This is a genomic window from Stenotrophomonas maltophilia (assembly GCF_006970445.1).
GTDB classification, from domain to species: Bacteria; Pseudomonadota; Gammaproteobacteria; order Xanthomonadales; family Xanthomonadaceae; genus Stenotrophomonas; species Stenotrophomonas maltophilia_AU.
The window spans coordinates 1,895,394-1,949,509 of the sequence record NZ_CP033877.1; the positions used below are offsets into that span (position 1 = coordinate 1,895,394).

At 65.4% G+C, this 54,116-nt stretch carries 57 protein-coding genes, 1 tRNA gene and 1 pseudogene (1 of these 59 only partly in view); 31 read left to right on the forward strand and 28 right to left on the reverse strand.

Annotation, left to right across the window (positions count from 1 at the left end; translation table 11 throughout):
* On the reverse strand, window positions 1–124 hold the 5' portion of the coding sequence (locus EGM71_RS08780) for a COG4705 family protein (protein WP_188489206.1). The gene continues 641 nt to the left of window position 1, outside the view; 124 of the gene's 765 nt are visible here — the first part of the coding sequence; its start codon is at window positions 122–124; the stop codon falls past the left edge of the window.
* Window positions 125–303: 179 nt separating this feature from the next.
* Between EGM71_RS08780 and EGM71_RS08785 the strand changes: the two genes are divergently transcribed.
* A complete protein-coding gene (locus tag EGM71_RS08785; RefSeq protein ID WP_188489208.1) occupies window positions 304–975 on the forward strand; it encodes a hypothetical protein in 672 nt (223 codons plus the stop codon).
* A gap of 39 nt (window positions 976–1,014) precedes the next feature.
* Here EGM71_RS08785 and EGM71_RS08790 read toward each other — a convergent pair whose 3' ends face one another.
* The 3 genes from EGM71_RS08790 to EGM71_RS08800 are packed head-to-tail and all read right to left on the reverse strand — an operon-like array spanning window position 1,015 to window position 2,257.
* On the reverse strand, window positions 1,015–1,473 hold the full coding sequence (locus tag EGM71_RS08790) for an SRPBCC family protein (protein ID WP_188489210.1): 459 nt from the start codon (window positions 1,471–1,473) through the stop codon (window positions 1,015–1,017).
* A 2-nt stretch (window positions 1,474–1,475) separates the two neighbouring features.
* Window positions 1,476–1,790, reverse strand: coding sequence for an ArsR/SmtB family transcription factor (locus EGM71_RS08795; protein WP_164087861.1), 315 nt, complete (start codon window positions 1,788–1,790; stop codon window positions 1,476–1,478).
* An 11-nt stretch (window positions 1,791–1,801) separates the two neighbouring features.
* The gene (locus EGM71_RS08800) at window positions 1,802–2,257 is read right to left on the reverse strand and encodes an SRPBCC family protein (protein WP_188489212.1); all 456 of its coding nucleotides are present in this window, start codon (window positions 2,255–2,257) and stop codon (window positions 1,802–1,804) included.
* 166 nt (window positions 2,258–2,423) lie between these two features.
* Between EGM71_RS08800 and EGM71_RS08805 the strand changes: the two genes are divergently transcribed.
* Both EGM71_RS08805 and EGM71_RS08810 read left to right on the forward strand, forming a co-directional pair.
* Window positions 2,424–2,948, forward strand: a complete 525-nt coding sequence (locus EGM71_RS08805; protein ID WP_188489214.1) for a GNAT family N-acetyltransferase — start codon at window positions 2,424–2,426, stop codon at window positions 2,946–2,948.
* A gap of 141 nt (window positions 2,949–3,089) precedes the next feature.
* Window positions 3,090–4,859 carry an oleate hydratase gene (locus tag EGM71_RS08810; RefSeq protein ID WP_188489216.1) on the forward strand — a complete coding sequence of 590 codons (1,770 nt, stop codon included), beginning with the start codon at window positions 3,090–3,092 and terminating at the stop codon, window positions 4,857–4,859.
* 47 nt (window positions 4,860–4,906) lie between these two features.
* On the opposite strand, the gene EGM71_RS08815 is transcribed toward EGM71_RS08810, so the two are convergent.
* Complete coding sequence (locus EGM71_RS08815) at window positions 4,907–5,746, reverse strand: oxidoreductase (protein WP_188489218.1); 840 nt, start codon at window positions 5,744–5,746, stop codon at window positions 4,907–4,909.
* A gap of 107 nt (window positions 5,747–5,853) precedes the next feature.
* Here EGM71_RS08815 and EGM71_RS08820 point away from each other — a divergent pair, with 107 nt between their 5' ends.
* The 3 genes from EGM71_RS08820 (at window position 5,854) to EGM71_RS08830 (ending at window position 8,075) form a co-directional block, all read left to right on the forward strand.
* Window positions 5,854–6,798, forward strand: a complete 945-nt coding sequence (locus EGM71_RS08820) for an AraC family transcriptional regulator (RefSeq protein ID WP_223224551.1) — start codon at window positions 5,854–5,856, stop codon at window positions 6,796–6,798.
* Window positions 6,799–6,901: 103 nt separating this feature from the next.
* Entirely contained in the window at window positions 6,902–7,489 is a 588-nt protein-coding gene (locus EGM71_RS08825; RefSeq protein ID WP_188489220.1) for a TetR/AcrR family transcriptional regulator, read from the forward strand.
* A 91-nt stretch (window positions 7,490–7,580) separates the two neighbouring features.
* Window positions 7,581–8,075, forward strand: a complete 495-nt coding sequence (locus EGM71_RS08830; protein ID WP_188489222.1) for a hypothetical protein — start codon at window positions 7,581–7,583, stop codon at window positions 8,073–8,075.
* Between the two features lie 34 nt (window positions 8,076–8,109).
* On the opposite strand, the gene EGM71_RS08835 is transcribed toward EGM71_RS08830, so the two are convergent.
* Window positions 8,110–9,111, reverse strand: coding sequence for a helix-turn-helix domain-containing protein (locus EGM71_RS08835; RefSeq protein WP_188489224.1), 1,002 nt, complete (start codon window positions 9,109–9,111; stop codon window positions 8,110–8,112).
* A gap of 318 nt (window positions 9,112–9,429) precedes the next feature.
* On the opposite strand from EGM71_RS08835, the gene EGM71_RS08840 reads away from it, so the two are divergent.
* The 9 genes from EGM71_RS08840 to EGM71_RS08880 all read left to right on the forward strand — a co-directional run bounded on the left by EGM71_RS08840 (window position 9,430) and on the right by EGM71_RS08880 (window position 20,019).
* Complete coding sequence (locus EGM71_RS08840) at window positions 9,430–12,006, forward strand: TonB-dependent receptor plug domain-containing protein (protein ID WP_188489225.1); 2,577 nt, start codon at window positions 9,430–9,432, stop codon at window positions 12,004–12,006.
* A gap of 52 nt (window positions 12,007–12,058) precedes the next feature.
* Entirely contained in the window at window positions 12,059–12,640 is a 582-nt protein-coding gene (gene msuE, locus EGM71_RS08845; RefSeq protein ID WP_188489227.1) for an FMN reductase, read from the forward strand.
* Between the two features lie 156 nt (window positions 12,641–12,796).
* The gene (locus tag EGM71_RS08850; protein ID WP_188489229.1) at window positions 12,797–13,159 is read left to right on the forward strand and encodes a DUF3088 family protein; all 363 of its coding nucleotides are present in this window, start codon (window positions 12,797–12,799) and stop codon (window positions 13,157–13,159) included.
* 14 nt (window positions 13,160–13,173) lie between these two features.
* Window positions 13,174–14,151 carry an MsnO8 family LLM class oxidoreductase gene (locus EGM71_RS08855; RefSeq protein ID WP_188489230.1) on the forward strand — a complete coding sequence of 326 codons (978 nt, stop codon included), beginning with the start codon at window positions 13,174–13,176 and terminating at the stop codon, window positions 14,149–14,151.
* Window positions 14,152–14,169: 18 nt separating this feature from the next.
* Complete coding sequence (locus EGM71_RS08860) at window positions 14,170–15,513, forward strand: LLM class flavin-dependent oxidoreductase (RefSeq protein WP_188489232.1); 1,344 nt, start codon at window positions 14,170–14,172, stop codon at window positions 15,511–15,513.
* A gap of 4 nt (window positions 15,514–15,517) precedes the next feature.
* Window positions 15,518–16,738, forward strand: coding sequence for a M20 aminoacylase family protein (locus tag EGM71_RS08865; protein WP_188489234.1), 1,221 nt, complete (start codon window positions 15,518–15,520; stop codon window positions 16,736–16,738).
* Entirely contained in the window at window positions 16,735–17,286 is a 552-nt protein-coding gene (locus EGM71_RS08870) for a GNAT family N-acetyltransferase (protein ID WP_188489236.1), read from the forward strand. Before EGM71_RS08865 ends, EGM71_RS08870 begins: the two co-directional genes overlap by 4 nt.
* Window positions 17,283–19,028 (forward strand): amino acid ABC transporter permease/ATP-binding protein, encoded by a 1,746-nt coding sequence (locus EGM71_RS20950; RefSeq protein ID WP_188489238.1) that lies wholly within the window; start codon window positions 17,283–17,285, stop codon window positions 19,026–19,028. Before EGM71_RS08870 ends, EGM71_RS20950 begins: the two co-directional genes overlap by 4 nt.
* 16 nt (window positions 19,029–19,044) lie before the next feature.
* Complete coding sequence (locus EGM71_RS08880; RefSeq protein ID WP_188489240.1) at window positions 19,045–20,019, forward strand: ABC transporter substrate-binding protein; 975 nt, start codon at window positions 19,045–19,047, stop codon at window positions 20,017–20,019.
* Window positions 20,020–20,098: 79 nt separating this feature from the next.
* Here the strand turns inward: EGM71_RS08880 and EGM71_RS08885 are convergent, their stop codons facing one another.
* A complete protein-coding gene (locus EGM71_RS08885; RefSeq protein ID WP_188489242.1) occupies window positions 20,099–23,218 on the reverse strand; it encodes a discoidin domain-containing protein in 3,120 nt (1,039 codons plus the stop codon).
* Between the two features lie 516 nt (window positions 23,219–23,734).
* Here EGM71_RS08885 and EGM71_RS08890 point away from each other — a divergent pair.
* Window positions 23,735–24,232 (forward strand): helix-turn-helix transcriptional regulator, encoded by a 498-nt coding sequence (locus EGM71_RS08890; RefSeq protein WP_188489244.1) that lies wholly within the window; start codon window positions 23,735–23,737, stop codon window positions 24,230–24,232.
* A 27-nt stretch (window positions 24,233–24,259) separates the two neighbouring features.
* On the opposite strand, the gene EGM71_RS08895 is transcribed toward EGM71_RS08890, so the two are convergent.
* Window positions 24,260–25,336 (reverse strand): MBL fold metallo-hydrolase, encoded by a 1,077-nt coding sequence (locus EGM71_RS08895; RefSeq protein ID WP_188489246.1) that lies wholly within the window; start codon window positions 25,334–25,336, stop codon window positions 24,260–24,262.
* A 104-nt stretch (window positions 25,337–25,440) separates the two neighbouring features.
* Between EGM71_RS08895 and EGM71_RS08900 the strand changes: the two genes are divergently transcribed.
* On the forward strand, window positions 25,441–26,052 hold the full coding sequence (locus tag EGM71_RS08900; protein ID WP_188489248.1) for a TetR/AcrR family transcriptional regulator: 612 nt from the start codon (window positions 25,441–25,443) through the stop codon (window positions 26,050–26,052).
* Here EGM71_RS08900 and EGM71_RS08905 read toward each other — a convergent pair.
* Entirely contained in the window at window positions 26,040–26,714 is a 675-nt protein-coding gene (locus EGM71_RS08905; RefSeq protein WP_188489250.1) for a TetR family transcriptional regulator, read from the reverse strand. The two genes, EGM71_RS08900 and EGM71_RS08905, sit on opposite strands and share 13 nt — an antisense overlap.
* A 158-nt stretch (window positions 26,715–26,872) precedes the next feature.
* Here EGM71_RS08905 and EGM71_RS08910 point away from each other — a divergent pair, with 158 nt between their 5' ends.
* A complete protein-coding gene (locus tag EGM71_RS08910; protein ID WP_188489252.1) occupies window positions 26,873–27,532 on the forward strand; it encodes an O-methyltransferase in 660 nt (219 codons plus the stop codon).
* Here the strand turns inward: EGM71_RS08910 and EGM71_RS08915 are convergent, their stop codons facing one another.
* Window positions 27,533–29,479: an EAL domain-containing protein gene (locus EGM71_RS08915; RefSeq protein WP_188489254.1), complete on the reverse strand. Its 1,947-nt coding sequence runs from the start codon at window positions 29,477–29,479 to the stop codon at window positions 27,533–27,535.
* A gap of 63 nt (window positions 29,480–29,542) precedes the next feature.
* Entirely contained in the window at window positions 29,543–30,445 is a 903-nt protein-coding gene (locus EGM71_RS08920; RefSeq protein WP_188489255.1) for a LysR family transcriptional regulator, read from the reverse strand.
* A 119-nt stretch (window positions 30,446–30,564) separates the two neighbouring features.
* Here EGM71_RS08920 and EGM71_RS08925 point away from each other — a divergent pair, with 119 nt between their 5' ends.
* On the forward strand, window positions 30,565–32,076 hold the full coding sequence (locus tag EGM71_RS08925; protein WP_188489257.1) for an MFS transporter: 1,512 nt from the start codon (window positions 30,565–30,567) through the stop codon (window positions 32,074–32,076).
* Here the strand turns inward: EGM71_RS08925 and EGM71_RS08930 are convergent.
* From EGM71_RS08930 to EGM71_RS08940, 3 genes are read right to left on the reverse strand one after another with little or no spacing between them, the layout of a single operon-like run.
* Window positions 32,070–32,786 carry an SDR family NAD(P)-dependent oxidoreductase gene (locus EGM71_RS08930; RefSeq protein ID WP_188489259.1) on the reverse strand — a complete coding sequence of 239 codons (717 nt, stop codon included), beginning with the start codon at window positions 32,784–32,786 and terminating at the stop codon, window positions 32,070–32,072. The two genes, EGM71_RS08925 and EGM71_RS08930, sit on opposite strands and share 7 nt — an antisense overlap.
* Before the next feature lie 28 nt (window positions 32,787–32,814).
* A complete protein-coding gene (locus tag EGM71_RS08935) occupies window positions 32,815–33,543 on the reverse strand; it encodes a GNAT family N-acetyltransferase (protein WP_188489261.1) in 729 nt (242 codons plus the stop codon).
* A gap of 14 nt (window positions 33,544–33,557) precedes the next feature.
* Complete coding sequence (locus EGM71_RS08940) at window positions 33,558–34,223, reverse strand: ArsR/SmtB family transcription factor (RefSeq protein WP_188489263.1); 666 nt, start codon at window positions 34,221–34,223, stop codon at window positions 33,558–33,560.
* A 55-nt stretch (window positions 34,224–34,278) separates the two neighbouring features.
* Here EGM71_RS08940 and EGM71_RS08945 point away from each other — a divergent pair, with 55 nt between their 5' ends.
* The 5 genes from EGM71_RS08945 to EGM71_RS08965 all read left to right on the forward strand — a co-directional run bounded on the left by EGM71_RS08945 (window position 34,279) and on the right by EGM71_RS08965 (window position 38,453).
* On the forward strand, window positions 34,279–34,785 hold the full coding sequence (locus EGM71_RS08945; RefSeq protein WP_188489264.1) for a DUF2938 domain-containing protein: 507 nt from the start codon (window positions 34,279–34,281) through the stop codon (window positions 34,783–34,785).
* Window positions 34,786–34,826: 41 nt separating this feature from the next.
* Window positions 34,827–35,630: an APH(3')-II family aminoglycoside O-phosphotransferase gene (locus tag EGM71_RS08950; RefSeq protein WP_188489266.1), complete on the forward strand. Its 804-nt coding sequence runs from the start codon at window positions 34,827–34,829 to the stop codon at window positions 35,628–35,630.
* A 97-nt stretch (window positions 35,631–35,727) separates the two neighbouring features.
* Complete coding sequence (locus tag EGM71_RS08955) at window positions 35,728–36,318, forward strand: TetR/AcrR family transcriptional regulator (RefSeq protein WP_188489268.1); 591 nt, start codon at window positions 35,728–35,730, stop codon at window positions 36,316–36,318.
* Window positions 36,315–37,349 (forward strand): heparan-alpha-glucosaminide N-acetyltransferase domain-containing protein, encoded by a 1,035-nt coding sequence (locus tag EGM71_RS08960; RefSeq protein WP_188489270.1) that lies wholly within the window; start codon window positions 36,315–36,317, stop codon window positions 37,347–37,349. The genes EGM71_RS08955 and EGM71_RS08960 overlap by 4 nt, the downstream gene beginning before the upstream one ends.
* 99 nt (window positions 37,350–37,448) lie before the next feature.
* Window positions 37,449–38,453, forward strand: a complete 1,005-nt coding sequence (locus tag EGM71_RS08965; RefSeq protein ID WP_188489272.1) for an aminoglycoside phosphotransferase family protein — start codon at window positions 37,449–37,451, stop codon at window positions 38,451–38,453.
* A gap of 33 nt (window positions 38,454–38,486) precedes the next feature.
* On the opposite strand, the gene EGM71_RS08970 is transcribed toward EGM71_RS08965, so the two are convergent.
* From EGM71_RS08970 to amaB, 7 genes are all read right to left on the reverse strand, one after another.
* Window positions 38,487–39,374: a DMT family transporter gene (locus EGM71_RS08970; RefSeq protein WP_188489789.1), complete on the reverse strand. Its 888-nt coding sequence runs from the start codon at window positions 39,372–39,374 to the stop codon at window positions 38,487–38,489.
* 32 nt (window positions 39,375–39,406) lie between these two features.
* A complete protein-coding gene (gene murB, locus EGM71_RS08975; protein WP_188489274.1) occupies window positions 39,407–40,468 on the reverse strand; it encodes a UDP-N-acetylmuramate dehydrogenase in 1,062 nt (353 codons plus the stop codon).
* An 8-nt stretch (window positions 40,469–40,476) separates the two neighbouring features.
* Window positions 40,477–41,532, reverse strand: coding sequence for a quinone-dependent dihydroorotate dehydrogenase (locus EGM71_RS08980; protein WP_188489276.1), 1,056 nt, complete (start codon window positions 41,530–41,532; stop codon window positions 40,477–40,479).
* 8 nt (window positions 41,533–41,540) lie between these two features.
* Window positions 41,541–42,311 (reverse strand): class I SAM-dependent methyltransferase, encoded by a 771-nt coding sequence (locus EGM71_RS08985; RefSeq protein WP_188489278.1) that lies wholly within the window; start codon window positions 42,309–42,311, stop codon window positions 41,541–41,543.
* Window positions 42,312–42,315: 4 nt separating this feature from the next.
* Complete coding sequence (locus EGM71_RS08990; protein ID WP_188489280.1) at window positions 42,316–42,600, reverse strand: DUF4190 domain-containing protein; 285 nt, start codon at window positions 42,598–42,600, stop codon at window positions 42,316–42,318.
* Between the two features lie 138 nt (window positions 42,601–42,738).
* Window positions 42,739–43,578: an SDR family NAD(P)-dependent oxidoreductase gene (locus EGM71_RS08995; RefSeq protein WP_188489282.1), complete on the reverse strand. Its 840-nt coding sequence runs from the start codon at window positions 43,576–43,578 to the stop codon at window positions 42,739–42,741.
* Window positions 43,578–45,110: an L-piperidine-6-carboxylate dehydrogenase gene (gene amaB, locus EGM71_RS09000; RefSeq protein ID WP_075674640.1), complete on the reverse strand. Its 1,533-nt coding sequence runs from the start codon at window positions 45,108–45,110 to the stop codon at window positions 43,578–43,580. Before amaB ends, EGM71_RS08995 begins: the two co-directional genes overlap by 1 nt.
* Before the next feature lie 183 nt (window positions 45,111–45,293).
* Here amaB and EGM71_RS09005 point away from each other — a divergent pair.
* Window positions 45,294–45,370, forward strand: a tRNA-Arg gene (locus tag EGM71_RS09005).
* Between the two features lie 93 nt (window positions 45,371–45,463).
* On the opposite strand, the gene EGM71_RS09010 is transcribed toward EGM71_RS09005, so the two are convergent.
* From EGM71_RS09010 to EGM71_RS09025, 4 genes are all read right to left on the reverse strand, one after another.
* A complete protein-coding gene (locus EGM71_RS09010; RefSeq protein ID WP_223224555.1) occupies window positions 45,464–46,450 on the reverse strand; it encodes a tyrosine-type recombinase/integrase in 987 nt (328 codons plus the stop codon).
* Window positions 46,387–46,650, reverse strand: coding sequence for a hypothetical protein (locus EGM71_RS09015; protein ID WP_188489286.1), 264 nt, complete (start codon window positions 46,648–46,650; stop codon window positions 46,387–46,389). Before EGM71_RS09015 ends, EGM71_RS09010 begins: the two co-directional genes overlap by 64 nt.
* Window positions 46,651–46,810: 160 nt before the next feature.
* On the reverse strand, window positions 46,811–47,359 hold the full coding sequence (locus EGM71_RS09020; protein WP_223224556.1) for a hypothetical protein: 549 nt from the start codon (window positions 47,357–47,359) through the stop codon (window positions 46,811–46,813).
* Complete coding sequence (locus EGM71_RS09025) at window positions 47,352–47,504, reverse strand: hypothetical protein (RefSeq protein WP_188489288.1); 153 nt, start codon at window positions 47,502–47,504, stop codon at window positions 47,352–47,354. The genes EGM71_RS09020 and EGM71_RS09025 overlap by 8 nt, the downstream gene beginning before the upstream one ends.
* Window positions 47,505–47,567: 63 nt before the next feature.
* Here EGM71_RS09025 and EGM71_RS09030 point away from each other — a divergent pair, with 63 nt between their 5' ends.
* Entirely contained in the window at window positions 47,568–48,344 is a 777-nt protein-coding gene (locus EGM71_RS09030; protein ID WP_188489290.1) for a hypothetical protein, read from the forward strand.
* A gap of 225 nt (window positions 48,345–48,569) precedes the next feature.
* Window positions 48,570–49,139 carry a hypothetical protein gene (locus EGM71_RS09035; RefSeq protein ID WP_188489291.1) on the forward strand — a complete coding sequence of 190 codons (570 nt, stop codon included), beginning with the start codon at window positions 48,570–48,572 and terminating at the stop codon, window positions 49,137–49,139.
* A 23-nt stretch (window positions 49,140–49,162) separates the two neighbouring features.
* Here the strand turns inward: EGM71_RS09035 and EGM71_RS09040 are convergent, their stop codons facing one another.
* Window positions 49,163–49,429, reverse strand: coding sequence for a hypothetical protein (locus EGM71_RS09040; protein ID WP_188489293.1), 267 nt, complete (start codon window positions 49,427–49,429; stop codon window positions 49,163–49,165).
* A 38-nt stretch (window positions 49,430–49,467) separates the two neighbouring features.
* On the opposite strand from EGM71_RS09040, the gene EGM71_RS09045 reads away from it, so the two are divergent.
* Window positions 49,468–50,088, forward strand: coding sequence for a hypothetical protein (locus EGM71_RS09045; protein WP_188489295.1), 621 nt, complete (start codon window positions 49,468–49,470; stop codon window positions 50,086–50,088).
* Between the two features lie 112 nt (window positions 50,089–50,200).
* Here EGM71_RS09045 and EGM71_RS09050 read toward each other — a convergent pair whose 3' ends face one another.
* The gene (locus EGM71_RS09050; RefSeq protein WP_188489297.1) at window positions 50,201–50,422 is read right to left on the reverse strand and encodes a hypothetical protein; all 222 of its coding nucleotides are present in this window, start codon (window positions 50,420–50,422) and stop codon (window positions 50,201–50,203) included.
* Window positions 50,419–50,826, reverse strand: a complete 408-nt coding sequence (locus EGM71_RS09055) for a hypothetical protein (RefSeq protein WP_188489299.1) — start codon at window positions 50,824–50,826, stop codon at window positions 50,419–50,421. The genes EGM71_RS09050 and EGM71_RS09055 overlap by 4 nt, the downstream gene beginning before the upstream one ends.
* Window positions 50,827–51,033: 207 nt before the next feature.
* Here EGM71_RS09055 and EGM71_RS09060 point away from each other — a divergent pair.
* The 3 genes and pseudogenes from EGM71_RS09060 (at window position 51,034) to EGM71_RS09070 (ending at window position 54,113) form a co-directional block, all read left to right on the forward strand.
* Window positions 51,034–51,734, forward strand: a pseudogene (locus EGM71_RS09060) (hypothetical protein).
* 526 nt (window positions 51,735–52,260) lie between these two features.
* Window positions 52,261–53,058: a hypothetical protein gene (locus tag EGM71_RS09065; RefSeq protein ID WP_188489301.1), complete on the forward strand. Its 798-nt coding sequence runs from the start codon at window positions 52,261–52,263 to the stop codon at window positions 53,056–53,058.
* Between the two features lie 560 nt (window positions 53,059–53,618).
* The gene (locus EGM71_RS09070) at window positions 53,619–54,113 is read left to right on the forward strand and encodes a proprotein convertase P-domain-containing protein (RefSeq protein WP_223224557.1); all 495 of its coding nucleotides are present in this window, start codon (window positions 53,619–53,621) and stop codon (window positions 54,111–54,113) included.
* The last annotated feature ends 3 nt before the right edge of the window (window positions 54,114–54,116 follow it).

The window sequence follows — 54,116 nt, forward strand, 5'->3', positions numbered from 1 at the left end:
GCGTCATCGACAGCAGGTCACCCGCGGTCTCGCCGAGGGTGGTGGCGGCGATCTTCATCACCCAGAAGCCGAGGGTAACCGCCGCCACTTTGCTGTGCAGGGAATCTGCGTCTGAAGCACTCATCGAGGGTCGCCAAGGATGCCTGCGGGCGATGCTGTGGCGGCGGGCGTCGGAGTGCGGTCGGAAACGGGTTCGGCGAGGGTGAGCGTGGGGGCGGCGTTCAGCCGGCGCTGGTCAGTCGATATCATAGACAATCGTGTAAGCGATTCATCCGCACAGAATCACCGATTCAGGAGTCAAGGATGTCCGACGTATCGCTAAGGTCCAGCATAATTGTTGCAGTTGTTTCTTCCGTGCTCAGCTCTGTCCTGACTCTGGGGGGTGGTCTGATGCTGCAATCGTACATATCAGAGAAGAGCGAAGCTGAAAGATTCGCTGAAGGCGCCCAGCTTACCTTCCAGGAAACGGTAGTTCTCCTCAATGAAGGCTACTTGGCCCTGAAGCAGCTGCAATGGGCGACGGACGGAAAGGGATGGGAGGAAGTGAAAGACGGTCCTTGGCTGGATTACATGGAGTTCAACCGCCAATGGAATCAGAAGTTGATTGCCCATTACTTTAAGATTGAGCGCTACTTTGGAACTGGTGCAGCAAAGAAGCTGGTTGATCTCAGTGGGGCGTCTGATTCCAATGTGCTGGCGGCCGATACCGAAAGCTATAACTTCAAGGATCATGCGGACGCTATCGAATACTCGATTCGGCGCGCTGCGATAAGCAGGATGGTCTTCGACAAGGAAGGTGCGAAAATTCTGCAAGTTGAGCTAATTGATCATCTTGAAGATGATCGTCAGAATAGAGAGAAAATGTCGGGTCTGATGGGGGCATACCAGAAGAACGTGGTTGACTACAGCCGTGGATTGGATAGAACTCTCGATCAGTTGGGTGTCAAACGCGTTGTAGCCAAAGCGCATCAGTAGGCGTGGCGGGCGAATCCCCAACGGAAAGTGTTTGCTCGCTCAACTCGGTTTCGCAAACACATCCAGCCCCTTGCCCGTCTCCAGCAGCGACTTCAGGCTCGACAGCACGATCGGCCAGCCCTGGCGGATGCCGGTATCCATGCCGCTGCCCGGTTCCAGTTCGTCGTGGGTGACGGTCAGGCGCACCATGTCCTGGTAGGGCACGATATCGAAGGTGACGCGGCTGTAGGCGTCCGGGTTCTCTGCCTGCGAGGCGGCGGCCCAGGTGATGACCAGTCGCGAGGGTGGGGTGCTTTCCACCACTTCGCCCACCAGTTCGACCGAGCGTGTTTCGTTGGCGCGCACATGCTGCCAGCGCGAGCCGGGCTTCCAGTCCGAGACGTTTTCGTGGCCCCAGTAGCGGCTGGCGATCTCGGGGCGGGTGATGGCCTCGAACACCTTCTGCGGGGTGGAAGCGATGTAGATCACGTGGATGAAGCGGGTAGTCTCTGCGGACATCGTCATTCTCCTTCCAGTTCTCGTTTCAGGTCATGCAGCAGGCTCAGGCGCTGCTGCTCGAACTTGCGTACCCAGCGCTCGTAGACTTCATGCAGGGGCACCGGGTTGATGAAGTGCAGCTTCTCGCGGCCACGGCGCACGGTGCTGATCAGGTTGGCATCTTCCAAAAGGCCCAGGTGCTGGGTGACCGATTGCCGGGCCATGTCCAGGTGGTCGCAGAGCTGGCCCAGGGTCTGGCCGTTGTCTTCGCAGAGCAGGTCCAGCAGCGTTCTACGCGTGGGGTCGGCCAGTGCCTTGAACACCTTGTCTGCATTCATGCGGGGTGACTTCAGTTCCAGTTGTCGATCCTGACGTCGTGCGGGTTGGGCTGGCCCTTGCCGGTTTCCAGCAGCGCCTTCAGGCTCATCAGGAACACCGCCCATTTGGTGCTGCAGTGGGAGGTGAACTCGACGCGCTCTTTCCAGCCCTCGTGGGTGAACAGGACGATGCAGTAGTCGCCTTCCTGCTTCAGCACGAAGCGCGCGTGGGTGCCGATCCATTCGGCAGGTCCGGCGAGGAACCGCCACAGCACGAGCTCGCCTGGAACAAGCTGCTCAAGCTTCATTTCCATGGCGCCGATTTCCTGGCCGTTGTTCGTGAAACGTACCTTGACCGAGCCGCCGGCCTCGCGGTCGCCATGGGTGTCTTCGGCCCACCAGGAGGCGACGCCTTCGGGGGTGGCCAGGGCCTGGTACATCTGACTTGCGGGGGCCTTGATGCCGACCCTGTGTGCGATATCCACCATTGCGGGTTCCTCGCGATGGGCCGGCAGGCGCCGCCCTTGAGTGGACTATATGCAGGTAAATGCCTGCATGTCAAATCCGGTGGAAGGGGGACTGAATCAATACACTGGGCACCTGCCAGGCATGGCCTGGCACTACTGGATCTACGGGACGTCAGGGAGTGCATGCATGATTGAAGCTGGAAAGGACACCTTGACCCTCCGCCGCGCCAGCGAGGCCGATGCCCCTGCGGTGCTGGCGCTCTTCGACGAAGTCATCGAATGGTTCGTATCGATCGGCAATGTGCAGCAATGGGGCAGTGAGCCGTGGTCCACGATGCCGCGCCGGATCACCCAGGTGACCGATGCGTGCGCGTTGCCGGGTGCATGGGTTGCCCAGGACGAGCACGGCGTGGTGCGCGCGTTCCTGGCGCTGGGCGAGTCGATGCCCTATGTGCCGGCGCCCACCGGCCCGGAACTGTATGTGCGGGTACTGGTGGCATCGCGTGACGTGCGCGTGCGTGGTATCGGCCGCCGCCTGATGGCCTTTGCCGATGAGCAGGCGCGGGCTGCCGGGCTCGACCATCTGCGCGTGGACTGCTACGGCGGCGGCAATGGTGATCTGGTGCGATTCTATGAGTCCTGCGGCTATACGCGCATCGCACCGTTCACTGTGGACGGCTGGCCGGGCATGCTGCTGGGGCGACAGCTCTGACGTGGCTGCGTCATTCCGTCGCAGCACGCGTGCAGGAAACGGTACATCGGTTCGGCGCTAGAGTAGGGTCACGACCTGCATCTGATGGCTGTGTCATTCCGCTGCGGGTTCCTGATGACCCCCTCCAGGAAGGAGCAACGCATGTACTACAGCAGTGGCAACTACGAAGCCTTCGCGCGTCCGCGCAAGCCCGCCGGTGTCGATGACAAGCGCGCATGGTTCGTCGGTTCGGGCCTGGCCTCGCTGGCCGGCGCCGCGTTCCTGGTGCGCGACGGCCGCATGGCCGGCGAGCGCATCACCATCCTTGAGCAGCAGCAGATTGCCGGCGGCGCGCTGGATGGCCTGAAGGTGCCGGAGAAGGGCTTCGTGATCCGCGGCGGTCGCGAGATGGAAGACCACTTCGAGTGCCTGTGGGATCTGTTCCGCTCGATTCCATCGCTGGAGATTGAAGATGCCAGCGTGCTGGACGAGTTCTACTGGTTGAACAAGGACGACCCGAACTATTCGCTGCAGCGTGCCACCATCAATCGCGGCGAAGACGCTCACACCGATGGCCTGTTTACGCTGAGCGAGCAGGCACAGAAGGACATCATCGCGCTGTTCCTGGCCACCCGGAAGGAAATGGAGAACAAGCGCATCGACGAGGTGCTGGGCCGCGACTTCCTGGACAGCAACTTCTGGCTGTACTGGCGCACCATGTTCGCGTTCGAGGAATGGCATTCGGCGCTGGAGATGAAGCTGTACCTGCACCGCTTCATCCACCACATCGGCGGCCTGCCGGATTTCTCGGCGCTGAAGTTCACCAAGTACAACCAGTACGAATCGCTGGTGCTGCCGCTGGTGAAGTGGTTGCAGGACCAGGGCGTGGTGTTCCAGTACGGCACCGAGGTGACCGACGTCGACTTCGATCTGGCGGCGGGCCGCAAGCAGGCCACGCGCATCCACTGGACGCGCGAGGGCGTGGCGGGTGGCGTGGATCTGGGCGTGGATGACCTTGTTTTCATGACAATCGGTTCGTTGACCGAGAACTCGGACAACGGCGATCACCACACGGCGGCGCGTTTGAACGAGGGGCCGGCGCCTGCCTGGGACCTGTGGCGACGCATTGCCGCCAGGGATTCTGCGTTCGGGCGTCCGGACGTGTTCGGTGCGCACATTCCGCAGACCAAGTGGGAATCGGCGACGGTGACCACGCTGGATGCGCGCATCCCGGCCTACATCCAGAAGATCGCCAAGCGCGACCCATTCAGTGGCAAGGTGGTGACCGGCGGCATCGTCAGCGTGCGCGATTCGCGCTGGTTGATGAGCTGGACCGTGAACCGCCAGCCGCATTTCAAGAACCAGCCCAAGGAGCAGATCGTGGTCTGGGTGTACTCGCTGTTCGTCGATACGCCGGGCGACTACGTGAAAAAGCCGATGCAGGAGTGCACCGGCGAGGAGATCACCCGTGAGTGGCTGTACCACCTGGGCGTGCCGGTGGAAGAGATCGATGAGCTGGCCGCGACCGGTGCGAAGACGGTGCCGGTGATGATGCCGTACATCACGGCGTTCTTCATGCCACGCCAGGCCGGTGACCGTCCGGATGTGGTGCCGGACGGTGCGGTGAACTTCGCCTTCATCGGCCAGTTCGCCGAATCGAAGCAGCGCGACTGCATCTTCACCACCGAGTATTCGGTGCGCACGCCGATGGAAGCGGTGTACACCCTGCTGGGGATCGAACGCGGCGTGCCGGAGGTGTTCAATTCCACCTATGACGTGCGCTCGCTGCTGGCCGCCACCGGTCGCCTGCGCGATGGCAAGGAGCTGGATATTCCCGGGCCTGCGTTCCTGCGCAACCTGCTGATGAACAAGCTGGACAAGACCCAGATAGGTGGCCTGCTGCGCGAGTTCAAGCTGGTGCAGGAAGACTGATCAGGCAGGAGGAGGCCGCCGGTGAGAGCATCGGCGGCCTCAAGGTCTCACGCTACGCCGTCGGTCGAACGGCTCAGCTGTTCCCAGGCGTCGATGCTTTTGGCCATCGTATCCAGCTTCGCCCGCACCAGCTGCAGTGCATCACTGCCCAGCAGCAGATGGCTGGGCGGCGCGTCGCTGTCGATGACCTGCAGCATGGCCCGCGCAGCCTTCAGCGGATCACCGATCTGGTGGCCACTCTTTGCCTCACGCGCGCTGCGGATGGGATCGAACAGCGCGTCGTAGTCTTCAATGCTGCGCGGTGCCCGCGCCATCGAGCGGCCTGCCCAGTCGGTGCGGAAGGAACCCGGCGCGACGGCCGTGACGTGGATACCAAACGGCGCGACTTCCTTGCCAAGCACTTCACTGATGCCCTCCAGCGCGAACTTGCTGCCGCAGTACCAGGCGATGCCGGGCATCGTGATGAAGCCGCCCATGGAGGTGATGTTGAGGATATAGCCGCGGCGCCGCGCGCGCATGTGCGGCAGTACCGCCTTGATCAGCGCAGCTGGACCGAACACGTTCACTTCGAACTGCTGCCGCAGCTCGGCGAGCGTGGATTCCTCGAGGATGCCTTCGTGGCCGTAACCGGCGTTGTTGACCAGTACGTCGATGGCACCGATGTTGGTTTCGATATCGGCGACGAGTGCATCGATGGCGGCGATATCGGTTACGTCCAGCAGGCGGCCGAATGCGCGGCCGGGCGCCAGCGCTTCGAACGCCTGGCGGTCGGTTTCGTTGCGCACGGTGCCGGCTACGTGATGGCCGGTCAGCAGGGCCTGCTGGGCAAGGGCGCGGCCGAAGCCACTGCTGACACCGGTGATGAGCAGGAGGCGGGAAGGGGTCATGAGGGGCGTTCGTGGTGGGCAGGGCTTGCACGTTAGTGCTTGAACGACCGGGGCCACAGGCCTAGGATTCGGCCATTCTTGCCTATTCCTCTGGAGTGCCCGTGCCGGTGGTCGATTCCCTGCAACGGCAGGTGCAGGCGCGCATGGTCGGCCTGCTGAAGACGCTGGCGGTGGAGGAGGGCTATACGCTCACGCCGTTGCCCGGAGTGCGCTTGCTGCGATCCGACCGACCTCTGGCACGTACGCCGGTGCTGTATGACCCCGGCATCGTGATCGTCTGCCAGGGCGTGAAGCGTGGCTACCTGGGCGGTCAGGTCTACCAGTACGACGCGCAGCACTACCTCGCGGTGTCGGTGCCGGTGCCGTTCACCATGGAAACCGACGCGTCGGCAGAGGCGCCGCTGCTGGCGATCTACCTGCACCTGGATCTGCAACTGGCGGCGGATCTGCTGATCGAACTGGGCGAACCGGCGGGCACATCGGAGGCACCGGCACAGAGCATGATGTCCAGCCCGATGCAGGCGCCGATGCAGGCCACGGTGCTGCGCCTGCTGGAGGCACTGGCTGACCCGCTGGAGGCAGCGGTGCTCGGGCCGGCGCTGGTGCGTGAGGTGTACTTCCGCGTGCTGACAGGTGCGCAGGGCGGTGCAATGCGCGAGGCGCTGGCCATGCGCGGGCGCTTCGGCAGCATCGGCCGGGTGCTGCGGACAATCCATGCGGGATATGCCACCGCCCTGGACGTGGGGCAACTGGCCACCGAGGCCGGCATGAGCGTGGCGACCTTCCACGACCACTTCCGCGCGATTACCGGAACGTCGCCGATGCAGTACGTGAAGTCGACACGCCTGCACCAGGCGCGGCTGCTGATGCTGCGGCAGGGGATGACCGCCGAAGCGGCAGCGCTGGCGGTGGGATATGCCAGCCCGTCGCAGTTCAACCGTGAGTTCAAGCGCCTGTTCGCGTTGCCGCCGGCGGCCGAGGTGGCGCGGATGCGGCGCAGTTTTGCGCTGCCACCGCCACCAGCGGATGCGCTGTACGTGTCTTCGCATTGAGTGGCAATCGAAGGTCACGTTGCCAGCAAGCCGGCCAGCGGCCGGCTCTACCAGGGAATCTGAGTGGTTGACAGGGCGTCTACCTACTAGTAGGTTTATTGCCATGAAAGATTCGCTCTCGCCCAAGGCCCAGGAGATCCTGGCGCATGCCCGATCGCTGCTGGAAGCCGGTGGATACAACGGTTTCAGCTATGCCGACGTGTCGGCGCGGGTGAACATCAGCAAGGCCAGCATCCACCACCATTTCCCCAGCAAGGCGGACCTGGTGCGCACGGTGGTTGAACTGTACCGGGCCGAGGCGCGTGAGGGCCTGGCGCTGCTGGACCGGCAGTTGGGCGACCCGTTGCAGGAGCTCAACGCCTATGTGGATTACTGGTCCAGCTGCATTGCAGGGGGCACGTCCTCGTTCTGCATCTGCGCGATGCTGGCGGCGGAGGCGCCGATGATCCCCGCGGAGATTGCTGATGAAGTACGCGGGCATTTCGAGGATCTGAGCGGTTGGTTGACCGTGACGCTGGAGAAGGGCGCCGCCACCGGCCAGCTGCAGTTGCAGGGTTCGGCTGTAGACGAGGCCAAGGCGTTCATGTCATCGGTGCACGGTGCGATGCTGGCGGCCCGTGGTTTGGGTGATGCGGCGACGTTCTCGGCGCTGGCGCGGTTGGCGATCGCGCGCGTGAGTGCGACCGCCTGAGGTGATGTGTACTGGCCTGCGGCAGCGCGGGCCTTCTTTTTGTTCTTAGAGCCTACCTACTAGTAGGTTTACTTCACCAGTGGAGATTCCCATGGCACATCCTCTTACCCTTCCCGGAGCGATCCATACCGCCATCAGCCTGGTGCCGATCCTGGCCGGCCTGTACGGCTTCATCCGCCACCGGGAAATCGATCCCGGCACGCGCTCGGGCAGGATTTATCTGATTGGCCTGGTGCTGTCGGTGGCGACTTCGTTCACCGTCTCCAGCACAGGCGGGCTCAATCCAGGCCACGCCTTCGGCGTGATCGTGCTGCTGGTGGCGTTCGGCGGTGTTCTGGCTTCGCGACTGCGTTTCCTTGGACGGCTGGCGGCTTACCTGTCGACCTTTGCGCTGTCTTTCAGCTTCCTGCTGTCGTTGGTGCCCGGCGTGAATGAAACGCTGACGCGGTTGCCGGTGGCACACCCGCTGGCGGCGGCGCCGATGGCACCGGTGGTGTTGCAGACCTTGCTCGGCTGCCTGGCAGTGTTCGTGATCGGGTTTGCCGGGCAGTGCTGGCGGATCCATCGGCGCACCGCCCCGTTGTGAGCGATGCAGGCCCGCAGCACGACGTACCGCAGAATCAGCAGCCGACCAGCCGATCCGCGCCAATTCCGCCGCGATGCTGGCTGCGGTACTCGGTAGGGCTTGCATCGACCTGGCCCCGGAAGTGCCGACGGAATGACTCCTGCGAACCAAAGCCGGCCTGCTCGGCGATCCACTGCAGCGGCCGGTCAGTGGTCTCCAGCAGCTCGCGCGCGAAAGCCACGCGCTCGCGGATCAGCCAGTCGATGGGCGACAGGCCGGTGGCTTCCAGGAACTGCCGCTGCAGCGTGCGTTGGCTGAGCGCGGCCTGCTGGGCGAGGCTGCCAAGTGAGTGTGGCTCGCCCAGATTGCGGCGCATCCATTCCATCAGCTTTGCCAGGCGCGTGGGCTCGCCATGGGGAATGGCGCGGCTGACGCGCTGGCTGCGCTCGGCATCACGCCATGGCGCCAGTACCAGCCGTTCGGCCACAAGGTTGGCCACGCGCGCGCCGTAATCCTTGCGCACCATGTGCAGCATCATGTCCATGCCGGTGGCCGAGCCGGCCGAGGTGATGATGCTGCCGGTATCCACATACAGCGCATCCTCGCGTACATCGATGCGCGGGAACTCGCGTGCGAGCGCTTCGGTGAGACGCCAGTGGGTGGTGGCCTGGCGGCCATCGAGCAGCCCGGCCCAGGCCAGCACGAAGGCGCCAGAGCAGATCGAGGCGATGCGCGCGCCGCGTGCGTGGGCGCGGATGAGCGCATCGAGCAGTGCCTGCGGCGGGCGCTCGCTGGGTTCGCGCCAACCGGGGATGACGACGATGTCGGCGTCATCAACCGTGCTGAGATCGTAGGGCAGCTGCACCTGTGCATTGCCGAGCATGCGCAGTGCACCGGGCTCGCCTGCGCACAGCTGGGTGCGGTACCAGGCGACGCCGAGTTCCGGCCGCACCGGCGCGAACAGGCCGACCGCGCAGCCGAATTCAAACAGCCCCTGGCCGTGGCAGGCGACGATGGCAACGAGCGGCGCGGTGGGGTCGGCGGGTGGGCTGGGCATGGCTTGATGCTACGGGTGGCGGTGCGTGGGGCTGAGTGGTGCGCGGGCATGAGGTGATGCCGGGCGGGCATATGGGAACCGGGGTCGGATCCCTTCCGCAGGAAGGGCTCTGACCCCGTGATGGGGAGGCGTGCGTGGGGTCAGAGCCCTTTCCTTTGGAAAGGCATTCGACCCCGTGCGTGTGGGTCGCCTAACGTCATTACCAGCGGTCATGTGGGTGGCCGGATATGACGGTTGGGTGACGTGATCCCGCCTGTCGCGGCAGGTGAACAGGCCCTTGAATGGAAGCGTGTTTCCGGCCCACCCCCACGAGCCCCCATGCCTGCCGCCCACGCCCCTGTCCTGAGCACTCTCGCTGTTCTGATCACCGCCATCCTCGCCGCCACACCGAGCCATGCGGCTGAAGCCGATGCAGATACTGCTGCCACCGCCGCGACGGCCAACGTGGCAGCGTCCACGCTGGATGCGGTGGTGGTCACCGGTTCGCGCACCAGCACGCGCACGGTGAAGAACAGTTCCACACCGATCGATGTGATTTCCGCAGAGGACCTTGCTGCGACCGGCCAGGGCAACCTGCTGGAAGCGCTGCAGCGCAGCCTGCCGTCGCTGAGCCAGATCGGCGGCTACCAGAGCGACCAGGAAAGCCTGATCCGCGGCTACCAGCTGCGCAACCTGTCGCCGGGCTACACGCTGGTGCTGGTGAATGGAAAGCGCCGTAATGCCAGTGCCTATGTGAGCGGGGCCAACGGTGGTGGCTTTCCCGGGCACGCCTGGGCTGACCTTGCGCTGATTCCAGTGTCGGCCATCGACCATGTGGAAGTGCTGCGCGATGGCGCTTCGGCCATCTATGGCTCGGATGCGATCACCGGCGTGGTCAACGTGATCCTGAAATCGCAGGCCCACGGTGGCGATGTGTCGGTGGAGAGCGGGCAGAGCACCGACGGCGATGGCTCGCGTACCAGTGTGCGCGCCAATGTCGGCCTGCCGTGGGGCCAGGATGGCTTCGTCAACCTGTCTGGCGAGACCACCCGCCAGCATCATGCGATCCGCACCCGCCGCTACATCGATGGCTACCTGAGTTACCCGGCGGTGGATGGCAACGGCAATCTGGTGGCGCTGCGGCCGAACAATCGATTGACAGCAGGTGCTGCGCCGAACCCGGCCGAGGCCAACCGCGATGCCGAGGCCAACACCATCCTCAGCTCGCCGTCCTATGCGTTGAAGGCCTTCGCAGTGAATGTGGGCCATGGCCTGGGCGAGAGTGCGCAGTTCTACGCCAATGCGACCGCCAGTGACCGCACCGCGCAGGCGATCCAGAACTTCCGCCTGCCGGCGACCATCTTCACCACCTACAAGGCGCCTGGCGTGCTGAGCGTGTTTCCCGATGGCTTCCTGCCGGTGCTGGAAACCAAGGAGAAGCAGTACACCGGTACCGCAGGTGTAAAAGGCCAGCTTGCAGGCTGGGACTACGACGCCAGCCTGACCGGTAACCGCAGCACGGTGCGCACCTACACGCGCAACTCGGTGAACTACTCGTTGCCGTATCCCGGTTCGCCCACCGACTTCTATGACGGCAAGCTGGACTACCAGCAGGGCATCGCCAACCTTGACCTGCGCCGTGGCTTCGAGGTGGCGGCATTCGCTTCGCCGCTGGAAGTGAGCGCAGGCGCCGAATACCAGCATGAACAGTATGAGCGCGGGGCCGGGCAGTGGGAGTCGTACACCGGCTTCGGTGCCGCGGCCTTCGTCGGCTATTCGACTGCCGATGCGGTGAAGGCTACCCGCAACAGCAAGGCGGTGTACGTGGGTGCGGCCACCAACATCACCTCGCGCTGGTATCTGGATGCAGCCGCGCGCTGGGAAGATCACTCCGACTTCGGCAGTGTCTCCACCGGCCGCCTGACCACGCGCTTCGACTTCACCGACGCGCTGGGCCTACGTGCCACGGTCAGCAACGGCTTCCATGCCCCCAGCCTGGGCGCGCAGTTCTACCAGGCTACCGGCAGCTGCCCGTGCGGCACCACGCTGGTGGCGCAGGTGTCTTCGCCGGCGGCGATTGCGTTGGGTGCCACACCGCTGAAGCCGGAAAAGGCCACCAACTACAGCCTGGGCGTGACCTGGGACCCGAGCCCGGCGTTCCATCTGGCGGTGGATGCCTATCAGATCGACATCCGCGGCCAGCTCGGCCAGTCCAGCCAGATCGGCTACAACGCGCAGGATCCGGCGCGCGTCACCGACAACAGCGGCACGGTGCTGAGTGCGGCGCAGAAGAACACCATCGATGCACTGCTGGGTTCGGCCGGCATCAGCATCCTGCCGGGTGATGCGTTCTACGCCAGCTACTTCACCAACGTGGGTAATACCCGTACACGCGGTGTGGAGCTGACCCTGGAGGCGAACCAGGAAACCGCGTGGGGCAAGCTGCGCTGGAGCTACGCGGCCAACGTCGGCCGCACCACCATCCAGAAAGTGAGCGACATTCCGGCGGCGCTGCAGGGGTTGCCGAACATCAACCTGTTGACCAAATCCAGCGAGTACGCGCTGCGCTTCCGCACGCCCAGCTACACGCAGGTGGCTGGGCTGGGCTGGCAGAACGGGCGCTGGCGCTCGAACCTGGATTTCACCTACTACGGCCCGATCAAGCGCCTCAACAACGGCGTGGAGTACAAGCAGCCGCCGGTGCTGGTGACCAACTTGTCCGGTGGCGTGGAACTGGGTGCGGGCTGGAGTGCGGCGTTGGGCATCAACAACGTGTTCGACAAGCGCACCCGCAAGGTGCCCGAATACGCGCGCAGTGCCACCGATGTGGCCAGCATCGAGACCACCTGGGATAGCGGTGATGTGCTGGGCAATGTGGGTGCGTACTGGTACGGGCGGATCAACTACCGGTTCTGAGGTTCACGCCAAGGGCAGCCGAGCGCGGCTCGGCACTACATGGGAGCAGTTCATGTCTTCTGCATTGAAGGTGGTTGCAGTGGTGGGGTCGCCGACCAGTTCGGCGACGTCGCGTACGTTGCTGCTGGTGCGGCATCTGCTGGCGTCGCTGCAGCAACGCGTGCATGCCAGCGTGGAGCTGGTGGAACTGGCACCGATCGCGCGTTCGCTGGGCCAGTCGTTGTCGCGCGGTGAAGTGGAGCCGGCAGTGGAACAGGCGCTGCGGACCATCGAGACCGCCGAACTGCTGGTGGTGGCCGCGCCGGTGCATCGCGGTTCGTATCCGGGGCTGTTCAAGCACCTGGTCGACTTCATCGAGCTGGAGGCGCTGGTGGATACGCCGGTGCTCCTGGCGGCGACCGGTGGCAGTGAGCGCCATGCGCTGGTGATCGACCACCAGCTGCGACCGTTGTTCAGTTTCCTGCAGGCGCACACGCTGCCGATCGGGGTGTATGCCACGCCTGCCGACTTCGATGGTGAGCACATCAACAGTGCAGCGTTGCAGGCCCGCATCGCGCTGGCGACCGAGCGTGCGGCTGGGCATCTGGCTACGCAGGCGCTGGCGGTAGCGGCGCCACTGCGACGCATCGCCTGAGGCCATAACCGGCAGCGCTTTGCATATGGCCAAGGCGCATCTGCGTGGCCGGATCTGACCGCCGATTGTCGCCTGGCAGCGCTATGGCAGCCGCTGGCATCTCTAGCATCGATATCGAAGCGGCATCGCATTGCCGGCACAGATGAGGACCCCCCAGTGACGCTCGACGCAGCAAGCAAACCCATCCTGTTCCTGCTCGACCGCGAGTTCGAGGACGGCCAGATTCCCGGCCAGCGCTTCTTCTGCCGGCACAGCCTGTTGCTGGAAGGTGCCCTGTCGAGCATCGACGGCCTCGACGCGCAGCTGGACGTACGTCGCATCGGTTTCGCGCGGCCGCGCCGCGAGGTGATCGCCGAGATCGGCGAGCAGGACCAGTCGCTGCCGAAGCTGGTGCTGCCACAGGGCGTGCGCAGTGACCTGGCCAGCGGCGCGCACCAGGACCGCCAGTACGTCTCCGGTGCCGAGCCGATCCTGGCCGCGCTGAACGGATTGCTCGGCATTCCCGTGGCCCACCCCTGAGCGAGGACGCGACCATGAGCTATCAGATCAGCGTGCTGGACAAGAGCCCGGTGGCCGAAGGTGCCTCGCCAGAGCAGGCGCTGCGCAACAGCCTGCAGTTGGCCCAGCGCGCCGAACAACTGGGTTATCACCGTTACTGGTTTGCCGAGCACCATGCCGCACCGACGTTGGCGAGCCCCGCACCGGAGGTGCTTGCGGCGTGGGTGCTGGCGCAGACCCGGCGCATCCGCATCGGCAGCGGCGGGGTGATGCTGCGCCACTACGCGCCGTACAAGGTCGCGGAGAACTTCAACCTGCTGGCGGCGTTGGCGCCAGGGCGCGTGGATCTGGGCGTGGGCAAGGCACCCGGCGGCCTGCCGGCATCGACCGCGGCGCTGGCGGCTGGGCGCCCGGCGTTCGCCGACTTCGACCAGCAACTGCGCGACCTGGAGGGCTATCTGTCCGGTGCCGAAGCCGAGGCATTGGCGCGGCCGGTTCCGCAGCAGGCCCCGGAGCGCTTCCTGCTCGGTGCCAGCCCGCAGAGTGCGCAGCAGGCGGCCGAGCTTGGTTGGCGCTTCGTCTACGCCGCGCACTTCGATGGCGACCCGAAGCACATCGAGGCCGCGTTCGATGCCTACCGCACCGTTTCTACGCAGCCGCCACTGCTGGCCACGGTGGCGTTCGCCGCACCAACTGCCGAAGCCGCAGCACGTCATATCGGTGCGCTGCGCGTCTACAAGCTGCACCTCGGCCCCGGCCAGACGGTGAATCTGCCCAGTCCCGAGGCGGCTGCCGAGTACGCACGCCAGGTGGGCGTGGCCGACTTCCGCATCGAGGAAACGCGCCCGAGCGTGTTGTCCGGTGATGCGCAGCACGTGCGTGACGAACTGGACGCGCTGCATCGGCGCTTCGGCGTGGGCGAGTTCATTCTCGATGCGCCGGTGGCCGACCTCGATGCGCGCCTGACATCCCTTGAACTGCTGTCGCCCGCGCCGCGCGCGGCGGTGGCCTGACCTGCAGGAGCGATTCCCATGAGCACGACCCCGCGCCACATTCCGTTCGGCATCATGCTGCAGGGCCCCGGCAGCCACATGCATGCCTGGAAGCACCCGTCCAATCCGCCCGATGCCAGCGTCAACCTGCAGTTCTACATCGACATTGCGCGCACCGCCGAGGACAACGGCATCGCCTTCGGCTTCGTGGCCGACGGCCTGTACATCAACGAGAAGTCGATCCCGCACTTCCTCAACCGCTTCGAGCCGATCTCGCTGCTGTCGGCGCTGGCCACGGCAACGAAGAAGATCGGCCTGGCCGGCACGCTGTCGACCTCCTACAGCGACCCGTTCACCGTTGCCCGCCAGTTCGCCTCGCTGGATCTGCTCAGCGGCGGCCGTGCCGGCTGGAACGTGGTGACCTCGCCGTTGGAGGGTTCAGGCCGCAACTATGGCCGGCCGCACCCGGAGCATGCGCTGCGCTACCAGATCGCCGACGAGTATCTGGACGTGGTGCAGGGGCTGTGGGATTCCTGGGACGACGACGCCTTCCTGCGTGAGCGCGACAGCGGCACGTTCTTCGCGCCGGAGAAGTTCCGTCGACTCGACCACAAGGGCCGCTTCTTCCAGGTGGAAGGCCCGCTCAACATCCAGCGTTCGCCGCAGGGCCAGCCGGTGATCTTCCAGGCGGGTTCATCCGATGATGGCATTGCGTTGGCCGGCAAGTACGCCGATGCGGTGTTCACCCATTCGCCATCGCTGGAGGAGACTCGCGCGTTCACCCAGAAGGTGAAGAACTCGGCGATTGCGCACGGCCGCAGTGGCAATGACGTGAAGATCTTCCCGGGTATCGGCCCCATCGTCGGCCGCACTGCCGAGGAGGCCGAAGCCAAGTACCAGGCGATCGCTGGACTGGCCACGCTGGAGGATGCGCTGGCCTATCTCGGCCGCTTCTTCGATCACCATGATTTCAGCCAGTACGACCCGGACGCACCCTTCCCGGAGCTGGGTGAAATCGGCAGCAACTCGTTCCGTTCCACCACCGACCGCATCAAGCAGGATGCGCGTGAGAAGGGCCTGAGCCTGCGCCAGGTGGCATTGGAAGCTGTGAGCCCACGACCGAACTTCATCGGTACGCCGGGGCATGTGGCCGATGAGCTGATCCGCTGGTTCGATGCCGGTGCCAGCGACGGTTTCATCCTTGGATTCGCCGCACAGCGCGAAGGCCTGGACGATTTTGTGACCCAGGTGCTGCCAATCCTGCAGGCGCGCGGCTACCACCAGCGCGAGCTGGAAGGACAGACCCTGCGCGAGCATCTGGGCCTGCCGTACAAGGCCAGCCGCCATGCGACCGATGCCGAACCGGCGCGGAAGGTGGGGTAGGGCGATGAGCGGAGAATCGGCAGCAGCGCCGGGCCATGCCCGGCGGAATTCCCAAACGACGGGCGTATTGCCGGAGATCGCGGCGCGCGCCGAGGCCACCATCGCGATCCGCCATGACCTGCACCAGCACCCGGAGCTGGCCTTCGAGGAGCACCGCACCAGCGCCCGAGTGGCCGAACTGCTGCAGCAGTGGGGCTATGAGGTGACCACCGGGCTCGGTGGCACCGGCGTGGTCGGTACGCTGCAGCGCGGGCAGGGCAGTCGTCGACTCGGCCTGCGCGCCGACATTGATGCATTGCCGATCCACGAGGCGTCCGGGCTGGCCTATGCCAGCCAGACCGAGGGCCTGATGCATGCCTGCGGCCACGATGGGCATACCGCCATCCTGCTGTCCGCCGCGCACTACCTGGCCCATCACGGTGATATCGACGGTACCCTGCAGCTGGTGTTCCAGCCTGCAGAGGAGACGGGTTCGGGGGCGTCGAAGATGATTGCCGATGGCCTGTTCGAGCGTTTCCCGGTGGATGCGATCTATGGCTTGCATAACTGGCCGGGCGTGCCGGTGGGGCACTTCGGCTTTGTCGATGGCCCGGCAATGGCGTCGGTGGACTGGGCGCGGCTGAAGGTGATCGGCAAGGGCGGACATGGTGCCGAGCCACAAGGGAGTGTTGACCCGATCCTGGCGGCGGCGCACATCGTCACCGCGCTGCAGAGCGTGGTGTCGCGCAATGTCGATCCGCGGCAGATGGGTGTGGTCACCGTCGGTTCGATCCACGGCGGCCAGGCCGCCAATGTGATTCCGGACGTGGTCGAGCTGAAGCTGACCGTGCGCGCCTACCTGCCCGAGGTACGTGACACCCTTCGGCGCCGTGTTACCGAGGTCGCCGAGCAGACCGCTGCCGCATTCGGTGCGCGCGCCGAGATCGAGTTTCCGCGTGGCTTCCCCAGCGTCATCAACCATCCGCAGCAGACCGCCTACATCCGTGAGGTCGCCGTGCACGGCTTCGGTGCCGAACAGGTGGTTGCCGAATTCGCGCCACGCACCGCCAGCGAAGACTTCGCCTTCCTGCTGCAGGCGCGGCCGGGCAGCTTCGTGTTCGTCGGCAACGGCGACAGCGCACCGCTGCACAGCCCGCGCTACGTGTTCAACGATGCCGCCATTGCACCCGCCGCCAGCCTGTGGGCGCGACTGGCCGAAGACTATCTGGTGAGGGATGCGACATGAGCAGCGACGAACGCTTCCTCTATACCTCGGTGGATGATCCGCTGGCACGGCCCCTGTTCGATGGCCTGGAACAGGAGTACGACAGCCGCTACGCCGACGTGCGCCGACGCATCGGTGGCAGCGCCCGCGAGGAGCTGCAGCGCTACCCGGCGCAGGCCTTTGCTGCCCCGGTGGGTGCCTTCGTGTTGCTGCTGCGCGACGGCGTGGCGATTTCCGGTGGTGCGTTCATGCCGCACCGCGATCCGGATACCGCTGAGTTCAAGCGCATCTGGACGCTGCCGGGGCTGCGCCGGCAGGGCATCGCGCGGCGCGTGCTGCAGGAGCTGGAAGATCAAGCGGCGCGCCAGGGCTACCGACGCGTGTTCCTGACGACGGGTTTCCGCCAGCCCGAGGCGGTTGGCCTGTACCTCAGCCACGGCTACACCGCGCTGTTCGATCTGGAGGCCGACCCGGAAACCGTTGCGCATCTGCCGTTCGAGAAGCAACTGCGGGCGACGACGCCTGTCGTTGCGCCTGCGCATGCCGCGCTGTACGGAGCCCACGCATGAGCACGCCCTCGACCGCGCTGGAGGGCATCGCCGCTCGTCCGGCGCCAGCGCCGGCGTTGAAAATCGTGCCGGCGCGGCACCCGCTGCAGGTGTTCGGCACGGTGCTGGCGCTGGCGCTGATCCTGATCGGGCTGCAGTCCGTGCTGGGCAACCCGCGCTGGGGGTGGGGCACCTTTGCCGAGTGGTTCTTCGCACGCCCGGTGCTGGAAGGCCTGGGTCGCACGTTGCTGCTGACCGCACTCGGCACTGGCCTTGGCTTCGCGCTGGGCACCTTGCTGGCGTTGGCCCGCGTGTCCAGCTCACCACTGCTGTCGGCGGTGTCGTGGGGCTATGTGTGGCTGTTCCGCTCGATCCCGCTGCTGGTGCTGTTGCTGCTGTTGAACAACCTAGGCTATCTGTACAGCACCATCGAGCTGGGCGTGCCGTTCACCGGCATCAGCCTGTTCTCGTACCCGACCACGCAGCTGATCGGCGTGTTCACTGCTGCGGTGCTGGGCCTGACCCTGAACCAGGCCGCGTTCTCGGCCGAGGTGATCCGCGGCGGCATTCTGTCGGTCGACCACGGCCAGTACGAGGCCGCGGCCGCACTCGGCCTGCCGCGCGGTCGCCAGGTGCGCCGCATCATCCTGCCGCAGGCGATGCGCTCGATCCTGCCGGCGGCATTCAACGATGTGATCGGCTTGGCCAAGAGTACCTCGGTGGTCTACGTGCTGGCGCTGCCCGAGTTGTTCTACACCGTGCAGGTGATCTACCGCCGCAATCTGGAAGTGGTGCCGCTGCTGATGGTGGCCACGGTCTGGTACCTGGTGATCCTCACCGTGCTGTCGCTGCTGCAGCGGCGCGTGGAGCAGCGCTTTGCGCGCGGCCAGCTGCAGCGCGAGCGCTCGGTGTCGCGGGTATCGTCGGCGCCGCGCGCACCCGGTGACACAGCACCGCGCGTGGCCAGCCGCCCGCGCATCGCCGCGCAGGTTGAAGCGGGTGAGGGCGCTGCGGTGTCGCTGCATGGTGTGGGCAAGGTGTTCGGCGATCAGCCGGTGCTGGAAGATGTGAACCTGGATCTGCGCGCTGGCAGCGTGACCGTGCTGATCGGCCCTTCGGGCGCTGGCAAGTCCACGCTGCTGCGGCTGATCAACCACCTGGAACGTGCCGACGCTGGCTATGTGACCGTCGGCGGCCAGCTGATCGGCTACCGCCGCGATGGCGACACCCTGTTCGAACTGCCAGAACGCGAGATCCGCCGCCGTCGTTCCGAGGTCGGCATGGTGTTCCAGGGCTTCAACCTGTTCCCGCACCTGACCGCGCTGGAAAACATCATCGAGGCGCCAATCGCGGTGCGCGGCGTGCCGCGCGCGCAGGCCGAGCAGCAGGCGCGGACCTTGCTGGAGCGGGTGGGCCTGGCCGACAAGGCCGATGCGTTCCCGCGCCAGCTGTCCGGCGGCCAGCAGCAGCGCATTGCGATTGCCCGTGCGCTGGCGCTGCAACCGAAGGTGCTGCTGTTCGATGAACCCACGTCGGCGCTGGACCCGGAACTGGTGGCCGAGGTGCTGAGCGTGATCGAAGAACTGGCCCGCTCCGGCACCACGCTGGTGATCGTTACCCACGAACTGAGCTTCGCCCGCCGCGTGGCCGACCACGTGGTGATGATGGACCAGGGCCGGGTGATCGAGCAGGGCACGCCCGAGGCCCTGTTCGAGCGCCCCCGCCAGCAACGCACCGCCGATTTTCTGGCCAAGACCCTGTAACCCCGGAAGGAACACCATGAGCCCTGCAGCACCGCGTCGAATCTCACGCAGCGCCCTGTTGATCGGAGGCGTTCTGGTCATCGGTATCGCCGGCATCGTCTATTCGCGCGTGCGCCAGGCACCGGATGCCGGCGTCGTGGCCGCGACCAGCCTGGCCGGTGCGAACACGGCCGTGCTGAAGGGCACGCTCGATCCGAAGGCGCAGGCGTTGATTCCCGCCGGCTACCGCTTCGTCACGCCCGGCACGTTCACTGTGGCCACCCATCCTGGGCAGCTGCCGCTGGCCGATTATGGTGTCGACAGCAAGGACGTGGTCGGTATCGAGCCGGACATCGCACGGCTGATCGCCGATGGGCTGGGCCTGAAGCTGGTGATCGTGCCGGTGGCGTGGGCCGACTGGCCGCTGGGTCTGGAATCAGGCAAGTACGATGCGGTGCTGTCGAACGTGACGGTGACCGAAGAGCGCAAGAAGAAGTTCGACTTCTCCAGCTACCGTTACGACCTGCTGGGCATCTACACGCGCAGCGACGGGCCAATCCAGAAGATTGAAAAACCCGCCGATGTCGCAGGGCTGAAGGTGGTGGTGGGTGCCAGCACCAACCAGGACCAGATCCTGCGGCAGTGGGACCAGCAGAACATCGCCGCCGGCTTGAAGCCGGTGGAGTACCAGTACTTCGATGACGCCGTGGTCGGCCGGTTGGCGGTGATCACCGGCCGTGCCGATGTCTCGTTCGAGCCCAATGCCACCGGCGCGTACTCGGCACGCGACGGCAAGGTGCGGCGCGTGGGCCTGTTCCCTGGCGGCTGGCCGAACGCCGCGGCGATCTCGGTGACCACGCGCAAGGGCAGCGGCCTGGCCGACGCGGTGACGCAGGCATTGAACACCCAGATCGGCAGCGGCACCTACGCGCAGGCACTGAAGCGATGGAACGTGGCCGAGGAAGCGGTGCCGCAGTCGCAGACCAATCCGCCAGGGTTGCCGACGCTCTGACGCGACAAGCGCATCCACGCATGGCGTGGATCTACTGGCGGTGTCTGCCTTCTGTAGAGCCGAGCCATGCTCGGCTGCTCTACCAACGCGCCTCCAGCGTCCTGAACGGTTTCGCCAGCCGCACACCCTCGGCATCGAAGTCGGAAACGCTACGCCCATCCACACGCACCGATCTCGGCTTCGTGCGTTCCGGCCACCAGACCTTCACCGCCGTCCCGCTGCGCAGCCCATCGCCCAAGGTGACCGTCAGCGTGCCGTCGCGCTGCCGTGCCTGCATCTGCAACGTGCCATACGCTGTTGGCAGGCGTTCCACCGCCAGCCCATCGCCAGCCATCCACGACGGGGGCGTGCCCGGCAGCAGCGACAACGCATCATCGTCCTCGCGCATCAACATGCCGAACAGCGTGCGGCCGTACTCGGCGCCGATCCAGGTATGCGGCATGTCGCCCAGGTAGCGGGGGAAACGCAGGCGCGAGTGCACGACCTCGGCCAGCACCTGCCACTCAAGCGGGCGCCGGTCATGCAACAGACCCTGCAGCAGCTCATCGGCTGCCTGCGGCTGGCCCAGGTGCACATAGCTCAGCACGTTGCGGATTTCGTACGGCGTGTAGGCGTACAGCGCACCGGGCTGGCTGCGCTTGCGGACGTCCTCCAGGTAACGCGCGAAGGTGGTCTTCAACGCCTCGGCGGGCAGCACGCTCTGCGCGCCGGTCGGGTCCAGTGCGATCGATACGCCGGTCGGGTCGCCATCGCCCAGGTCGGCCGAGGACGGAATGAAGTCGATGCCTTTCCACGCCATCGTCGCCCGGATCGACGCGTGCAGCGCGTCATATAGCAGTGTGTACTGTTCCCGTGCCCACACTGCAGTCTTGTGGTCGCCCAGTGCCTCGGCCAGCCACGCGCCGTCGTGCCAACCCTTCAGGCCCCAATAGTCGTCCCAGTAGCTGTGGGTGGGAGACGGATAGCCCTCATGGCTGATCGACGGTGCAAGGATGCCCGCGAAGCGCTCCGGCGATGGCTGGTCGGCCTTGTAGCCGGGCACCAGCGTGCGTTCGCGCAGTTCCTGCAGGAAATGCAGCGCGGCCTTCACCTTGGGCAGGTAGGCACGCACCGATTCCGGTCCACCATCGAGGCGCGCGACATCGGCCACCAACGCTACGTACTGCCCTTGGCTGTCGTACTCGATGTCCGATCCAAAGCCGGTGTTGACGCTGCCATCGTCGTTGAGGATGGGCGAGACCAGGCCGTTGCCGTGCACGCCGTGTTCGCTGTACCAGGCCAGGTAGTCGCGTGCGACGCGGGCTTCACCCATGCGCAGCAGCACCGCCGAGGTGGCCATGCCGTCGCGGATGAAGGAGCGGTTGTAGTTGCGCGGACCGGGCTGCATCGCAGGGCCGGTCTGGTTGATCAGCATGTAGGCCGCCTGCGCGCGCAGCATGTCGACCAGTGAGGGATCGGGCAGGCGCAGGCCTACCTGGCCCAGGCGTGCCTGCCAGTCCGCGGAGGCCCGCGTGGCCAGTGAATCGAACGCCGCATTGGCATCGCGGGGCAGCGTGGCCAGATCCAGCGCAGGCGCTTCGGGCAGCACGCCATTGGCATCCGCAGCGGCGGTGCCCAACGGGAACGCGACCACGATGGCATCGCTGGTTCCCGGCGCCAACGCGATGCGGTAGTTCAATGCTGCAGAGGCAAGACCCTGGTCATCATGCGCCTGTTGTGCGGAAGGCAGATGGCCGGCAGCGATGTTCGCGGTGATTTCCGTTGCGCCATCCTTGCCGAACGGCGCCGCGCCGGACGCAGCCACCGGCGTGAGCGACTGCAGCAGCGTGCGGCCATTGACGCGCACGGATTGCCTATCGATGGCCACATCGCGGATCGGTGACAGCCCGCCGTTCTGCCATGGCGGGTTCATCTGCATCGGGCGCACGACCAGGCTGAGCGTGCCGTCGATGCGGGTCTTTCCGGTGTTGTGCAGGCGATGACGTAGGAAGGTCACCGGCTGGCCATCGCGCTCGATGGCGAACACTTCACTGCGCAGCTCCAGGCCAGGTTGCGGTGACCAGGTGGCGGAGGGCATCGGCTTCCAGCCGTCGCGCAATGCGTGCTGTATCGGCTGTCCTGCCGCGCCAGCGGCGCGCCCGTCAGCACTTCGCCAAATGGGCTGCACCAACGGCGCGCCCTTGAAGGCTTCCAGATTGCCGTATTCGTCGAAGATCGATTTCTGTCGTCCCGCGTGCACGCCGACGGCCGTCCAATAGGTCTGCTGCAGCTGCAGCGACGCCGGGAACATCGCGCGCTGTGCGCCGCTGGCGGTGATCTGATACTGCTTCATCGGCGTCATCACGGCTTTCGGGCCGAGCAGGCGCAGGCGAGCTATCTGCGGGGCAGCGCCGTCCACGCTCAGGCGGAATGCTCGCATGGGTTGTGCTGCAGTGGCGGCCAACCAGCTTTGCCGATGGCTGGCCGCCTGCGCATCGTGTGCGAGGTCCTGCCAACGGCCCTGCGCGTCCTGCGCCTGTAGTCGGGCGGCGCCTCGCGCACCATCGGCCCAGTCGACCACCAGGCCAGCCGTCGATTGAGCCTGCGGCAGCGTGATCGCGAGCGTATGGGATCCACCTTTCCCGGCCGGCATCGCGACGGTGCCGCCGCCTTGCCAGAGCGCCGCCGCCTGCGTTGCATTGATACCGCTGATGCGTGCGCTGAGCGTGCTGTCCAGCGGCTCCATCTCGAAGATCGACACGCCCCAATCGGAGGTGCGCTGCGGGCTGGCCAGCCGCAGGTAGCGCGCCTGCCGCGGCGCGAAGTACAGTGTTTCCACGTCGCCCAGCGAATCGGCCATCGTGTACGCGGTCTGCCACTGTGTGCCATCCAGTGAGGTCTGCAGTGAATAGCCTTCCGGGTTGGAGACATCCCAGGTGAGGCGCGCGCCGGCCAGCAGGGTGGGCGCGCCCAGGTCGATCTGGAACCAATGGCCGGGGCTGAAGGCGCCGCCGGTGACGGTCTTCGGGTCGCCGTCGATCAGGTGGCTGATCGCCATCGCCGGTACCTGCTGCGAGGAGCTGCTGGCCTGCCATTGGTTGCGCGGGGGGAGGGTCTGTGCCTGTGCGCTGGAGGCCAGGGCGGCCAACAGCAGGGCAGCGGCAGGGCGCAACGGGAAAAGGGGTGTGGAGACCTTGGAGCGTTCGGCGCGCAACGTCATTACGGACAGCCTCGCAGGTTCGACCGGAATCGGGCGAGCGCTACGCTAGCAAGGGATGTAATCGGTTACATGACGCACTGCAGCGCCGCTGGACGCTGGCGCTGCCATCGCGGAAGCGCAGACGGATGTGGCTCTGGACGTGTAACGCGGTTCGGCTAGGGTCACATCGGGGTTGGTTTTCTAGGTGGTTGTCATTTGACAACCTGCGTGTACCGTGTGCAGACTGTGGAGAACAGGGAATGTCTCGAGCGCGTCATCCAGACAAGGACATCGAAGCGGCGTTGCAGTTCGCGGAGGATCGTGGGTGGAGGCTCCGCATTGCGGGCGGCCATGCGTGGGGCCGGATGTACTGTCCTTACAACGACACCGATTGCCGATGCGGGGAATTCTGCATCGTGAGCATCTGGAGCACGCCGCGCAGTGGCAGCAATCATGCAAGGGCCTTACGGCGTGTGGTCGAGAACTGCAGTCGTGAGCAATGAGATCAGGCTTCGTCAGAAGCGAAGGGGGGCAATCATGGAATTCAACTTCACCCTGAAATACCGCCTGGCGGATACAGGTGATGAAATCGGCGTCCTCGAGCAGCGCCTGGCCGAAGGCGGCTGTGACGATGCGCTTGTGGGCCTTGGGCTACCGGGAAGGCTGGCCCTGGCTTTCTACCGCGAAGCGGAAAACGCAACGGCTGCCCTGCGTTCGGCGTTGGACGATGTGCAGCGGGCCGTGCCCGGTGCCGAGCTGGTTGAAGTGAGCCCCGATCTGGTGGGGCTCACTGACGTAGCAGACCTGGTCGGAATGTCGCGTCAGAACATGCGGAAGCTCATGCTGGCCAACCCGCAGTCGTTTCCGTCCCCAGTGCATGACGGCTCGACCTCGATCTGGCACCTCGTCGACATTCTCGGTTGGCTGCGAGCGCGTGGCAGCGACAAAGTCACGGTGGAAATGACGGAACTCGCCGCTGCCGCGTTGCAGCTCAATCTGGACCGGGAAGGGCGCAGGCTTCACTCAAAGACGTAGTGGCGGCAAGAATCGGCGACCACCCCACTAAAGCTCCACCGTCTCCCACCATCGCGTACCCGCTTGCGGTGCCTGCATGTCCAGTGCTTCGCCCATCATAGGCGTGGCCACCGGCACATTCTTTGCGGCCGCCAATGCCGTGATGCGCTCGAACGGCTGCTGCCATGCGTGCAGGGCCAGATCGAAGGTGCCGTTGTGGATTGGCAGCAGCCACTTTCCGCGCAGGTCCAGGTGCGCCTGCAGCGTCTGTTCCGGCTGCATGTGCACGAACGCCCAGCGCGGATCATAGGCGCCGGTCTCGATCATGGTCAGGTCGAACGGACCATACTTTTCGCCGATGGCCTTGAAGCCGTCGAAGTAGCCGGTATCGCCGCTGAAGAAAATGCGGAAGTCACCGTCCTGGATCACCCACGAGGCCCACAGGCTGCGGTCGCTGTCGCCCAGCCCGCGGCCGGAGAAGTGCTGGCCCGGGGTCGCGGTCAGGCGCAGGCCGTTGGCTTCGGTGGATTGCCACCAGTCCAGCTGCTCGACCTTGCGCGCATCCACCCCCCACGCGATCAGCTGGTCGCCGACGCCGAGCGGTGCAATGAAGCGCGCGGTCTTGCCGACGAGCTGCATGACCGCGGCATGGTCGAGGTGGTCATAGTGGTTGTGGGAGAGGATCACGCCTGCGATCGGCGGCAGCGCGTCGATGCTGATCGGTGGTGCATGGAAGCGTGCCGGCCCCATCCACTGCACCGGCGAGGCGCGCTCGGAGAACACCGGATCGGTCAGCCAGTACTGGCCACGCAGCTTCAGCAGGATCGTGGAGTGCCCAAGCCGGAACAGGCTGCGATCCGGTGCGGCGTCCAGCGTGGCGCGGTCCAGTGGCTGCACCGGAATCGGGTGAGCGGGCACGGTGCCCTTGGGCTTGTTGAACAGGAACGTCCACCAGATCTCCGCACCGTCGCGCAGGCCCATCGCCGGACGGGGCAGGGCATTGCGGAACTTGCCATCACGGTACTGCGGCGAATCGGGGAAGTCGGGGAGGGACCAGGACTTGCAGAAGGTGTAGGCGGTCACGGCGAGGATTCCAAGCAGGAGGACAAGGAGCAGGCGCTTCATGGGTGACGTCCGCGGGGTACACTGCACAGTGTAGTTTCGTGTTTTCCAAAAGTACACTGCTGAGTGTAAAATGGAGGCATCCGTTCAGCTATCCGGTTCCTGCCATGTCCCGTGCCCCGCAACGCCTGACTGACCGCAAACGCGAGGCCATCGTGCGTGCGGCGGTGGAGGAGTTCCGTGCATCGGGCTACGAGGCGACCAGCATGGACCGCATCGCCGAGGCGGCGGGGGTCTCCAAGCGCACCGTCTACAACCACTTCCCGAGCAAGGAAGCGCTGTTCTCGATGATCCTGGAGGAGCTGTGGGAGCGCAGCGTGGCCGGCGACACACTGCCGTACCGCGCCGACCAGCCGCTGCAGACGCAGTTGCTGCAGTTGCTGGGCCAGAAGCTGGACCTGCTCAGCGATGGCAACTTCATCGATCTGGCGCGGGTCGCGATGGCCGAGATCATCCACTCACCGGAGCGCGCGCAGGCCATCGTCTGCCGCATGGGCGAGAAGGAAAGTGGCGAGAGCGCCTGGATCCGCGCGGCAATCGCCGATGGCCGGCTGCGCGAGGTCGATCCGGAGTTCGCCGGCCACCAGCTGCATGGGCTGGTGAAGAGCTTCGCGTTCTGGCCACAGGTGACGATGGGGCAGGCACCGTTGACCGCACAGGAGCGTGCGCGCGTGGCCGAATCGGCGGTGGCGATGTTCCTGGGGTTCTACGCGGTCTGACGCCGCACGCGCCGCCCTGGCCGGCCTACGTCGGATGCGCCCAGCTGCTGCAGATACGCGCAGAACATATCGGCCACGGCATCCGACCAGGCATGGATCTCGTCGTTGCTGCGCGGCGTGCTTGAGAACTCGCGCCCACAGGCGCCCAGCGAGGTCTCGATCAGATCGATAGCCCGCCGGCGTGTGCTTTCCAACGCCCTGGGCAAGGCCTCGGCCATGAACGCTTCCATCGCCGTGTCGGCAACGCTTCGTGCCTGCTGCACTTCCGGCGCGTCGCGATACAGCGGTGCAGCGTCGCTCAGCGCTCCGCGTGTCTGCGCCTCATCACACTCGGAGAGGATGAATGCATGGACCAGGCGGCGTAGCCGTTGCAAAGGCGGAATCGTGCCGTCCTGCAGAATGTCGCGGACCATGCCGGCGGTCTGCTGCCACTCATCCTGCTGTAACCGGAACAGGATCGCTGCTTTGTTGGGGAAGTACTGGTACAGCGAACCGATGCTGACGCCGGCGCGCTCAGCGACCCGTGCCGTGGTGAAGCGAGGCGCGCCTTCCTGCTTCAGAACCTGAGCAGCCGCTTCGAGGATGGCCGCGACGAGGTCGTTGGAGCGAACCTGGCGAGGCTGTTTTCTCGAGGAAATCTGTGGTGGACGGCGTTCGGCCATGGACGGATTCCAATGCGAATAGTCAGCGGCAGGGGGAGTTCGTACGCTTTATTGCGACGAATCCATCGCATTCTAGAGCGGGCCCGAGGGCCCCTCAAGCATGGCGACGGGACGCCGATGGGGCGTCGCCCCCTTTCTCCCTGCCCTGGAATTCAACCATGAACACCTTGATGTCCTCCCCGGTTGCGCCGCTGCTGCAGCGCCTGTTTGAAGAAGCCAACACAGCGTGCAGCCCGGCACTGAGGGCGGTTCCTGCCGATGAACGGCAGCGCCTGCTGGCCAGTCGTAGTGGGTATACCCGGCTGTATCGTGAACTGCTGAAAGACCTTTGGCTCCCGGTGTCGCCCGAGACCGGCCGGTTGCTGTACCTGCTGGCGCGCAGCAGCCGCGCCAGCAGCATCGTGGAGTTCGGCACCTCCTTCGGCATCTCCAGCATCCATCTGGCCGCTGCCTTGCGTGACAACGGTGGTGGCCGCCTGATCACAACCGAATTCGAACCGGACAAGGCGCATCGAGCCGCCGCTCACCTGCGCGAGGCTGGCTTGGCCGACCTGGTCGAACTGCGGGTTGGCGATGCACTGCAGACCCTGGCGGCAGACCTGCCGGAGTCGATCGATCTGGTGCTGCTGGATGGGGCCAAAGTGCTGTATCCGGAGGTGCTGGATCTGCTGCAGGCGCGGCTTCGACCGGGTGCACTGGTGTTGGCCGACAATGCAGACGACAGCCCTGTTTACCTGCAACGCGTGCGTTCCGATGGCAGCGGCTACCTGACGCTGCCGTTTACCGACGACGTCGAGTTGTCCATGCGCCTGGATTGATCAGGCGGCGGCGAACCGGCGGAACTCATCCGCCGGCAGCGCCGCCGAGTACAGATAGCCCTGGCCGACATCCACCCCCAGTGCGCGCAGCTGCTGTTCCTGCGCCAGGGTCTCGGTACCTTCGGCCACCACGATCGCGCCGCAGCGGTGCGCGACTTCGACGATGAAGCGCACGATCGACTGCGACTTGGCGTCGGACAGCGTGGCGATCAGCGCCTGCTCGATCTTGACCTCGGCGATGGCCAGCTGCGAAAGCAGGATCAAGGTCGAATAGCCGGCGCCGAAGTCATCCAGCGACAGGGTGACCTCGGCTGCCAGCAGCTGTGCGATGTTGGCATCGACCACGTCACGCTCGACGATCTCGGTCCATTCGACGATTTCCAGCCGCAGCATCGCGCCGGGGATGTCGTGCAGCTGCAGCAGCTCCTGCAGGCGCAGGCCGAAATCGGGCAGGCGCAGGGATTCGGCTGAAACATTGACTGCGATGGTCAGTGCCGCGCCGTCCTGCCGGCAATGCTGCAGGAAGCGCACCGCCGATTGCAGCGTGGCCCATTCCAGGTCTGCCAGCCGCCCCTGCCGGCGCAGCAGCGAGATCACCCGCATCGGTGCAATCGGCCGGCCTTCGCCGTCGCGCATGCGCAGCAGTGCTTCGGCGCCGACCAGCAGGCGATCGCGCAGCCGATGCTTGGGCTGGTAGCACAGTGGCGCATCACCCTGCTGCAGCCAGCGTTCGAGCGCGACCTCGATCAGGTCGTCGATCTCGCTGTCGCGCTGGATCGGATCATCGAAAAACACCACGCCCGACTCGATCGCGCTCAGTGCCACGGTGATCGCGCGGAACGGAAGATGTCCTTCGTCGGCGTCAACGGGGGGCTTCAATTCGACCACTGCACAGCGGAACAGCGGCCGGAAGCCGGGCCAATCGCGGCCGACCCGATCGGCCAGGTTGCTGGCCAACTCGGTGATCTGCGGTTGTGTGCGCAGTTCGGACAAGGTCAGGCCGCGCACCAGGATCGCCAGCGCGGCATCACCGAACTGGTAGATCTCCAGCTGCGCAGCCGGCAGCGAGGGCAGCAACCGATGCACCTCTTCGGTGCTGTCGCGCTGCCACAGGCCGTTGTCCTGCAACGGCCCGTAGCGCAGGCGCAGATCGCGCAGGTTGCCCATCTCGGCCACGATCAGGCAGGCCTTGCCGATGCCGTCGTTGTCGCGCCAGTACTGCTGCAGCCGTTCGCCCAGTGCCCGCATGTTGGGCAGGCCGCTGATCGGATCGATGCGCAGCCATGCCTGTTCGCGCTGACGCTGCGCATCGATCTGGGCATCGTTGTAGACCAGCGCGAACACCGCGCCGAGCATCAGTAGCGAGACCGGCAGTGCCAGCACGCGCTGGATCGCCAGCTCGGCCACCGGTAGTTGATCGGCACCAATGATCGCCACGCCCAACGCCAGGCCCACGGCGGTCATGCCGATGCGCACGGACCACGCCTGCAGGATCATGCGCGGCGAGAGTTCGTTGAGCATGCGCGGGTGCAGGCGCCTGCGCAGCCAGACGCCGGCCACCATCTGCAACACGGCCTCAAGGCTGGCAGGCAGGAAGAACTGGGTGCCGACGAACTGGTAGCGGGCGAGCAGGGCGGCGGCCAGGCAGGCCAGGCCGCCGCGCCAGCCACCGAGCAGGCCACTGACCAGCAGGATGTCGAAGCCGAGGTGCAGCTTGACCACGCCCTGGGTGTAACGGGCCACGAACCAGGAGTTGAACAGGTAGATCAGGCCCAGCGCTACGCCGACATACAGGCGACGGCCTTCAATGGCGTGCCCGGCGCGACGGGTGGCGATCAGCAGCACGCCGATCATGCCGATCACCGCCGTGGCCTGCAGCAGGTACAGCGGCAGGCTGGGCAGGGCGCTGTCCAGGACCTGGGCCGAAACCCGTGAAAGCGCATCCATAGCAGGTTCCCGCCTGTGACCGACGGCCAGTGACGAGCAGCGTAGTCGCAGCAGCGCGCAGGTTCAATTGCAGCGGTCGTTTCCGGGAAGGAGGTGTTCGGCCATGAAATCGACAAACACCCGAACACGCGGCTGCTGATGGCGATGGCTTGGCCAGAGTGCCCAGAAGGTGCTGTGCTCGGTGCTCCATGGGTCCAGAACGCTCACGAGCACGCCACGGTCGAGCGCATCGCGGGTGGCGAAGTCGGGCAGGCATGCAATGCCGTGGCCGTCGATGGCCATGTGCAGGATCGTCTCAAGATGATTGGCGGTCATTGCGGGCGCCAGCCGCGGCTCAGCTCCTCCCTCATGCGCGGAGAGTGGCCAACGTTCGATCAGGCCGGTGCCGGGAAAGCGATGGAGAAGGCACGCGTGGCTGCCCAGTTCGTCCGGATGCTGTGGCGTGCCGCGTTTGGCGAAGTACGCAGGGGCACCCACGCACAGCAGCCGGGTACTACCGAGATTGCGGCCGTGCAGCCTGGAGTCGGCGGGGCTGCCCGTACGCACGACCGCGTCGAAGCCTTCCTCGATGACATCGACAAGACGGTCGCTGAAGTGCAGGTCGAGTTCGATGGCCGGGAAACGGTGCGCAAACGCCGAAAGCGCGGGCAGCATCAGTCCGCTGGCCAGTGGAAGGCTGACTTTCAGTCGACCGCTGGGCGCGGCGTGGGCGTCGGTCAGCTCGCGCTCGGCCGCCGCGACCTCGTTCATGATGCGCCTGCAGCGTTCAAGGAACTGCTCGCCTTCGGCGGTCAGGCTGACACTGCGGGTATTGCGATTCAGCAGGCGGGCGCCCAGGCGCTCTTCCAGCCGGGCGATGGTCTTGCTTGCCGCCGACGGGGTAATGCCACGCTGTCGCGCTGCGGAGGCGAAGCTGCGTGCCTCGGCGACCAGGACGAAGAGGCTGAGACCGGCAAAGCTGTCCATATGAGGCCATTGATGACATTCATGTCATTAAAGCACGGACCCACTGGTGGATTCCTGCAGAATAAGGTCGTGGCTAGCATCAATGCGGTGGCGCCTGGCCACGCTGGAGCTTCCTCGACATGTCTGTTGCCTCTGCTGCGACGGCCGGATCATCACGCCTTGGTGTGGTGTTTGCGGGCTGCCTGACCGCGCTTACCATTCCGTTGAGCATTGCCAGCCCCGCGGTGGGCATTCCTGCCATCCGCGCCGCGCTGGGTGGCTCGCCTGCAGCGTTGTCCTGGATCATCAACGCCTACCTGTTGACCTACGGCTGCACCACGCTGGTGGCCGGTGGCCTGGCCGATCTGCATGGCAGGCGCAGAACCTGGATCGTGGGAGGCGTGTTGTTTGCGCTCGTCACCGGCCTGATCCCCTTGATGCCCGATGTGGCATGGATCAATGTCCTGCGACTGCTGCAGGGGATGGCGGCCTCGGCAGCGTTCGCGGGCGCAATGGCATCGTTGGCGCAGGTGTTCGATGGCCAGGCGCGGGCCCGGGTTTTCAGCCTGATCGGCACCACCTTCGGCGTGGGGGCCGCAGGCGGTCCTTTGATGGCGGGTGCACTGATCGATGCGCTGGGCTGGGAATGGGTGTTTTTCCTGCCCGCGTTGCTGGCTGCGCTGACGGTGCCCCTGGTTGCCGTGTCATCCGTCGAATCAAAGAACGCCGGTTCGCCTCGCCTGGACTGGCTGGGTGCCTTTACCTTCATGCTGGCGCTGGGTTCACTGACCTACGCCATGATCGTGCTGCCGGAACGCGGTGTGTTGCATCCGCAGACGCTGGTACTGCTGGCGCTCGCGGTGGTGTTGCTGGGCGTGTTCATTGCCGTGGAGCGTTCCCATCGAACACCCCTGTTGGATCTCGGTCTGTTCCGCAACCGGCGCTTTGTCGGTGTACAGATTCTCGCCGCTGCGCCTGCGTTCTCCTACGTCGTCCTTCTGGTGGTGCTGCCGGCGGGGTTCATCGGTGTCGAAGGTCTGCGGCCGACCGAAGCTGGGCTGGCGATGGCAGCGCTGTCTGCGCCGTTGCTGGTGGTTCCCCTGGTCGCAGCCTACCTGCTGCAGTGGATTCCGGCGCGCGCGCTGTGCTGTGCTGGCCTGCTGATCGCTGCCGTGGGCCTGGCATGGCTTGCGCAGGTGTTCCAATCCCCGTCGGTGCGTTGGATGCCGATGCTGGTCATCGGTATCGGCATCGGCCTTCCCTGGGGGATCATGGATGGCCTGGCGGTCAGCGTGGTCGGCAAGGAGCAGGCAGGCATGGCTGCCGGCATCTTCAATGTCATGCGATTGGCAGGTGATTCAGTCGCCCTCGCGCTTGTCGGCATCCTGCTCGCGGCCCGGATTGGCGGACGTGTGGCGCAGGAGACCGGCGTTGTTGCCCGCGCCGCCGTGCACAGGCTGTCCATGGGCGACCTTGGGGGAGCGGTGGAGGCGTTGCCCGGTGTTTCGAGAACGGTGCTGGCCCAGGCGTACATGGAGTCCGTCCGTGGCCAGCTGTTCGTCCTGGCGATGGCGACCGTGCTGGTCGCCATCATGCTTGGCTACCTGTTGCGCGAAAAGGTCGAGCCTTGCCTGCGCAGAGGCGGTCAGTAGCGCGGGTCGGCGATGGCGGGCAGCACCAGCTCGCGCACGAAGCCGGACGATGACAGCTGCAGCAGGGCGCGTACCATCGCCACGACATCATGGACCGGCACCAGTGCGCCGTCGCCGCGCGCTGCGGCGTCCGCTACCGGTACCGACAGCGCATCGTCGGTGTTGAGGTAGCCCAGCTGCAGGCTGGTTACCGCCAGGCGGCGATCCCGGAAGCCTTCGCGCAGCGCATCGGCGATGCCGTTGAGCGCGAACTTGGACGCACCAAAGGCCACTTCCGGGCGACCACTGCGCGGCAGTGCCGAGGTCGAGCCGGTCAGCACCAGCTGTGGGCGTGCTGCGCCCAGAACCCTCGGCAGCAGGCGCTGCAGCAGCACCAGGGTGGCGGTGATGTTGACGTCGACCAGCTGGGCAAGCGCGGCATCGCTTTCGTCGAGGAAGGCGTACTCGTCGCTGAAGGCCGTCTCTTCCCAGATGCCCAGGTTGTGGATGAGCACATCCAGATCGGCCGGCGCCTGTGCTGCGATGTGATTGGCAGCGAGGGTGGGCTGGGACAGATCGGCTTCGATCCACTGCAGGGTGACGCCCTCGGGGCATTCAAGGTCGCGCGGACGGCTGCGCGAAACGCCGATGACGGTGTCGCCCGCACTGCACAGGCCTTCTACAAACGCTCGACCGAGGCCCCTGCTGGCGCCGATGACCATCAATTTCATGTTGCTTCCTTGTTTTACTGCGGCGGCCTCAGTCGGCCGCCAGAACGGTGTCCCAATCCGCGAACGCACGCAGGCCGCTGCGTTCGGCGGTGATGATCGAGCCGCTGTTGTCGAGCTGGCAGCGGTACTGCGGCTGCAGCCCGGCCGCCTGTGCGGACACGGCCATGGCGTGCACCAGCTGGCGTGCATGCCCACGGCCGCGGGCCCTTGGCAGGGTCAGTACGCCCATATCGGCGAAGGCTGCATCCAGGCTCCAGGGATACATGCTGCCAGCGGCCAGCAGGTGCTCCCCATCGAAGGCACCGAACACCTGCCAGTGATCCAGCTCGACCCAGGCGGCATCGAGATCGTCCTCGCTGGCATTGGCCTGGAACGCATTGAACGCTGCGGCGTCGGTTGGGCCCAGCCGGCGGATATGCGGTGGGGCAGGGTATTCGGCAAGGGTGGCGAGTGTTGCGGTGGGGACGTAGAAGACGCGGTCGGCGCCGTGCGTGTGCTGGCCGAGCTGCTGCAAGCGCTGTTGCAGCTGCGCCAGTGTCCAGTGCGGTTGCACATGCAGTTGCAGGCGAGCGACCAGGGCAGGGCGCAGCAGCGCACGGGCGGGGCCCGCGACCGGCCGCAACAGCATGCCGTCCTCACCGCCGTCGAAATCATCGCTGCAGGCCAGGTGCAGCTGCGGCCCCTCCTGCAACGTGCGCTGGCCGGCGAACACGCGTTGCCAGGCAGCATCGATCAACGGGGAAATCGCATCGTCCATGACAAACGGCTCGCTCAGTGTCGGGGCAATTCAACCTGCAGGCCCGCGGCTTTCCATTCGGGATAGCCGGCGGCCAGCCGCTGCGCGCTCAGGCCTGCGTCGCGCAGCATCATCACCGCATCGTTGGACAGCACGCAGTAGGGCCCGCGGCAGTACGCGACAATGTGGACGGCGCGCGGCAGTTCGTCCATGCGTGCGTGCAGTTCCGTAGCGGGAATGTTCAGCGCGCCGGGCAGGTGGCCCAGATCGAATTCTTCGCGAGGGCGTACGTCCAACAACACCACGCTGTCGCGTTGCTCCAGCAACTGCTCGACGGTCAGCCCTTCCAGTGCATCGCGGCGCTGCAGGCTGTCGGTGAGGACGCCCTGCATTTCGCTGCGCTGGTGGTCGGCATAGTCACGCAGCGCGGCCAGCAGGTTGCCCAGTGGGCCGTCACCGCTGCGGTAGAGGATGCGCTTGCCGTCACGGCGGGTCTGCACCAGGCCGGCACGACGCAGCTGCTGCAGATGCTGGGAGGTATTGGCCACCGACAGGCCGCTCAGTTCGGCCAGGCGCTCGACCGCACGCTCGCCCTGGGCGATGTGCTCCAGCAGGGCCAGGCGGTGCGGGTGGCCCAGGGTGCGGGCGATCTCGGCCAGCGCTTCCAGCGGGGATGGCGGCAGCTCGGTTGCAGCGTTCATGCCGGGCACGCTAGCATCGATCTATCATTCAAGCAAATAATTGAAGGTAAGTGACATGAGTGGCTGGGCGACGACATTCGTGACTGACGCGGTAGTGATCGGCGTGGGTGCGACCGCGCTGATGGATCTTTGGGCGTTGTTGCAGCGCAGGGTGCTCGGCATTCCCTCGCTGGATTTTGCGATGGTCGGCCGCTGGCTGGGGCACCTGGCGCGTGGACGGTTCCGCCATGAGGGTATTGGCCGCTCGGCAGCGGTCAGTGGCGAGCGCGCGCTGGGGTGGACCGCGCATTACGTGATCGGTGTGGTCTTCGCCGCGTTGTTGCTGGCCGTGGTCGGGAACGGTTGGGTGCAGGCGCCGACCCTGTGGCCGGCGCTGGCCTTCGGCATTCTCAGTGTTGCCGCGCCGTTCTTCATCCTGCAGCCGGGCATGGGCGCCGGCATTGCCGCTTCGAAGACCCCAGCGCCTGGCAAGGCGCGGCTGCGCAGCCTGGTGGCGCACAGCGTGTTCGGCGCAGGCATGTACTTTTCCGCGCTGCTGTTGGCCGCGGTCCGTGCAGGATGAGCGAGAATCCGTGGGGTCACCGGCAACAGGAACATCCCGGCATGGAAGCACCCAATCCCTTCACTGATGGCATGCCGCTGCCGTGGGCGTGGCGGGAAACATTGGCCGATGCGCGCATCGAGCGGCAGTCGATCGGCGTATCGCGCGCAGACGTCGCCCGCGTGCATCGCCCGGGACAGGCCGATGCCTTCCTGAAATCGGAAGTGATCGATGCCTTCAGTGAGCTGGGCGATGAAATTGCCCGCCTGCGTTGGCTGCAGGGACAGGGGCAGCCGGCGCCTGCAGTGATCGCCACCGCCGAGGAGACGGGACGGCGTTGGCTGCTGATGAGTGCCTTGCCTGGGCGCGATCTGGCTTCGTCACCGGAGCTGCCGCCCGAGCATCTGGTGGAACTGCTGGCCGATGCGTTGCGGGGCCTGCATGCCATACCCGTGACGGCCTGTCCGTTCGATCAGCGGCTGGCCTCGCGCCTGCAGGCGGCGCAGGCACGGGTCGAGGCGGGCCTGGTCGACGCCGATGACTTCGATGACGAGCGCCTGGGGCAGAGCGCGCAGCAGGTATTTGCCGAACTGCGCACGACCCGGCCCGAGCACGAGGATCTGGTGGTCAGCCACGGCGACGCCTGCCTGCCGAACCTGCTGGCAGTGGAGGGCCGTTTCAGCGGTTTCATCGACTGTGGCCGCCTGGGCGTGGCCGATCGCTACCAGGATCTGGCGTTGGCCGCGCGCAGCCTGGTCCACAACTTCGGTGACACGCGCTGGGTCGCGCCGCTGTTCCGTCGTTATGGCGTTGCGGCCGACGAACGGCGGCTGGCGTTCTACCGTCTTCTCGACGAGTTCTTCTGAAACCGCACAGGGCAGCGTTGGGCCGGGCTGAACGGTGCCCTGCCGGCGGATCCGTGCGCCCTTAAAAATGGACGAACGTTCGTTCACTATTTGTGGCATGAACCGAATCGACCGCAACGAGCAACGCATCGCGCAGATCCTGCAGGCGGCCCTGCAGTGTTTCCTCGTCAAGGGCTTCCACCAGACCAGCATGCGTGACATCGCGCAGGCAGCCGGCGTCAGCCTCGGCAATCTCTACAACCATTTCCCGGGCAAGGAGGCGATCATCCTTGCGGTGGCCGTGGCCGAAAGCGAGGAATTGGCGCCGCTGTTGCAGCGTCTGGCCGCGGCTGACGGCGAACGCGCGCAGGTGCTGGGCTTCCTGCAGGACTTCCACGCCCTGTGCCGGCAACCGGAGTGGGCAACGCTCGCCGTCGAAGTGCTGGCCGAGAGCGCACGCAATCCGGCGGTGGCCGAGGCATTTGCGGCCAATCGCAGGCAATTGCAGGCGACGCTGGCCGAAGCCCTGCAGCAGGTGGCACAGCGCGAACGTCGGCGTCCCGTGCTGGCCCCGGCACTGCAGGCGCAGGTGCTGCTGGATGCCATCGAAAGCGATGCCCTGCGTCGAGGGCTGGGCGGAGCCGGTGGCACCAATGAGGCATCGCTGGATCTCGGCCTGCTTGCGCTGCTGCTGGGCGCACGCGCATGAGTGCCATGGACCGCCGCCTGCATGGGCTGGATCTGGCGCGCTACTTCGCATTGGCTGGCATGGTGCTGGTCAACTTCCGCCTGGCAATGGCCGTGGAGGCGGACGGTGATGGGTGGCTGGCGGGATGCTTCCATCTGCTGGAAGGCAAGGCCTCGGCGACGTTCGTTACCCTGGCCGGGCTTGGCCTGGTACTGGCCACGCAGCGCTCGGGCTGGATGCAGGCCAGCGTGCAGACCTGGCGGCGCGCGCTGTTCCTGCTGGTGCTGGGCCTGCTCAACCTGACCCTGTTCCCGGCCGACATCCTGCACTACTACGCGGTGTATTTCGCGCTGGCGGTGCTGTGGCTGCGTGCTTCGCCGCAGGTGTTGCTGGCCAGCATCGCCTGCCTGGCTGCCGGCTCGTTCTGGGCGCTGCTGCATTGGGACTACAGCCAGGGCTGGAACTGGCAGACGCTGGAATACGCCGGTCTGTGGCAATGGCCGGGCGCGGCCCGCAACCTGCTGTTCAATGGCTTCCATCCGCTGCTGCCCTGGATGTGCTTCTTCCTGCTGGGCATGCTGCTGGCACGCCTGCAGTTGTCACAGCCGAGGGTGCAGCGTGCGTTGTTGCTGCTGGGCCTTCTGCTGATCGGCGTGGGCCAGGGCGTGCAGCACCTTGCACAGGGAACGCCCTGGCAGCTGTGGCTGGGAACGCAGCCGATGCCGCCGGGACCGGCCTACGTGTTGACCGGTGCGGGCGCGGCCTGCAGCGCGATTGCCGCGTGCCTGTGGGTCAGCCGCCGGTATCCGGGGGATTGGCTGGAGCCACTCACCGCGGCAGGGCGGATGACCCTGACCCTGTACGTCGGCCACATCCTGCTGGGCATGGGGACGCTGGAATGGCTGGGCCTGCTCGATGGCAGCGCTTCGCTGCCGGCCGTGCTGCTGTGGGCATTGTTGTTCCTGATGCTGGCCACGGGCGCAGCGTGGCTGTGGTCCTGGCGGTTCACGCGGGGCCCATTGGAAGCGGTGATGCGGCGCGTCGCCGGCTAGCACTTTGGTCGCGCAGGCACGATGTTGTGACGGACATGTCTGTGTCGCGGCCCGCGCATCTGCGATAGTGGCGTCAGGTAATACTTTCCGCTTGCATCCATGTCATTCGCTTCGGCGCAGCATCTCGGCGAAGTCCTTCAGCAGTCCTATGGCATCACCGCTACCGCCGTGGTGCCACGCCCGGTTGGCGCCGATGCCAACGCCAGCGTGTATCGCATCGATGCACGTCGCGGGCAATGGTGGTTGAAATGCCGCAGCTACCAGGTTGCCCCTGCCGTCTGGGACACCCTGCATTGGCTGCGCGGCACGCTGGGTATCGAGGAAATCGTTGCACCCTGGCCGGCTTTGACCGGTGGGGCGTCGGTGCAGCGCTGGGGCCTGCAGTTCACCCTGTTCCCCTATGTGGAAGGCCAGTCCGGCTTCGAAGCGGCGTTGAGCCGCGCGCAATGGCAACGGTTGGGCGAAGTGCTGCGGCGCCTGCACGACGCGTGCCCGCCACCGGAGTTGCAGGCGGCGCTGCCGAGCATACGGATGGAAACCGCAGCGCTTGATACCGTCGGGCAATGGCTGGCCGGGGAGGGCCTGGCGGCTGCCAGGGATGGGCTGGGCCGTGCCTTTGTTTCTGTCTGGGACCAGCAGCACGCGCGTATCGCGGCGCTGCATGCGCAGGCACTGCAGCTGTACGCGGCGTTGCAGGATGTCCCGGTGCGGCTGCACCTGTGCCACACCGACCTGCATGCCGGCAATCTGCTGATGGGCAACGACGGCGGCCTGCACCTGATCGACTGGGATGGCCTGTCGCTGGCACCGCGCGAGCGCGACCTGATGTTCATCGGTGGTGCTGTCGGTGGGCGCTGGGGGCGCGAGAATCCGCTGGGATTCGAAGAGGGCTATGGCAGTGACCGTGGCGACCCTCGCTGGATCGCCTGGTACCGGCACTGGCGCGTCCTGCAGGACCTGATCGAGTTCCAGCAGGTCCTGCTGGGCAGCGATGGAGAGGATCGTTCGCCGCAGCTGCGCCGGCAGTCGCTGCATTTCCTCAGCGAACAGTTCGCACCGGGCAATGTGTTCGACGCGGCCGAGCGGGTGTATCGCGCGCTGTAAGGCGCACAGGAATCATCCACGCGTGGCGTGGCTCTACTCGGCGGGCTTGGCCGCTGCCGAGGCGGCCGCACTTGCGGCGCGGCGCGACAGCACGGCTTCGCGGTGGGCGATGTAGGCGTTGGCGGCGAGGATGATGCCGGCCCCCATGATCGTCCAGCGGTCCACGCTTTCGTTGAACAACAGCCAGCCACACAGCGTCACCAGCGGCAGCTGCAGGAAGCTGGTCGGGGTCAGGGCGGAGACTTCGCCCAGCCGTAGCGCACGGGTCCACAACAGCTGGCCGATGGTACCGAGCACGCCGGTGGCCAGCAGCCACAGCCAGGCCGATCCGGTCGGCCAGACCCAGACGAACAGCGCCGGGACCAGCGACAGCGGCACCCAGAACACGTAGGTATAGAGCACCACGGTATCGGCACTGTCGACGCGGGTCAGCTGCTTGATCTGGATCGCCACCAGCGAGCTGAGTACCGCCGCACCCACCGCGACCAGGCTGCCGGCGGTGAAACCGGCGGTGCCGGGACGCACGATCACCAGTACACCGATGAAGCCGACGACGACGGCGGCCCAGCGGCGCACGCGCATGGTTTCACCCAGCCACAGCACGGCGGCAATGGTGACGAACAGCGGGGTGGAGTACGAGAGCGAAACCGCCTGGGCCAACGGCAGATGGCCCAATGCCCAGAACGCGCACAGCATCGAGCCCAGGCCGATCGCACTGCGCACGAAATAGCGTGGCAGCTGCTGCGTCTTCAGTGGCGCATGGCCAGGCCGCAACAGCATCGGCAGCAGTGCCAGCAGGCCGAAGGCATTGCGGAAGAACGCCACTTCCTGGGTCGGCACGTAGCGGGTGGCATAACGGATGGCCACGGCCATCAGGCCGAACGCCATCGTACTGCCGAGCATCAGCAGCGCCGCCCGCATCGGGGTGGCGCTGGGGGAAAGGGCGGGGCTGTTCACCACTGTGCGCCGAGCAGGCGGGGCTCCGGTTCGATCGGCACGCCGAATTTCTCCAGCACCGAGGCCGAGATGCGGCGCGCCAGCGCCAGCAGTTCAGCGCCGCTGGCATTGCCGTGGTTGACCAGTACCAGCGCGTGGCTGGGGGCCACGCCGGCATCGCCTTCGCGGAAGCCCTTCCAGCCGCAGGACTCGATCATCCATGCCGCAGAGACCTTGCGCTTGTCGTCCTGCTCGGCCGGGAACACGGGCAGGTCGGGGAAGTGCTGCAGCAGCACGTCGACCTGTTCCAGCGGCAGCACCGGATTCTTGAAGAAACTGCCGGCGTTGCCCAGGACATCCGGATCGGGAAGCTTGCGGCGGCGGATTGCGATCACCGCATTGGCCACGTCCACCGCACCGGGCAGCTCGACGCCCTGCGCCTGAAGTTCCTCGCGGATGCCGGCGTAGTCCATGCGCAGGTCATGCAGCAGCGGCAGCTTCAGTTCGATGGCGGTGATCAGGTAGCGATCGGGCTGCTGTTTGAACACGCTGTCGCGGTAGGCGAAACCACATTGTTCGTTGTCCAGCCGTACCCAGGCCTGTTCCTGGCAGTCCCAGGCGTCGACGGCCTGGATGAACTCGCCGACCTGCGCGCCATAGGCACCGATGTTCTGGATCGGCGCGGCACCGGCGGTGCCGGGAATCAACGCCAGGTTTTCCAGTCCGGACAGGCCTTCCTGCAACGACCACATCACCAGGCCGTGCCAGGGCACGCCGGCACCCGCGCGGATCACCGCATGGTCGGCGCGGTGTTCAAGGAAACTGATGTCCCGGTTGCCGAATACCAGCACGGTGCCGGGCAGGTCTTCGGCGATGAGCACATTGCTGCCGCTGCCCAGTACCAGCAGCGGGCCGCTGGCCACGTCGGGCAACGCCAGCACGTCCGGCAGCAGCGCGGGATCGTGCAGTTCCAGCAGCTGCGCGGCGCTGGCCTGTACGTGGAAGGTATTGAGTGCCTGCAGCGGCGCATTGCGGGTGAGCGTCCAGCGCAGCGGGGCGTTGCCGTCGACGGTATCCATGGGCGCGCTCACAGCGGGGCCACCGCGCCGCGGCTCGGCGCTTCGCGGCGGCGACGGATCGCCTCCACGCATTCGGAAACCAGCGCCGGGCCGCGGAAGATCAGGCCGCTGTAGCACTGCACCAGCGCGGCACCGGCCGCCATCTTGGCCACCGCATCGGCGCCGGACAGGATGCCGCCGACGCCGATCAGCGGCACCGATTCGGGCAGGCGTGAGCGCAGGCGACGCAGCACCAGCGTGGACTGCTCCAGCACCGGCGCGCCGGACAGGCCGCCGGCTTCGTTGGCCAGTGGATCGCCGACCACCTTGCTGTGGTCGATGGTGGTGTTGGTGGCGATCACGCCGTCCACCTGCAGCTCGCCCAGCACGCGGGCGGCGGCGTCGATATCGCGTTCGCTGAGGTCCGGCGCCACCTTCACCAGCATCGGCACGCGGCGACCGTGCCGGGCCGCAAGATCTTCCTGGCGGTCGCGCAGCTGGCTGACCAGCTGGCGCAGCGCGGTTTCTTCCTGCAGTTCACGCAGGCCGGCGGTGTTGGGCGATGAGATGTTGACGGTGATGTAATCGGCCAGCGGGTACACCTTGTCCAGGCAGGCGATGTAATCGTCCACGGCCTGTTCGTTGGGGGTGTCCTTGTTCTTGCCGATGTTGATGCCGAGCATGCCGCGGCGGTTGCGCGCGCGCTCGACGTTGCGCACCAGCGCGTCCACGCCCGCATTGTTGAAGCCCATACGGTTGATGATCGCGTTGTGCGCCGGCAGCCGGAACAGGCGCGGCTGCGGATTGCCGGCCTGCGGGCGCGGGGTGATGGTGCCGATCTCGACGAAGCCGAAACCCAGCGCGAACAGTGCATCGATGTGCTCGCCGTTCTTGTCCAGGCCGGCGGCCAGGCCGACCGGATTGGGGAATGTCAGCCCGAACACGGTGCTCGGCATCGGCGCGATGCGGGCGGCCAGCAGCGGCGTGGTACCGGTGCGATAGGCCAGGTCCAGTGCGGACAGGCCGAGGCCGTGGGCGCGCTCGGCGTCGAGCGAGAACAGGAAGGGGCGGGCAAGCGAATACATGCGTCGGTTCAGTCCAGCGTGCCGAGGAAGGCTCGGGTTCGATATTCAAAAGCGACCTGGCCGTCGACCGCGTGGGCGGCGAACAGGTCCTGCAGAGCGTCGATCATCGCCGCGTGGCGAGGATGACCGGATTGGGGTGCGTAGGAGGAGGACAGCAGGCGCCCGCGCAGGGCGTCGACGTCCAGATGCTGCACGTTCGGCAGCTCCACCCTGCCGCGCAGGCCAGGGCCGAACCAGGCCTGCATGGTGGCGTCGTCCTGGTAGCGCTCGGCCACGGCGGTGTAGTCGGTGCCGTAGTCCAGCAGCAGCTGTTCGTAACCGATCAGGAACGGGCTGGCATCGAGCAGGCGCGAATTCCAGTAGATCAATGCCTGGCCGCCGGGACGCAGGATGCGCTGCCACTCGGCGCGCACCGCCACCGTGTCGAACCAGTGGAAGGCCTGCGCGACGCTGACCAGATCAACGCTGGCATCGTCCAGGCCGGTGGCCTCTGCGCGGCCATCGACGGCGGAAAAGTCCGGATACTGCGGCGCCAGCCACTGTTCGGCGGCGGCGCGCATGGCTGCGTTGGGCTCGACCGCCACCAGCGGATGACCGCTGGCGAGAAACGGGCGACTGGAGATGCCGGTGCCGGCACCGATGTCGGCGACTCGGGCCTGGTGGCTGACACCCATCGGGCCGTGCAGCCAGTCCAGCAGCGCGGGCGGGTAGTCGGGCCGGTAGCGGACGTAGTCGGCGACGCGGCTGCTGAAGCGTTCAGTGCTGTCGGAGGCGGTCATGGCGTCAGTTCGACACCGCCGCCAGCCAGGCCAGGCCACCGAAGAACAGGATGAAGACCAGGATGGCGGCAAGCACCGCGCCGACCATCACCCAGCCCAGGATCAGGCCGGTAATGGCCAGGCCATCACCTTCCAGTTCGTGCGGGCGGCGGCGGATTTCGGCGCGGGCCATGTGGCCGGTGATGATGGCCACGATGCTGGCCACGAAGGGCAGGACGGTCCAGCTGGCAATGCCCATGACCAGGCTGACCACGGCCAGGGCGCTTGTCTGTCGGGGTGCCACGCTCATCGGGGTCCTCCTTGGCAGTGTGCACATGATAGTGCGTCTGCCCGGGCAATCCCATGCCCGGCGGATGCGATGGCAGGCGTCGACCTTGGTCGACGAGCGGCATGCCAACCAAGGTTGGCCGCTACCGGCGGGCCGGTATCAGCCCATCAACACCTGGCCGCCATCCACATTGAGCACGCTGCCGGTGACCCAGCGCGCCAGTGGCGAGCACAGGAACAGGGCGGCGTCGGCGATCTCGCGCGGGTGGCCGAAGCGGCCGAACGGGATCTTCGCCAGGGTGCCGTGGTACAGCGCTGGATCCTCGACGCGACGGCGATCCCAGAGGCCATCATCGAACTCGATCGAGCCCGGTGCGATGGCATTGACCCGGATCCGGTCCTTGGCCAGCGCCAGCGCCTGTGAGGTGGTGTAGTGCGAAAGCGCCGCCTTGGCAGCGGCGTAGGGCGCGCCACCGGGGCGCGGTTGCTGCGCGGCAATCGACGACAGATTGAGGATGCAGGCATCGCTGGATGCGCGCAGCCAGGGCAGCGCCAGGCGCGAGGCACGCACGGCCGCCATCAGGTCGATCTGCAGGCTGGCGGCCCAGCCGTCCTCGTCGTCGGCCATGCCGTAGCCGGTGGCATTGTTGACCAGCACATCGATGCCGCCGAGGGCATCGGCGGCGGCCTGCAGCCAGGCCTGGATCTGGCCGGGGTCGGCCAGATCGGTGGAAAACGCATGCAATGGCGTGCCCTGCGCCTGTGCATCGGCGCGCAGGGCCTCCAGGCCGGCCTGGCCGCGGGCGCAGGCCGAGACCTGCGCACCGGCACCGGCAAAGGCCAGTGCCATTTCACGACCAATGCCCTTGCTGCCGCCGGCGATGAGCACGCGGCGGCCGCTGAAATCGAGGGTCGGAGCCCCTGCAGGGATCCGACCCTTCGCTGGGGTCAGATCCCCGGTGGGGCTCTGACCCACGGACGTGTCCGCGTCGTTTGCCATCACAGGTCGAACTTGATGCCCTGGGCCAGCGGCAGCGAATCCGAATAGTTGATGGTGTTGGTCTGGCGGCGCATGTAGACCTTCCACGCATCCGAGCCGGACTCGCGGCCACCGCCGGTGTCCTTCTCGCCACCGAAGGCGCCGCCGATCTCCGCACCGGACGTGCCGATGTTGATGTTGGCGATGCCGCAGTCGCTGCCGGCAGCCGACAGGAACTTCTCGGCGGTCTTCAGATTCTGGGTGAAGATCGAGGACGACAGGCCCTGCGGCACGCCGTTCTGCATGTCGATGGCTTCGTCGATGCTGTCGTACGGCATCACGTACAGGATCGGCGCGAAGGTCTCGTGCTGGACCACGGCGTCGCTGTTCTTCAGGCCCGAGACGATCGCGGGCAGGACGAAGTTGCCGGCGCGGTCGATGCGGGTGCCGCCGGTTTCGATGGTGCCGCCGGCGGCCTTGGCCTGGGCGATGGCATCGAGGAACTGCTGCACGGCGCCGTCGCTGTTCAGCGGGCCCATCAGGTTGGCGGCATCGGTCGGGTCGCCGATCTTGCCTTCCACCTGCTTGTAGGCCTTGACCAGGGTGGCCAGCACGTCGGCGTAGATCGAGCGGTGCACGATCAGGCGGCGGGTGGTGGTGCAGCGCTGGCCGGCGGTGCCGACGGCGCCGAACACGATACCCGGCACGGCCAGCTTCAGGTCGGCGGTTTCGTCCAGGATGATGGCGTTGTTGCCGCCGAGTTCCAGCAGGCAGCGGCCGAGACGGCGCGCGACCTTCTCGTTGACGGTGCGGCCGACCTGGGTCGAGCCGGTGAAGCTGATCAGCGGCACGCGACGATCATCGACCATCTTCTCCGACAGCGCGGTGCCGGCGTCGTTGATCAGGAAGAAGATGTCCGGGAAGCCGGCTTCGCGCAGGGCGTCGTTGCAGATCTTCAGCGAGGCGATGGCGGTCAGCGGCGTCTTGTTGGACGGCTTCCAGATGCACACGTCGCCACAGATGGCGGCCAGGAACGAGTTCCAGCTCCACACCGCGACCGGGAAATTGAAGGCCGAGATGATGCCGACCAGGCCCAGTGGGTGGTACTGCTCGTACATGCGGTGGCCGGGGCGCTCGGAATGCATGGTGTAGCCGTACAGCATGCGGCTCTGGCCCACGGCGAAATCGGCGATGTCGATCATCTCCTGCACTTCGCCATCGCCTTCCGGCTTGCTCTTGCCCATTTCCAGGGCAACCAGCGAACCCAGGGCGTCCTTGTGCTTGCGCAGCGCTTCGCCGCACAGGCGCACGGCTTCACCGCGGCGCGGGGCCGGCGTGGTACGCCAGGCCTTGAAGGCTTCCTGGGCGCGGGCGACGACGGTCTCGTACTCGGCCTCGGTGGTCGCGCGGACCTGCGCGATCGGCTCGCCGGTGGTCGGGTTGACCGGGGTGATCAGCTCACCGCTGGTCGCGCTCGACCACTCCCCGTTGCCCAGGTACGTGCCAGCGTTGATCGCGTCCAGGCCAAGGGACTTGAGCAGCTCGGAAGACATGCAGACTCCTGTGTTTCGTTACGTTGTTTGGTGCCATCGCGGGCAGGTGGGGGACGCGATGAACTGAATCGCCGATGGTAGCAGAGCGCCCTGTCCGGCCATGGTGCAACGCGCCAGCGGAACCGGGTGGAACATGAATGCTTGGAGGGCAGGGCACGTTGCCTGTAAACTTTCCGGCTGCATGGCCCCGTAGCTCAGCTGGATAGAGCGTCCCCCTCCTAAGGGGAAGGTCGCCCGTTCGAATCGGGCCGGGGTCACCAATTTCAACGACTTAGACAGTCTCAGTGGTGTGCTTTTCCCACTGTTTCCCGCATATCCACAGGATTTGGTCCCAGTGGTCCCAGCGCGGCAGATCAGTACTTGAGCTTCGCCACGGCGCCATCGTCGCCCTCAGGCGTTAGGTGGGCGTAGAACTTCTCGGTCGTGGCGTAATCAGCGTGCCCGGCCAGAATTTGCACCCTTCGTAACGGAACCCCGGCGATTACCATGTGGGCGCAGAAGGTGTGCCGTAGCCGATGGAGGCTGCCACCGATTCCCGCACGCTTGGCATCCGAGGCGAACCAGTCGGACAGCGTATCCCTGTGCACGGCCACCAGCGGATCGGGTAGGTGGCGAAGCGCCCAGCGCGCATACCGGTTCAGCGGCACCTCGCGCCACTTGCCCGACTTCGTGCGTCCCTGGCCATCTTCGTCTGGAACGCTTTCGACCCTGAGTCTGCACCCGGCCACCGAATCCTTGCCCATTCCAACCACCTCGCCGCGGCGCAGACCCGTGTGGCCATGAACAGCCACAGGGGGGGGGGGCCGCGCGGGGTTCGCCCGGTACAGCTTACGCATCGCGGCCCGGTCGTAGAACCGCACCGCCACGCTACGAACGCCTCGCGGTGCCCGGGTCTCCTCCAGCGGGTTGAAGTCCAGTTCCTTCCACTGCACGCCACGCCGGAACGCGGCCTGCAGCCTGCGCACTTCCTTCCCCACAGTCTCCGGTGAGACCTTGTCCTTGGTCAGGCGGTCCGTCTTATAGGACTCCATTTCCATCCGGCGCAGCGTATCGATGGGGCGGTGGCCGAAGTGGGCAATGAACAACCGAACCTCGCTCTTGGCCTTGCCGTGCGTGGTCGGGTGCTCCGCCTTGTACCAATCCAGGTATGCCTCCAGGAAGTCCCTGACAGTGGGCAGCCGGGGAAGGGTGCGCACTCCATGGGTCAGTTCCGCTTCTTTCGCTGCTCGTACGCCCTCAGCTCCGCGTGGGCTGACGCGACCAATGGCGACACGGCTTAGCTTGCCGCCTTCCCGCCAGTTGAGGTGCGCGGCGCCATCGCGCCAGAAGATTGTGACCATGACCATTGTCTGGGGCCGTAGATTTCAGAGTAGAGGGCGGCCTTCTCGTAGAGCTTCTTGCCCATGAAATGTCGGGGTTCGATGCCGTAGTCGGCGATGTTCGAATCGAACTGGCTTCGTGAGACGCCGCAGTAGTGCGCAGCCTCGTCCACGGTCAGCCAGTCCTTTCCGACGATGTCCAGTTTTTCAGCAGCTCCCATCGGGTCCTCCTTTAGTTCGTGGCCAGCGCAGCGCGCAGCTGCTTGGTGGCGATGTTCATGCGAGTAGGTCCAGTTGCGCCGGCAGCGCCGGCGGCGGAACAGCGACGGCCAGGAGCGCGGGCTTTACGCGGATCAGGCACTCTCCCTCGCCGCGCATCTGTCACGGTCTGCCGGCGATGGGCACAAGGTCGTGGTAGCCACCACCACCGCCCTCCCGGTCTTTGACCTTCACTTGGTAGTAGTCGCGACCACCGAGCTGCGTGTGGTGCCCAGCGCGTAGCCGCGCCGAAACAATAGTGAAAATCGGGATCAAACGATGCCACTCACTGGCCTGCACCTCGTCCTCGTAGTGCCACGAGCCATCCAGTTCGCGTTCCATCGAGATAACTTGGTCGCCCACTTTGAAAGGCTCCAGGCTCTCGACGTCGCCGTGCGCAGACTTGTGAACCGGCGGGAAGAGGTCGCAGATGGCGAAGAAAAGCCCGCGGCCGTTCGCGTCAGTGAACTCGGCAATGGGGAAGTAAGCAATGGCTATGCCGCCTTCCCGCAGCAGATAGAAGGCGGTGCCGCACGGGGTCGGCCCGGCCGCGTCATGCTTCCGCAGTGATTGGCGCGACCAGCCGCTTTCCAGCAGGTTGAGGACGACACGCTCTGCGAGATCCATTCCGATCTCCCGATGCATCACGCGTTCGCGCCGTGTGTCAGCCATGAGCGCACCTCCGCCAGCACCAGCGCAGTCTTGCGCGCGCGGCGCGGCATGCGCGGCTGATCGCCCACAGGGTGGCGATGCCGGCCAGGAATCCGGCCAGGGCGAACACGTGGACCATTGCAGCGGTGAGCAGCTGGTCAGCCATGACCAAACTCAATACGCTCGTGCAACGTGGCAGAATGCCCACCGATATTTAGGGCGGTGTGATATGGGCTTGATCATTTTCTATCTCGTAGATTGGCGCATTCTGACAACGCTCTGGAGCGGATTTAGCCCTTGCATGACGCCCGGGCAGGGCGACTGCGTCGTTTGGTGGGATGCCTGGGCCGCTGGCGGAACGTGGGCAGCTGCAGTTGTGGCTTCGGTCGGGATCGCGGTGGCTTGGATTGGAATCGGAGTTACAACGGGGTCTGCGTACTTTGTTTGGCGCTTGGGCGCAGAAGCGAATCGTGCAAGCAATCTGGCCGTATCTATTGCGAAGAGTGAAGCAGATCGACAGAGAAGTAGGGACCGGAAAGAAAGGGTTCTTGTGCTTCTGCAGCTGAACGGTGAAGTGAGCCGAAATCAGAAAATTGCCGGCCAGCTCAGGCAGACCATTGGAGATCCAGTCGGATCGAAAAAGTTCGTGGACGACTACATTTTTCGTTCGGATGTGATCAAAGATCTGACTACCATCGAATTTCCGACGGCAGAGCGCTTGGTCGACCGACTTCACTACTTGGGTGAAGCCGAAGGTCCAGCATTGGCTAGGTCCGTAGGCATGATCGAGTCGTTGAACAGGGAGTACGAGAATGGAATGGGTCAGCCGGATCAACAGAATCTGATTCTTCATCGTGCTGCTATTTGCTTGGTGCTGGACGCAATGATCATTGATCTCGGACTGATAAGCGCTGCTTGCCGCGCTGAGATCATCGAGTCGGGGATTGATAACGAGCTGATTTCCAAACACGGCGGTGCCGCAGCTAGCAAGGATGACTCCCCTTGATGCCGACGGGCGTAGCAACTTATCCATTGCCCACCGCCTGGCTGTCGATCAGAGCCACGCTCTGGTTCGGATGGATGTAGGTCATGGCAGAATCGGCTCCAGGACAATGTGGAGGACCACGGGATGGCTCTGGGATTTGCTGAATGCCTTTCGATGAAGGCCGAGTGCGCGACGTTCTGGGCAGGGTGGGGGGCGGTTGCGACTGGCGCTGTAGGAGTGGTGACAGTGGTCGTCGCGATCCTGGCGTGGCGGACTTCTCGTCAAGCTGCGGCAATCGCGGCGAAGCAGCATCAAGACTCTCAGGTGCTGTGGGAGGCGCAAGCCCGGATCGTTGGACGCCTCCTCCTTCATGAAGTGACCGCAGTGTCGAAGAAGATCGAGTACTACGCGTCCGAGCTCGACGCATTGCCCACACTGGATCCGAGCACGGTCAAAGATTGGCGCGCGGTCAAAAGTGCCGTAGAGCGCCTCGCCGATCCTTTGTTGCCTGGCGCGGAAGCAAGCGCCGAGCAGATCCACTACTTGCCCGTGGATCTCGGCGCGGATCTTGCGACGATGATCAGTCATGGCAGGGATATCAACGCGGCCGCCTGTCACATCGCCGCGCACATCCACGAATACAAGCCGATACCGGGAATCATGGCTACACGTATCAGTACCTCCTATACCGGCAGGCCGATGGCGTTGCAGGCGTTGCGGGGACAACTTCAGTTTGTGGCTAGCATTGCTCCTGATCTGGTGGAGCGTTTCCGCCGGCAGGTTCTTAGCGACAGGGAGCGCGCTGAGAGCAATTGAGGAACGCCGGCCGTGTGAATGGCTCATGCCGCCATCCCCAACGCCACCAGGTCTATGTCTTCCACCTTGTCGCGCAGGTAGCGGTGCGCGCGGCGCAAGTGGCCGGCGATCACTGCGCGATCCTCATGGGCGAAGAAGGTCTGCACGTGCATGTGCAGCACACGGCGGTGGTCGCGGCGGTACAGGCTGTAGGTGAGGACGTGGCCGCCCAGGACCTTGTCGATGGATCGGCCCAAGGCGAAGCCCTCGGTGCGCGTCAGCACCCGGCGATCGTAGCGGTGGTGGGTCATGGCAGAATGCGCTCCACATTCATGGAGGAGGGTTCGGAATGACGATGTGTCCGCTGGCTGCCGATTGGGGAAACGTTGCAGACTGGGCTGCGGTTCTCGTAGCGGCAGCAGGAGCTGTGGCGGTTCTTCTGGTGACAAAAGCTGCAAACGCAACAGCGCTTGCATCCCATGAGCTTGCTAAGCAGCTGAAAGTTCGCGATGACGAAGTTCGTTCGACCGATAGGACGGTTTTGACAACTCTGATTTACGGGGAGCTTGTCGGGGCTAAGGACGCCTACGAAGAGCTGCTTGAGGTACTGGTTCAAGACGACAGTTTTGAATGGACGGTGAAGAGGGATCGGACCCTGCAGCTTGTTGCCAGCTTGTCGAAGGGGCCTTCCTTGGAGCAGACCAAGGAGAACAGCCATCGGCTCAATCTGCTCCCTAAGCCACTCAGTGAGCAGATAGCGCGGGGAATCAGCATGACGGAGCTCTGTGCGCGAAACTCTGCAGTCCTTTTGAAGGCCACGGACATAGGCTCACAAAGAGAGGCATTCGATAAGCTTGTCGACAGCATCGATGCAGCATCCATCGCGTTCACGTCGGCACAGTTCCAGATGCAGGAATTGATGACTTCCGCCGATAGCAATCACGCGGCCTCCCTATCGCCAGAAGGCTGATCTCGTCCGCCTGGGCGAGCGGGATTTGGCATGAGCCAGAGAACCGACTCGCCCTCGCACTGCAGAAACAATAACCGCAGCGGCGGCCGGGCTGCGCGCTTCGTGCAGGTCTTCATGGCTGCTCCAGGCGCGGCTTGCTGAGGCTTACCCAAGTCAGCGGGTAGGGGCCGCGGCGCACTCGCTTGTCAGCGGTGGTCTTCGACACGCCCAGCTCGTCGGTGATCTGGCGCATGGTGTAGCTCTTGCCGTCCGCCACTCGCGCGAACAGTGCAGCCTTGGCCTTGCCCCCGCGCACGGTGCCTATGTGCTTGAGCTCGTAGTTGAGGCCCCTCATGCGGCCACCTCGGCGAGGTAGTTGGCCGGCATGTGTTCCTCCGCAAAGGCCAGGTAGTCCAGCGCCAGTTGCATGCAGTCGTCGTGCAGGCCAGGGTAGCGGGTCACCTCCAGCAGCTGCGGCGGCGACACGCGGTATTTCAGCTCGCCGACCTTCTTCCGCTCGAACACTTTCCAACGGAAGACGTCTGCGCCGAACAGGTCCAGGTAGAACCGCCACTGGTAGCCGGCCAGATACCGCTCGGCATCGAACCGGCTGGTAGTCGCGTGGTCGTCCACGCGCTTGCCGTCGAGGCAATCCACCTTGCCGGTCACGGTCAGGCCGCCGTACTCGCCATAGACGCGAACCTCGCGGATCGTCGGCAGCACCAGCTCGCAGTCCGGCGGGTAGAACGTGTGATCCATCGCCTACAGCACGTCGTAGCCGCCAGGCACAGCGTGTTCCAGAGCATCGTGGAACCGGGACCGCATCGCCGACGCGCTGGGCATAGACGACAAGCGGTTCATCAGCCACTCACCGGTCAGCACCGAGGGCCGCAAGGGTGGTCAGGTGGTGGTGCGGATTACGGGCGGGCTGGCGGCGGCCGGCCACTCAACGACAGTGGAACGGGCATGAATCCACGAGAGACGATGGCGCGGCTGGGGCCGAGCACGGTGAAGTTCGACATCGTCCGGGGAGGTGGTAAGCCCGACCTGACGAACCAGGGCATTGCCGCGGCGCTGGGAATGGTGCCGGCCGGGCTGGGTCGGGAGCTGCTGGAGGCGTGCTGGTGGCCGGATGGCGCCGCGCTGCGCCGGCACAAGCCTCGGGACGCGGTGATCGAGCTGGTAGCGCCGGAGCTGCAGCGGCAGCAGAAGCGCCTTGCGGAGGCTCGGACGGATGTCGGCCTGGCCGAGGTGTGCATGGGATGGGGGGGGGGGCGGCGACGGCAGGGCAGCGGGCCAACCGCGATGCGGCCCAGCAGCGGCTGGGTCGGGTGAAAGCGGCGTGCTGGCCGATCAGCACCCTGGGGTCGCCGCCGACGCTGGCGGCGGCTGTGATCAGCGAAATCGCCAAGCGACCGCACTGCGCGACCTGCGAGGGGAGGGGCCGGGCGATGGTTGGGGAGCTGCTGGTGCCGTGCAAGGCATGAGGCGGGTCCGGACTTGGCCAGGTCAGCGATCGCCGGCGTGCTGCGGCGCTGGGTCGGGACGAGTCCAGTTATCGGGAGCGTTGGCGCGGGGTCTATGAGTGGATGCTGCAGCGGTTCACCGAGGCTGAGCAAGAGCCAGCGTGGCATATGGCAAGGGCGTTGGATCGGTCCGCTGCCTAAAGGCGAGGCCGGGCGCCTGGTGCGCCCGGCCTCGGCACTACTGAGTCAGGAGGATCAAGAGCGGAAGGCTCGCCTTCAGCAGCTTGACCAGGTCCACCTTGACCTTGATCTGGAGTTCCAGCATGTCGGTTTCCCGGCACGGGCAGCCCCAGCAGCGCTGCCGGGACCGCGTGAACGATCCTGGCCTTCTTTATCGTCGCGTTTATAAGGTACGACGTCGTATCCGTGTGTCGACCCACTTCAACGAGTTCGAGGGCAGGTCTCCCCTTGGCCTTGACTCTCTTCCGACTCGGATAGGCATTCTGTGCTGCCGTCCGCTCAGAAGGTGGAGGGGCTGGTTCGGTTGACCCCATTCAGCAGCTGGAAGGCCACCGTGGTCCCTTTCCAGGGGACCAAACCTAACAGTAGCGGCTCGCGCGCCTAAAGGGAATGCCTGCGGAGCCACGTAGTTGGTAGCAGACTGGGGTTGATTTCTGCGACGAATGGTTAGAATGCAGCCCTCCGAACACTCACGGATGGGGCACCCGTGTTCTCAAGCGACGACCTCGCTTTTTGGCTGAGTTACGCCGAAGTCGTTAAGGCACCAGAGCGAATCCCGTTGACAGGCAGCGCGTCCAAAGAAATTCGATGCGTCGTCGTTCGCTTCACCCTGGATGGCCTTGACTACCTGTTCGAGGGACTGGATGGAACCTCTGTAGCGGCTAGGATCTGGGAGAACGACCGCTATCGTCGAGTCGTCCACCTAAGCATTTTTGACGTGTGGAGATCCACTCCATGGATTACGCAATACTGGAACGGAGTTCAGATTGATATAAGAAGCTGGGCCGGCTTCGGAGCTGAGCAAACTTGGCGGCTGCGTTCGACAGCGCGCCGCCTGGTAGACATCTTCAGGTCCGTGCAGGGGGCCGCTTCGCGATTTCGTAAGCCGGTGTCGGTGGAACGATTCCTCGTTCTGGGCACTGTTATGAAGCTCCAGGCATTGCAGGGCGCCGTATCCGATTCGGAGGTCGCACGGCATCTGCTAGGTTCCTCATGGATGATGCGTCCTGATGCTGCAGATCAGTTAGATAGCATTGGAGTGATGCTAAAGGCGCTCGCCGACCTCAACGAAGTCAAATACACCAACTACCGTTACATGATCACCGGAAAAGGGATTGCTGCACTTTCGCAGTACGAGGAGGAAGAGCGTAAGCATAGGGAGTCGATTCGCTTGCAGAACGGCATCCGCTGGCTGACAGTCGTGATGGCCGTAGCTGCATTGTTGCAGGCTCAGGTAATCAAGATTCCTCCGCTCTGGAATGTGCAGCGTTGGCCGTGGCAATAGTGCGGGGCTGATGCCCCCGCACTATTGGTGCTATTTTTCTAACATCGCGCACGACCCGACCCCGACCCCGACCCCGACCCCGACCCCGGCCACCCAGCCGGGGTTTTTCATTTCCGGAGTTGCCATGATCCTGACCGCCTCGACAATCCAGCAGGTGGTCCGCTGTAGTGCCGCCGTCGCTGCCCAGTGGGCCCACCCCTGGCCGACGCCTGCACGGCGTTCGGCATCAGCACCCCGAAGCGGGTCGCAGCGTTCCTGGCGCAGGTAGGGAATGAGTCGGCAGGACTGACAAGGACCGTCGAGAGTCTGAACTACGGCGCGCAGGGCATGGCCGACACCTGGCCCAGCCGCTACGCCGATGACCCCAAGGCCAAGCCGAGGAAGCCGAACGACCTGGCGCGCGCTGGAGCGAAAGCCAGTCGCGATCGGCAACAACGCGTATGCCAACCGGCTCGGCAATGGCTCGGAGGCGAGTGGCGATGGCTATCGCTTTCGAGGTCGTGGCCCGATCCAGAACACCTACGACCGCCACCCGCACCGATCGGAATCGGGCTGCGGCCATGCACGATCGTCGCGAATTGGTGCCAGGTTGGACGGTTAATGCTGCTGGTCACGCCTACAGTAATTGGTATGGTTTTGGTGCGGTCAACGCGGCGCGTGCCGTGCAGACCGCAGAGAACGTCCAGTCGCTGGGGTCACTGGTAGACACTGGCTGGCAGAGCACTAGGCGCACTGTTGCCATTGGCAACACTTCCAATGCCGCCGCGCGGCTGACTTTCCGGGTGAACCACCGCAACACCCGTCATCTGCAGTTCGTGCTGATTTCGCCAAGTGGCACGCGCAGCGTGGTGCAGCCGGCCTTTACCGCGATCGGTTCGGTTAGTTGGGGCGTGCAACGCAACTTCACCAACTGGGATCAGTTGTCCAGCAATGCCTTCCTGGATGAGGCGGCGGTGGGCACCTGGACCTTGGAAGTGACTGACATGGGGCAGGCCGTGAACGCTGCATCGCGCGGCAACGTTGAATTCTTCAAGATCCGCGTTCTGGGGCACTGATGA

Coding starts and splice junctions, on each gene's coding strand:
- EGM71_RS08960 (WP_188489270.1), top strand. CDS start 36,315: ATGAGTGCCATGGACCGCCGCCTGCATGGGCTGGATCTGGCGCGCTAC.
- EGM71_RS08880 (WP_188489240.1), top strand. CDS start 19,045: ATGAGCCCTGCAGCACCGCGTCGAATCTCACGCAGCGCCCTGTTGATC.
- EGM71_RS08790 (WP_188489210.1), bottom strand. CDS start 1,473: ATGTCCGCAGAGACTACCCGCTTCATCCACGTGATCTACATCGCTTCC.
- EGM71_RS09050 (WP_188489297.1), bottom strand. CDS start 50,422: ATGAGGGGCCTCAACTACGAGCTCAAGCACATAGGCACCGTGCGCGGG.
- EGM71_RS09070 (WP_223224557.1), top strand. CDS start 53,619: ATGCACGATCGTCGCGAATTGGTGCCAGGTTGGACGGTTAATGCTGCT.
- EGM71_RS08810 (WP_188489216.1), top strand. CDS start 3,090: ATGTACTACAGCAGTGGCAACTACGAAGCCTTCGCGCGTCCGCGCAAG.
- EGM71_RS08915 (WP_188489254.1), bottom strand. CDS start 29,479: ATGGATGCGCTTTCACGGGTTTCGGCCCAGGTCCTGGACAGCGCCCTG.
- EGM71_RS08965 (WP_188489272.1), top strand. CDS start 37,449: ATGTCATTCGCTTCGGCGCAGCATCTCGGCGAAGTCCTTCAGCAGTCC.
- EGM71_RS08940 (WP_188489263.1), bottom strand. CDS start 34,223: ATGAACGCTGCAACCGAGCTGCCGCCATCCCCGCTGGAAGCGCTGGCC.
- EGM71_RS08905 (WP_188489250.1), bottom strand. CDS start 26,714: ATGGCCGAACGCCGTCCACCACAGATTTCCTCGAGAAAACAGCCTCGC.
- EGM71_RS08910 (WP_188489252.1), top strand. CDS start 26,873: ATGAACACCTTGATGTCCTCCCCGGTTGCGCCGCTGCTGCAGCGCCTG.
- EGM71_RS08855 (WP_188489230.1), top strand. CDS start 13,174: ATGAGCTATCAGATCAGCGTGCTGGACAAGAGCCCGGTGGCCGAAGGT.
- EGM71_RS08995 (WP_188489282.1), bottom strand. CDS start 43,578: ATGGCAAACGACGCGGACACGTCCGTGGGTCAGAGCCCCACCGGGGAT.
- EGM71_RS08925 (WP_188489257.1), top strand. CDS start 30,565: ATGTCTGTTGCCTCTGCTGCGACGGCCGGATCATCACGCCTTGGTGTG.
- EGM71_RS08955 (WP_188489268.1), top strand. CDS start 35,728: ATGAACCGAATCGACCGCAACGAGCAACGCATCGCGCAGATCCTGCAG.
- EGM71_RS08930 (WP_188489259.1), bottom strand. CDS start 32,786: ATGAAATTGATGGTCATCGGCGCCAGCAGGGGCCTCGGTCGAGCGTTT.
- EGM71_RS08800 (WP_188489212.1), bottom strand. CDS start 2,257: ATGGTGGATATCGCACACAGGGTCGGCATCAAGGCCCCCGCAAGTCAG.
- EGM71_RS09015 (WP_188489286.1), bottom strand. CDS start 46,650: ATGGGAGCTGCTGAAAAACTGGACATCGTCGGAAAGGACTGGCTGACC.
- EGM71_RS09025 (WP_188489288.1), bottom strand. CDS start 47,504: ATGGCTGACCAGCTGCTCACCGCTGCAATGGTCCACGTGTTCGCCCTG.
- EGM71_RS08840 (WP_188489225.1), top strand. CDS start 9,430: ATGCCTGCCGCCCACGCCCCTGTCCTGAGCACTCTCGCTGTTCTGATC.
- EGM71_RS09030 (WP_188489290.1), top strand. CDS start 47,568: ATGGGCTTGATCATTTTCTATCTCGTAGATTGGCGCATTCTGACAACG.
- EGM71_RS08990 (WP_188489280.1), bottom strand. CDS start 42,600: ATGAGCGTGGCACCCCGACAGACAAGCGCCCTGGCCGTGGTCAGCCTG.
- EGM71_RS08970 (WP_188489789.1), bottom strand. CDS start 39,374: ATGCGGGCGGCGCTGCTGATGCTCGGCAGTACGATGGCGTTCGGCCTG.
- EGM71_RS09040 (WP_188489293.1), bottom strand. CDS start 49,429: ATGACCCACCACCGCTACGATCGCCGGGTGCTGACGCGCACCGAGGGC.
- EGM71_RS08945 (WP_188489264.1), top strand. CDS start 34,279: ATGAGTGGCTGGGCGACGACATTCGTGACTGACGCGGTAGTGATCGGC.
- EGM71_RS20950 (WP_188489238.1), top strand. CDS start 17,283: ATGAGCACGCCCTCGACCGCGCTGGAGGGCATCGCCGCTCGTCCGGCG.
- EGM71_RS08920 (WP_188489255.1), bottom strand. CDS start 30,445: ATGGACAGCTTTGCCGGTCTCAGCCTCTTCGTCCTGGTCGCCGAGGCA.
- EGM71_RS09045 (WP_188489295.1), top strand. CDS start 49,468: ATGACGATGTGTCCGCTGGCTGCCGATTGGGGAAACGTTGCAGACTGG.
- EGM71_RS08830 (WP_188489222.1), top strand. CDS start 7,581: ATGGCACATCCTCTTACCCTTCCCGGAGCGATCCATACCGCCATCAGC.
- EGM71_RS09010 (WP_223224555.1), bottom strand. CDS start 46,450: ATGGTCACAATCTTCTGGCGCGATGGCGCCGCGCACCTCAACTGGCGG.
- EGM71_RS08785 (WP_188489208.1), top strand. CDS start 304: ATGTCCGACGTATCGCTAAGGTCCAGCATAATTGTTGCAGTTGTTTCT.
- EGM71_RS08860 (WP_188489232.1), top strand. CDS start 14,170: ATGAGCACGACCCCGCGCCACATTCCGTTCGGCATCATGCTGCAGGGC.
- EGM71_RS08935 (WP_188489261.1), bottom strand. CDS start 33,543: ATGGACGATGCGATTTCCCCGTTGATCGATGCTGCCTGGCAACGCGTG.
- EGM71_RS08795 (WP_164087861.1), bottom strand. CDS start 1,790: ATGAATGCAGACAAGGTGTTCAAGGCACTGGCCGACCCCACGCGTAGA.
- EGM71_RS08980 (WP_188489276.1), bottom strand. CDS start 41,532: ATGTATTCGCTTGCCCGCCCCTTCCTGTTCTCGCTCGACGCCGAGCGC.
- EGM71_RS09020 (WP_223224556.1), bottom strand. CDS start 47,359: ATGGCTGACACACGGCGCGAACGCGTGATGCATCGGGAGATCGGAATG.
- EGM71_RS08900 (WP_188489248.1), top strand. CDS start 25,441: ATGTCCCGTGCCCCGCAACGCCTGACTGACCGCAAACGCGAGGCCATC.
- EGM71_RS08805 (WP_188489214.1), top strand. CDS start 2,424: ATGATTGAAGCTGGAAAGGACACCTTGACCCTCCGCCGCGCCAGCGAG.
- EGM71_RS08885 (WP_188489242.1), bottom strand. CDS start 23,218: ATGACGTTGCGCGCCGAACGCTCCAAGGTCTCCACACCCCTTTTCCCG.
- EGM71_RS08890 (WP_188489244.1), top strand. CDS start 23,735: ATGGAATTCAACTTCACCCTGAAATACCGCCTGGCGGATACAGGTGAT.
- EGM71_RS08950 (WP_188489266.1), top strand. CDS start 34,827: ATGGAAGCACCCAATCCCTTCACTGATGGCATGCCGCTGCCGTGGGCG.
- msuE (WP_188489227.1), top strand. CDS start 12,059: ATGTCTTCTGCATTGAAGGTGGTTGCAGTGGTGGGGTCGCCGACCAGT.
- murB (WP_188489274.1), bottom strand. CDS start 40,468: ATGGATACCGTCGACGGCAACGCCCCGCTGCGCTGGACGCTCACCCGC.
- EGM71_RS08985 (WP_188489278.1), bottom strand. CDS start 42,311: ATGACCGCCTCCGACAGCACTGAACGCTTCAGCAGCCGCGTCGCCGAC.
- EGM71_RS08870 (WP_188489236.1), top strand. CDS start 16,735: ATGAGCAGCGACGAACGCTTCCTCTATACCTCGGTGGATGATCCGCTG.
- EGM71_RS08865 (WP_188489234.1), top strand. CDS start 15,518: ATGAGCGGAGAATCGGCAGCAGCGCCGGGCCATGCCCGGCGGAATTCC.
- EGM71_RS08825 (WP_188489220.1), top strand. CDS start 6,902: ATGAAAGATTCGCTCTCGCCCAAGGCCCAGGAGATCCTGGCGCATGCC.
- EGM71_RS08815 (WP_188489218.1), bottom strand. CDS start 5,746: ATGACCCCTTCCCGCCTCCTGCTCATCACCGGTGTCAGCAGTGGCTTC.
- amaB (WP_075674640.1), bottom strand. CDS start 45,110: ATGTCTTCCGAGCTGCTCAAGTCCCTTGGCCTGGACGCGATCAACGCT.
- EGM71_RS08895 (WP_188489246.1), bottom strand. CDS start 25,336: ATGAAGCGCCTGCTCCTTGTCCTCCTGCTTGGAATCCTCGCCGTGACC.
- EGM71_RS09055 (WP_188489299.1), bottom strand. CDS start 50,826: ATGGATCACACGTTCTACCCGCCGGACTGCGAGCTGGTGCTGCCGACG.
- EGM71_RS08835 (WP_188489224.1), bottom strand. CDS start 9,111: ATGCCCAGCCCACCCGCCGACCCCACCGCGCCGCTCGTTGCCATCGTC.